The following is a 57,671-nucleotide window of genomic DNA, read 5'->3' on the forward strand; positions in this document are numbered from 1 at the left end:
GACTTAGATATAAATACCGCTCTCAGTTACTTTCGACTGTCACGGCCAAACTTCCGCAACCACTAGAGTCTTCCATCTGCCCGGAGTGTTCATAAATATGCCAACAGACGACTTCCCACGATTTGGACTCGGGACATACTCAGACGATAACAGAAACCAGTGGGCTGAAATCGTCGAATCAGCACTCACGATCGGCTACCGTCATATCGATACAGCACAGGTCTACGGCAATGAGGAATACGTCGGCGAAGGACTCGAAAAGGCGTCCGTCCCCCGCGAAGACGTCTTCGTCTCCACCAAGACGGTCCACGTCGACGTTCCGGGCCCTTCCCCCGATACAGAGGATATACTCGAGGCCGCCAAAGGATGTCTCAACCGGCTCGGTGTTAACTACGTTGATATGCTATACGTTCACTGGCCTGTCGGCATCTATGATCACGAAACCGTTCTTCCAGCGTATGACAGTCTCTACGAGGAAGGGAAGATCCGTCACGTGGGAATGAGCAATTTCACGCCGGATCTACTCGACGAAGCACGAGAAATTCTCAACGCACCTGTCTTTGCCCACCAAGTCGAAATGCATCCTCTACTCCAACAGGAGGAACTACACCAGTACGCTTACGAACACGATCACTGGCTTGTCGCCTACTCTCCACTCGCACAAGGAGAAGTCTTTACCGTTCCAGAACTACAGGAGATCGCAGATAAACATGATGTGAGTCCGGCACAGGTGAGCCTCGCGTGGTTACTCTCGAAAGAAAACGTCGCTGTCATCCCGCGTACGATGAACGAAGACCACCTTCAGAGTAACTTCGAGGCTCAAAATCTCGAACTCGATGAGGATGACATCAGGACGATCGACGCGATCGAGCGTGAAAAGCGGTGTATCGATCCCGACCACGGCCCCTGGAACGCGTAGCCACGAAAGCAACATCTCCAGACGTTCTGAAAGATGAAATCACCGATTCGATGCGGTTGGGTCTGATGAGACACCGAAACACGTACGAGTGGAAACACGCGCCGAAGAACAATATCAACGAGCGTTGATTACTGTGTAAGTATCTGATAGCCATCTTCATATTTTACAGCAAAGGACAGCCCTGAAACGGCGGAAGATGTCTTCTATGTCCCATCTATACGCTTTTGAAAGTTTTATCCTTATACACCATTCATAATCTTTTGTATTAATTATAAATGATGTATAATTTCTTCAGAATTCAAAATTTTTCTGGGTAAGGAGACAACATGGCATCATCCAGCACCTGTTTACGTGACTCAGAACACATCAGAAGTAGTATACGGCTGCTTGTCCCCAGTAGGACAAGCACGTGCGAACTATCGATCGTTGATGAGGGGGAAAAGAGCACCGAGGATCACTCCGTATACGAGGTGTCCAACCAGACTCATCAGATCAAAGTTTGGGAGTGGGGGAGCCATCGGAAATCCAACCACACCTAACCAGATCGGCATGACGATTCCTGCGGCGACGATCCACACGATGACGCCGTAAGCGAGCCCGAGTCCTGCGCTGGTCGGAACCGTACTCGCGTATTCTCGGAGTGATAGGCTAGATATCACAACTGCGGCGAAAATCAGGCCGAATACGAGGCTATGGAAGAGATGCACGATCCAGCCAGCAGTCAGACCGTTTGCTCCATACAGCGCCGGAACTGCCATCGTGATGACCGGCGTCATCATCATCTGTAACATGATTCCCATCACTATTGCGTAACCCCGTTCTCTACTTCTCGAAACAAGTCCAGATAGCAATAGTATTATCTAGCGGATCTCGACTCGTTCAACCGTATTTGGGGTGTGCGACCGGTAATCCGGTTAGTATTACGTACGTACAGATGTAATGCTCGCCGTTCGGAACGTCTCTCGATCGCTTGATCAGGACGTAAGTCACTGATAGCAGTCGTTACTCCTTCCACGCCGTGAGGAAAGCTGTTAGCTCAATTCGGAGGCAGTTATCGAAGATCATACACTGGCCAAAATGAAATACGCATGAAAAACTGTCCGCCATACACCAATAGATCGGCTAGAGACGGGGTGTTTCGAGTTACCGACGGAGATGGCGACACCGAAAGCGGTTGGGTTCCTTCGACAGGTCGTTTCAAGTGTTCGGGTGGAACCGCTTCACAAACGGTAGGGTCACTGTATACGAACGTCGGAACACCAGTCACACCACGACGCTGTACCTCGATGAACTGTTCACGTAGACGGTTCCGAGATTCTTTGTCCGTGACACATTAAAATTTCCTCACCCACCAGCCCGACATCCTCGGCAATCTCGTCACGGACACCGATATCGCCGATGCCACGTCCATAACTGGATGAACTACGCTTTTCCGGAATACAGTGTCGTAACCGAAGAAACAGGAAGGCGAAAAGGCCGCAGCTGAGCTGGGAACAGAAATTAGATAGATCACGTCTAGCTATCATTTCCATGGGGTCACTATCATTTCCGCCTGTATTCGCGCACCGACTTCGATGTGACAGTCCGATCGGGGCTCAGCGATACAGAGGAGAGCGTAGCCCTGTTGCTGCTGATAGTCTTTGAGTGCCCGTGGCGGTCGCTGGTGGGTGAGATCACCCACTGTAAGTCGGCCAGCACACGTAGCACACGCCCCGGTAAGGCAACCAAAGGGCAGCCCCAGATCGTTCGCTCTAGTTGCCTCCAGCACGGTCTCGTCCTCGTCGACGGAAATGTGCTCGGTCTGTCCATCCTGCCATTCGAGTACGATGTCGTGGGTAGTCATGCCTTTCACTGCCAGACGTCACTGGTACAGTCGCCGTCGGGCCAGCGAATTTCGTGAGCACGGGCCGGACCATGCGGTGAATCGCCGAAATCGACGAGGAAATCTTCATCCAGTTCCATGGTTCCGTTTCGAGGGTTGACGTCGGCCTTGAGCATCACCGATCCCTTCTCGGCCTCCTTCGGATAGAATTGATTATCCCACGAAGAAAAGAGGGACGTTGTCCAATAGAGACGTTCCCCATCAAGCGACAGTTGCAGCATCTGGGGCCCGCCAACGACTTCACGGTCGTCTGCACCGGTGGGGTGTGAATCACCGAAATAACCACCAGCCCAGATACGGTCAGCCAGCCGTGGATTGGCGGGATCACTGATATCATACATCCGAACATCTCCATGGAGCCAGTTTCCAAAGAACAGATAGCGATCGTCCATTGATATGAGAAGGTCGGTTACGAGACCGGGCACGTCCATTTCCCAGTCCTCGTGTTCGCGCGATTCGACATCGATAACGTTCTCGGCGTGCCACTCGCCGTCCGCCTCGAAGAAGTGGAAGATATTCGAAGAGAGTGCTGCGCCGACGTACCCATGCGTGGCCTCGGGACTGTGGAGAAACCGAACTTCGAGCGGAATCAGACCATCTTCACCGAGATCGATGGTCTGCTCGACGTTTCCTTCGGCCCAGTCCCAGACGTGGAGCCGCTGCCCGTACATCCCGTTCTCGACGTCCTCGAGGTCGAATCCCGGATAGTAGGTCGTCGGTGCCGCCCACTCCGAAGAAACCATCACATTGTGGCGCGGTTGGTACCAGAAGTCGTAGTTCATCTCGATCTCGCCGGGCGGATCCCACCGACCTTCGATCTCGAAATCGTCGTTGAGTTCGAGAAAACCTCCGGGTAGCTCCCCGTTGGCGTCGCCGAGCATGCTAATGAGGATTTCCCCATCCGGAATACAATGGACGGTGTGCGGAGCCGAGAGATCGTACTCGAAGAGTTCCTCCGGTTCGATGACCGTCTCGATCTGGGGATCACGACGATTTTTCGTGTCGACGACGTGAATGCGTGAGGAGCGTTGTCCGGGAATGATGAGATGTCGACGCTCCAACTCATCGATGTGACATGATGACGAACAGGCGTTCCAGCCGAAGTGGTGGAGTTCATCGCCTCGATTGGGCATTTCGACGCGATCGATGACCTCCGTATACGTTTCGGACTCTGGATCGACATCGACGACCGATAGGAAGTCGGGCGCGTCGACATCCGTTCCGACGTACAATCCCATCACGTACGCAAGCCTCTCCGGATCTGACTCCTCGATAGCTGCCTGCGGGGTCGCGTAACCCGGACCCTCCGTCTGAGCGTGATGGTGTACCTCAGTATCAGCTGTTGGCTCAATATCGCTCATGGACGTATGATTCGTGGTATCTATTAACAATAGTTGTTGTTCAGGACAGAATCGCCGATATATGTGACGCTACCGATCGTCGATTACGGTCATAGGACTCAGAAACGGCAAGTTCAGTAGCTGTCTGTTTGCGTTCTTCTCGACTCGCCGCTGGATGCACGACAGTACCACAGGCCGCGTTCAGTTGCCTGATCGGCCGATTCGGCAGTATAAACCATTCGGCCGAGGGAATTGGCTGTCGTATACGCACGCATATCGTGTCGGTGAGATTGTAGTTAAATGCTGTCGCTCATTCGTCGCCGCTAAGCTTGTATTTGAGATAGAATACTGAATCTGCGCACCCACCAGCTGTTTTTATAATCCATCGCGGTTAATAACATGATATGGTATCCGAGCTGACGATCGGTGCTATCCTTGCTCTACTCGCGTGGCTTGGGTTACAAGCCGCGGTGTTCCACGGCAAATACGTCGTCGACAAGATTGCTGCTGGGGAGTACGCTAAAGGTCCCTTTAGTCGCTCAGAGGACGGCTAGTCACATGAGTAACGACGACGGACTCCCGGGTCACAGTCACGATGAAGAGCTCGCTCGGGATCTCTCGTTGTTCGACATCACGATGATCGGCTTGGGAGCGATGATCGGCGCTGGGATCTTCGTCCTCACCGGCCTCGCTGCTGGACAAGCTGGGCCAGCACTGGTCATGGCGTTTGCGTTCAACGGCTTCATCACCATTTTTACGGGGATGGTTTATGCTGAACTCGGGTCTGCGATTCCCGAAGCAGGTGGGGGGTATCTGTGGGTTCGAGAGGCGCTTGGTCGTTCCCAAGCGTTTCTAGCTGGCTGGATGTCATGGTTTGCGCACGCCGTCGCAGGATCGTTGTACACTCTTGGATTCGGTGCGTTCGTCCACCTCCTTCTTACTGAGTACTTCGGCATTGCTCTTTTCCAACCACTCACGATTGGATTGCAAGGAGTTACGCTCTTATCACTCGGGCCAGACAAGCTCTTTGCTGTGTTTGCGGGGGGTCTCTTCACATACATCAACTATCGCGGCGCGAAAGAAACTGGACTCGCTGGCAATATTATTACGATCGTCAAGGTAGCCGTCATTCTCGTTCTCATCGTCTTTGGGTTTGGCTACATCTTCGATAATCCAACCCAAGCGACCGGCCGGTTCAGACCGTTTCTGCCGAGAGAGCTTAGTGGCGTCTTCATCGCGATGGGGCTGACATTCATCGCCTTCGAAGGGTATGAGATCATCGTCCAATCCGGCGAAGAGGTCATGAATCCGAAAAAATCCGTACCAAAGGCGGTCTTCTACTCGATGTCGATCGTCGTCACCATCTACATGCTCGTCGCCATCGTCCTCATCGGCTCAGTGACAGTCACACCCGAGCTCTTTGGACTTGCCCAGGAAGGTGCTGCTGAGGGTGTCCATGGTGGAGGGCACCTCCCACCGGTTCCATCGAACATCGAGGATGCTGCCGTCTGGGAGATCCTCGGCCATCTCGGGGAACTAGGTCTGGCCCGCGCTGCTGCCCAGATCATGCCATACGGAACCGTTATCATCCTCGTTGCAGGAGTCTTCTCGACGCTCTCAGCACTCAACGCGACGACCTACTCCTCAACGCGCGTCTCCTTCGCGATGGGCCGAGACCACGTCCTCCCAGACATGTTTAGCGAAGTGCATCCTGAGCAGCGAACCCCCTATCTCGCGACCGCGCTCTCAGGGGCGCTCATCATCTTCATGGCAGTGGCCTTGCCAATTGAGGCCGTCGCGGCGGCGACTGACGTGATGTTCCTACTATTATTCTTGCAGGTAAATTACGCGGCAATCGTTATTCGTCGAGAGTGGGGCGATGAGATCGATTATGGGTATATCATGCCGTGGTTCCCGTACGTTCCAATTGTTGGGATTGTAACCAAATTGTTTCTCGCAGTGTATCTGTTCAACTACAGTCCGCTTGCATGGTACGGCGCGATCGCGTGGATTCTAGTTGGATTCGGCATCTACTTCCTGTATTCTCGTAGGCGTGTTCGAGAGACTGCAATTGCGGAAGAGACGCGGCTCATTACCGAAGAGCGCGCAGGAGAAGGGCGCGGCTACCAGGTACTCATCCCACTTTCCGATCCAGAGAACACAGCGCAGCTCATCCGTACTGGCAGCGCAGTTGCCCGCCACATGGACGGCGAGATTCTCTTAACGAGCGTGGCGACAGTGCCAGACCAAACGCCCCTGTCCGAAGGCCGTCACTACGCTGATGAACAGCAAGAAATATTGGATGATGCCATGCGATACGTTCCAGAGGACGTTCCCGCTCATCAAACGGTCACCATCGGCCACGACGTTGCCAAGAGCATCAACAACGTTGCCTATCAACGCGATAGTGACCTTGTCTTGCTCGGTTGGCGAGGCGAACGGAAGCGATTCTCCGATTACGTCCTCGGTTCAACGATCGATACCGTCGTCGAGAACGCCGAATGTGACGTCTCGGTCGTAAAGACCGATGGAGCACCAGAATCGAGTCGAGTGCTCGTCCCGCTGGCTGATGGACCAAATACCCAGTTAGCAGAAACCTTCGCCGCCGCGTACGCGAGAGCCGGTGCTGATGTGATGTTCTTCCACGTGGTGACCGACGACACTGGTGACGATGCCGAATCATTTCTCACGGAAAAGCAGACGACACTGGCCGAGGAGGATCTGAACAGTTCCATCACTGTACAGGAGGGTGAAGACATCACTCAGACGATTCTTGATTACGCACGTGAGGAAGGCTTTGACTCCATCCTCATCGGGGCAGCCGGTGAAGGAATTCTCCGCCGGGTGTTGTTCGGTGAAATTCCCGAAACGGTTGGCATGCGTTTCGACGGCGAAGTCGTGATGGTGCGCAAACATCGACCAGTACGATCGGCAGTGAAGCAGGTCATCGGCAAGTGGCTCGGAAAAGGTGCAAAGACAACTGTCCCCGATGAGTGATCATTCTGGCGAAACTGCCGGACCGCTCGATGTTCGATTCGAACGCAATAACGTCATCCGCTCCAGCGCATCGATCTCTGTACGTCAAGATACTGACAAAAACCACTCGTTGTCTGAGTTGGTATTTTATCATTACCCTAATTTCCAATAACTCAATAACGATATAAAAATATGAGAAGCAGCTACGAAAGGGTTGATAATGATCCACAACACCAAGAAACTGCCCTCCGTAAATATCCTATGAAAGAACTACAGTGCTGTTCATCGAGATCTCGTTGGACTGTAGTCGTGACCGTTGCAGTTTTCCTGTTAGTCGGATCGGTAATCCCATCACCGTTCCCCCGTTATTCGGAGTTCGAACGATTGGGACCGGACAAGTTTCTTCACTTCGTGGGCCACGCAGGTCTTGCAACGGCACTCGTGAACGCGCTTGAAACCGAACGACAAAGTGAGCGTACCGCAGTGCTTCTCGCAATCAGTGGCTCAACTACTTACGGTATTATTACTAACTCAATTCAACGATGGATTCCGACACGAGATTCCGAACGCACCGACATGGTTGCTGGTTTCCTTGGATCGGTTGTCGGAGCTGTTGCTGGCACTACACGGGCAACTCGTGAAATCCATAATGTTGGAAGTAACTAGGAGAGGCGAGAATACCCACGCCAGCGCTGGAGATCCATATTCACTACGATCCAAACCCCGTTTGACTGGCTCGCGGTAGCAACGTGAAAACCACATAAAACAGGCGGGCGTAGTCGTATTTGTATGCCAACTACGATTCACGTTGGAGGAATGATGTGTGATCATTGTGAACAGACCGTCGAGGAAGCTCTCCGTAATATCGCTGCTGTTTCTGACGCTCACGCAGACAACGAAACGGACACAGTCACAGTCGAGGGTGATCCCGACACCACTACCCTCGTTCAAGCGGTCGAGGACGCAGGCTACACCGCTCACGCATAAGTAGACTAGCGAGCAGTGATACGTAACGATCCCTAAGAAGGGAAGAAAGACAGGACGTCGTTTCTTCGTTGAACGTTCGACTGCCCTCCTGATGTTACGATCGAAACGTTCGACGAGTTTGAGGTTTGAATCCTTCGATATGGATCGTGTAGAGACTGAAAGGGAGTGAATGATATTTTCATCCTGAGCGGCAGATGCAGTCGTCGATGATCCAGACCACGTGACATCACCGCTGGATCTAGAGATATCGTCGTCGCTCATTGCACACCACCGACACCTGAATACCGTGGGTTATATTATGACCAATAACTATTACTCATACGAGTATCCAATGACAGACGAAGAGCGAATTCGAACGACACACATCGGAAGTCTGCCGCGATCCCCGAGGCTCCTCGAACTCCTTCAGAAGCGTCAAAACGGGGTCGACGTCGACGAAGACGAGTGGAACGTTGCCGTTGCAGACGCAACGCGGAACGTCATCAAACGCCAACACGAGATCGGTCTGGACATCGTCAACAACGGCGAACAGCCTCGTGTTTCGTTCAACTGGTACGTCGCAGATCGATTGAGCGGTATTGATGGTGAACGCGAGCAGTCCCTTTGGGCCGATCTGGCGGAGTACCCTGACTACGCCGAGGAGACGTTTTCGACTGATGTCATTGACCTTTCGACCCAACCAGTCGTCACTGGACCCGTCAAATACACTGGACACGAAGCAGCCGAGCAAGAGAGCGCGGCGTTCTTCGACGCGCTCGACGCCGTTGACACCGACTTCGAGGAGACGTTCATGACATCGGCGTCACCAAGTGTCGTGGCGACCACACACGTCAACGAGTACTACGACTCCCACGAGGAGTTCCTCTTTGCCGTCGCAGACGCGATGAGCGACGAGTACGAACTGATCGCCGAGACAGGTGCAACCCTGCAAATCGACGCTCCGGAATTGCTTGCGGCTGGCCACGCGGACTACGCAGACCACACGACCGAGGAATTCAAGGGCGTGACCGCTCTTCACGTCGAGGCGCTCAACAGTGCGCTGGAGAACGTTCCAGCCGAGCAGGTCCGACTTCACACCTGCTGGGGAAGCTACGAGGGACCACATCATCTCGACACCGACCTCGTCGAACTCTTACCGGAACTGTACGAGGCTGACATTTCGGGACTCAGCATCGAACAGGCCAACCCCCGTCACCAGCACGAGTACCACGCATTTACGGAACAGCCAGTACCGGACGGATGGACACTGATCCCGGGCGTTGTCGACGTGAAAACGAACATCATCGATCACCCCGAAACGATCGCCGACCGACTAAAGCGCGTCGCGAATTCGGTCGACGACTCGACGCCACTCGTCGCCGCGCCCGACTGCGGTTTCGGCACACAGGCCGGTCTAGGCATGGTTGCTCCCGAGATAGCGTGGGCGAAACTCGACGCGCTCGTTGAGGGGGCCGAAATCGCGGTCGAATACATCCACTAACGGCACTGGCAAGGTTGTTCTCCCTTCGATGCCGCACTCGGTCTCGAACGGCCATCGGTCGTAGCATCGTTTCGAGATCTGTGTGTATCGAGACCACATAGACCGTCACCAACGCTACGGTTGAACTTGATCTGTGGGGCAGGTTAGAGCTTCATCGATGTCTACGTGTTAGAGATGTGGCCATCGCCCCCCCGATTTCTGAAGATGCGTAGTAGCGATCACGATTTACCCATCTAGCTCTGATCCGAACTCTGTCGTCGTTAACTGAACGGGCCGAAGCGTTCGTGATAGCACCATCACCCAGTCGAGAGCGCCTTCTCAAGGCGTCGTTCGAGATCGGTGAGATCCTCGTGAAGATCTTCTCCTCCTTCGATCTCGTCGAGCCGAGCCGCCAGACCCCGGAGTCGTGTAAACTTCGCGCTCTCATCGACACCCGTCTTCTGGACGTATACCTGCTCGTCAGCATTATAAACCTCCGATTCAGTCAGTTCTGTGACCGCAAGCACAACGTCCAGCTTATCGGAATCGACACCGAGCACCCACTCGTGGGGGATACCATGCTCATCGAGCGCGTCCAGCACCGTCTCGTCGTTTTTCGGTCGGCGTCGTTCGCGTGTCGTCCGGCGGACCGTTCCGAACCGACCATGTAACTGCTGGTCGGCTCCAAGTCGGTCGAGTAGGTGATCTTTGACGGTTTTCCGAACGCGGTCGGCACCGCGTTGAACGTCCGACAGCAGGACGTACAGATCAGTGAGTTCTTCAGTGTCGAGCGATGCCGGATCGTTTGCGTCCAGTCGGTCGAGCAGATCAGCGAACAGTACAGCGTCATCGTGTACGCGCTCAGCACGGGTTCGTGTTTCTTCAGGTGGTATGAGATAAGAAGACTCGCCCCCGACAGCGGTGTCGGGTGACCGCGAGAGCATTCCGTTCTTGGAGGCGTGCTCGGGAGAGAGGCTTAGAATGGTCATATACGGCTCGACTCCGGGAGGAACGTTCTCAAGCGGAATCGAACCTTCCGTGAGACGATCGGCAAGCACGACGAACTGCTCGCGGCGAAGTGAGCGTTCTTCACCACTGTCTCGATACCGAATGACGATTCGATCGTCGAACGTGGTCACGACCGAGAACGGTCGTTCCGAGACTGGTGTGATCAGCTCCGCCCTCTGATCAAGGCGGTCGCACTCCTCTCGCAAGTGGTGCCAAACGTCACCCATGAACGATCATACACCGGGGAGCACGAAAAACATCGTCCCCAGATCACGGCTCTAAGCTACTCAATGCGTAACTTCAGAAAGATACACATCCGCCTTGGATCCACGGTCGAATTTGTTGCCAGTGAAGCACCTTTCATTCGAGGGATTTATTATTCTATACAGAGATATTTATTTTAGTTACAAGTTATCTTTAATAATAGCCATATTAAATACAAAGTCGATGGCTGACGATCAAACCGATAACGATGGTGAGGAGATCGGCGAGAAGACCACTAAGCACAGAGTGACCACCGAAGAAGCGGGAGAAATCGAAGAGAGTGAAGCGTTACATGGAACAGGGGATGAAGCTCGCGAACACCTCAGCGAGGATAGCAAACAAGAGCAACTCGATGAGGTTCGCGAGGATCACATGGATGAATATCTGACGACGGACCAAGGAGTACGCGTCAACCATACCGACGACTCGCTCAAAGTCGGCGAACGGGGACCAACCCTGATGGAAGATTTCCACTTCAGGGAAAAGATGACGCAGTTCGACCACGAATCCATTCCTGAGCGTGTAGTCCATGCCCGCGGAACCGGCGCTCACGGGTATTACCAACCCTACGAGGACCCAGATCTCGGGGAGTACGACGACATCTCGGAGCTGACCAAGGCGAAGTTTCTCACGAATTCGGACCAGAAGACCCCCGTTTTCACGCGGTTTTCGACAGTCGTGGGATCGAGAGGATCGAGCGACACTGTTCGGGATGTCCGTGGGTTTGCCACGAAGTTTTACACTGAGGACGGTAACTACGACCTCGTTGGGAACAATATACCGATCTTTTTCATTCACGATGCGATCAAGTTCCCTGATCTGATCCATGCGGTCAAGCCCGAACCGGACAGTTCAACCCCACAAGCCGCAACAGCCCACGATACGTTCTGGGATTTCGCCTCTCTCACCCCCGAGATAACCCATATGCTGATGTGGGTGCTTTCCGATCGCGCACTGCCGCGCGCCTACCGTATGATGCAGGGCTTTGGCGTCCACACGTTCCGGTTCGTGAACGCAGAGGGTGAAACCCGGTTCGTGAAATTCCACTGGCTCCCCAAATACGGCACCCACTCACTGTTGTGGGATGAGACGACGAAATTGTGGGGAAAAGCATCCGATTTCAACCGTGGGGGACTGTACAACGCGATCGAGAGCGGTACTTATCCGGAGTGGGAACTTGGCATCCAGATCGTCGAGGAGGATGACGCCGACCAGTTCGACTTCGATCTGCTCGATCCGACGAAGATTATCCCAGAAGAGGACGTTCCCGTCCGGCGAATCGGCAAACTCGTCCTCAACGAAACCGTCGACAATTTCTTCGCCGAAACCGAACAGGTGGCGTTCCACCCCGGCAACGTCGTACCGGGGATCGACTTCACGAACGATCCCCTCTTGCAGGGTCGACTGTTTTCCTATCAGGATACACAGTTAAATCGCTTTGGCGGCGCAAACTGGGATGAGATTCCGATCAACCGGCCGCTCGCAAAACGCCACAACAACCAGCGTGCCGGGTTCATGCGTCAAACCATCAATAAAGGAAAAACATCCTACTCACCCAACTCCTTAGAAGACGATTATCCCAGAGAAGCAACCGAAGAAGAGGGTGGCTACGTCCATCACACAGAAAAGATCGAGGGCAAGAAGATCCGCGATCGAAGCGAGAGCTTCCGAAACCATTTCAGTCAGGCAAAGTTGTTCTGGAACAGCATGTCTGAGCCGGAGAAACAACACATCGTGGATGCGACGCATTTCGAGCTGGGAAACGTCGAGAGCAAAGAGGTCCGCGAGCGTGTCGTCTATGAAATCTTCAACAACGTCGATCACGAGTTCGCCGTCCGAGCCGCCGAAGGGATCGGCGTCGAACCGCCCGACGAACCCGGACCACACCACCCGGATCACGACAAGAGTTCGCCCGCGTTGAGTCAGAAAAACACAGTGATGGACACGATCGAGTCGCGTCAGATCGCGGTCCTCGCGAATGACGGATTCGACGACGATCACGTAGACGAAGTCACATCAGTGCTCGAAGAGCAGGGCGCACAAACAGCGATCGTCTCGAAGATGCTCGGCGAGAAAACAGGCATGAACGGCGATGTACTGAAGGCCGACCAGAGCCACGTCATGGCCGACTCGGTCGTGTACGACGCGGTCTTCGTCCCCGGTGGCAACGATAGCGTCGAGATGATGAAAGAACAGAGCAATGCTAGACATTTTATCGCTGAGGCATTTAAACACAAAAAGCCGATTGGCGCGCTTGGCAACGGGATCGATCTGCTCGAAACAGTAAACTTGTCGGACACGGATGTTTCGGCAGATGGAGACGGTCTGGTCGTGGAACAGGGCGTCGTAACGAGTCGATCGGGAGACGACATGGACGAGTTCCTCGATGCCTTCAGTGATGCGATCGCAGAACACCGCCACTGGGAGCGAAACGCATCGGACGTACGCGCGTAGTTCAAAGACGATCGATCGTTCTACCCGTCAAATTTTCATTTATGAGATTACAATCACCAGTGCCGACGTTACGTTCGGATAACACCCATCCGAACCACCTACGGATGAAAAATCCGTTCGGAGCGATGGAGGAAAGTATCCGTCCATCAATTATCGGTGTCCCCGACCATTAGCACGCATCTTTCCATACTATTGATATTAATATGAGCGTTATTTCTGACTTCACGATTCCAGCCGAATCCTCCATCCTCGGTCAGACGCTGACAGCTGCAGCCGATATGACCGTTGAGGCTGAACGGCTGGCAATCCACAGCAGTGAATAGGTGCTTCCGTTTCTCTGAGCCTCCGGAGAAGAAATAAACTCTATCATCCGACAACCACTCGATAACAAGAGCATGGGTTGACAACAGCACGATGTGATGCGTTAGTGACTGTAGTCATAGGGGATATTTGATATTAAACAATATTATAATTAATAGGTTAAGAGATATTCCCGATATCTCCTCGAACGCTATTTCCCGCAAATGCGGCGTGCTTCTGCTGCTCTGATTCGAGATACGTTGGCGACAGATATTAATTAGAATTATGATAAATAATCAATCCGGCCACAGTAATATCAGGTCTATTAATCGTGATAATCTCTAGATTGTATAAAGACTTATTATAGATTATTAATTAATATATCATAATTTATAATGACGAAGACATGGGTGATCTCGCCCTAAACTTTATATAATTTAAAATATTCTTAATGGTGTGGATAAAATGAATACAGGGACAGATAGGAGAATTAACCGTCGAGACGTACTCACCCTCATCGGCATCACCGGGGTGGCAGCACTGACGGGTCGTGGGAGTGCTCAACAAGGTTCCAGTATCAATAGCCGACGAACAATCAGTTCTCGATCGACAAAGAGTCCATCGTCGCAGTTGCCAACGCCAGAAACAGATCCTGTCCCCAAGCCCTCTGGTCGTCCCGAAAACCTTGTCGTACTCGACTGGGCTGGGTTTGAGAGTGCTGTTTCATACACCTTCGATGATGGCCAGCCCTCTCAGCTCGACCATTACGACGAATTGCAAAGAACAGGAGTCAAATCAACGTTTTACATATCGAGCAACGTTGATTTCTCTGGCTACGAGGAAGGATGGCGACAGGTCGCAGAAGACGGGCACGAAATCGGGAATCACACAGTTAGCCATCCGCATTCTGATCTTACCGGAAGTAGTTTTGGAGAGCCCCTAGAAAGCACGGCAGCAGAAATCAAGCAGTGTACAGAGTACATTATGGAAACGTTCAATCAACGGGATGTATGGACGATGGCGGCTCCCTTTGGTGACACTGGATGGATTGAACCGGCCAAGCAGGCCGATGTCTTTTTGAACCGTGGTGTCGGTGGAGGGACTATCGCACCGAACGATGCCACGAACCCCTTCGACTTACCGTGCTATACCGCAAGCGACGGTGATACTGCGGAAATATTCAATGATCTGGTTGATTCGATCCATTCGGACGGAGAATGGCTCATTTACCTCTTCCACTCGATTACACCGACCAATGATCGGTGGTACGCACCAGTCAACATATCTGAAATTATAAAAAATATTAATTATGTTAAATCGGTAAATAACGTCTGGATCGATACTATCACCACCATCGGAGCCTACTGGTTGGGACAGAAGATCTTCAATTCTATCACGCCTACTACAGTTGGAAATGATAAAGTTTGGACGTGGTCATTGCCTGATGGCTTTCCTCGGGGGCAGTATCTTCGGGTGAGGACGGACGGAGGAACGCTCAGGCAGGGAGGAGACGTTTTAGAATGGGATCCGCACGGATACTATGAGGTTTCGTTGGATGAGGGTTGCTTGACACTGTCGCCGTCGTCCCCAGGGAGGGAAACGACTAATCCCTAGTAAAACCACCCCGAGAACGGGTGCGAACATCAAGACTACTGACAACGACAGCGGTAGGTGAAAACAGAATCGATGAATGGCTGTCAGTCACAAAACCATTTTGAAACACTCGGCATAACTATCATTGTGTGAGATTCTACTCGATCGAACTTACAAGCACAGCTACGCGTCAAATCGCTCGCCTCGAAGTCACGAACTGATTGGAGGAGGTCAAAATACGCGTATACCTCACACCACACAAATGACATTTATCTGTGAATAACGGCTGTCGACACTAACAAAATCGGACCAAATAAGATTCTGCTAGTCCACGTTGGAACGCCGTTCTCCTCGGACAATCGATGTCACTTTCTGAAGATCGAACAGCAAGATAGCGATCACGGCCGCTCACTGATCCTATTCGTTCTGAAAGTAAAACGGGAAACATTTTCACTGCACAACTTAGGGAATGGTGACAAGTCCAATTATTCTGAGAATGTTGTTAGTAAATTCATATGAGTTGTAATTATATAATGTCCAAAATCATCGATTATTCAATATGTGATTTTCCCGTCCCGTCTCCAAACTATCGAATATGCCCAAAACAGGACCATCTCCGACAGACGAAACAGTCGCGGTAATTCCGGACGAAGCGAGTCAGACGTTCATCGACCGATTCCGGGGTGAAGTGATCCATCCCGACGATCAGGGGTACGACAACGCCCGGCAGATCTGGAACGGAATGATCGACAAGCACCCAGCGATAATCGCTCGGTGTACCGGCGTCGCTGATGTCGTTGAAGCGGTGAATTTTGCTCGAGACAACGAACTGCTCGTTGCAGTCCGTGGTGGCGGACACAACGTCGCAGGGACAGCTCTCTGTGATGGAGGCATCGTCATCGATCTCTCCGAGATGAACGGTATCCACGTCGATCCAGAAGACAAGACAGTTCGTGCTGGCGGTGGAGCAACGCTAGGAGATGTCGATCGAGAGACGCAGGTCTTCGGATTGGCAACGCCGTTGGGCGTCGTATCAAAAACTGGAATCGCAGGATTGACCCTCAACGGCGGGGTTGGTCACCTCCGACGAAAGCACGGATTGGCGTGTGACAACCTCGAATCCGTTGAAATCGTCACGGCCGACGGAGACGTTCTGAGAGCCGATCACGAGCAACACGAGGACCTGTTCTGGGCACTGCGCGGTGGTGGAGGGAACCTCGGTATCGTCACATCGTTCGAATATCGACTCCATGAGGTCGGCCCCGACGTGTTCGGTCTCTTCGTCGTTTACCACGGGGACAACGCTGTCGAAGTCCTCGAACGGTTCCGCGAGTACGCTGAATCGGCCTCCGAGAACGCGAGCGTCATCCCCTTCTATCTGTTCGTACCCGATATCGAGGAGTTTCCGGAAGAGGCATGGGGCGAACCGGCAGTCGGGATCATCGGCTGTTACGCCGGAGCGATCGACGACGCCGAAGCGGAGTTCCGCTCGCTTCGATCGGTCACCGAGCCGATCATCGACTTCAGTGGACGAATGCCGTATACGGAGTTACAGATGCTACTCGATGCCGACTATCCGGACGGTCGTCGGTACTACTGGAAAGCGACGTACGTGGACGAACTCACGGACGACCTACTCGATTTCATCGTTCGTCATGGAGAGGCAAGTCCATCGACACTGTCGACCGTCGATCTCTGGAACCTCGATGGTGCAATCAGTACCCGTTCCCGAGACGCGACAGCCTTCTGGCACCGAGACAAGAGTTTTATGCTTACTTTCGAAGCCAACTGGGATGATCCAACCATGGACGATGAAAACGTCGCGTGGGTGCGTGAGGGTATCGACGAAGTTCGGAGACTGAAGGTCGCCTCGGGTGGATATGGCAATTTCCCCGGGTTCAACGAGGATCCCGGACGAGCTATCTTCGGCGAAAACTACGACCGGCTGGTGGAGGTGAAGAACGAATACGATCCCGAGAACCTGTTCCACTCGAATCGATACGTTGCTCCCGACACCGGTGATGACTAACGAGATGGAGAGTATCGACACACCGATCGTACACGCCGAATTGGCGCGCTTCGTCGCCGAAAGTCGAGACTTCTCTGTCCCACAAAGAAGGCGTTAACGAACGAATACACGGGTGTACTCGATTCGTACTCATCGTATTCAGACACCACTTGTCAGACATAAAATTAGACCCCGATTTATATTTTAAAATATATAAGATGGTTTATATGATTATCTATCGTCATCAAGACGATACGTCTGCGTCTGAGAAGAACGTTGATCTATATTTTATCGTTAAATATTACACAATTTTTTTGACAGTCGTCTTCCGATGATTTCCATTCCATCGTCCCCTGGATGGAGTAGATCAGCTGTCAACCCGGAGAATGACAGCAGCTGAGATCCATCGATGAGGGTGAGATTATCGTGAGGAGAATCATCGACGATGGAGCGTAGTGCTTCTCGATACGCTCTGGCGTGTGCGGGATCGCCCGATTCGATCACGTCATCGAAGTACGGAAAAAGGGTTATACACGCGATCGGTTTCTCGGGGTGTGCCGTCGCAATCGTATCGACGAACGCTTCGGCGCGTCCCTCGAACTCGTCGGGGGAGAACCCACCTGTATTCGCCATATTCACGGACAGCGCGAGAGTCGCCACGTCCCAATCCTCTCGGGTTGCGATGTAATCCGCCATTGCGGATTCACAGTAGGCTGATCCGGAACATCCAAAGTTCAACGCGTCGAACCCGCAGTTTCGGGCAACGTGGGAAACATAGTTCATATGGGTCGCTGAGGAGGCAGCCCCCTCGGTGATCGACGTCCCATACGCGAGATATCTCTGATCGGGGAGTTCGTCAGCAGTGGGTGGACGACAGTTACCGGAGACAGCATGGACGGCGACCGCTTGGAATCGTTCGAACGCTATCCGGCAGACGTGAGGATCGAATCGCCCCGTGTCCCCCCTAGTGGGTAGCTCTTGGAGGCGGTCTGGGAGGGTAAGTTCGAGTGTTTTCGGTTCCGGACCGATCTCGATCGGCTCCCATGGCTGGAACGAACCCCAAAACGTTCGAACCTGCGTTCGTTCGATCGCGGAGAGCGTGATTTCGATTTCGTCTGTCTCAGAACGAGGAACGAATCTGATCTCACTTCCGGTCGGATGCCGAACCCGCTCACGGGCCGTCTCGTTCAGAGCTGCTCCCACCGTGGCGGGAACGCGGCACAGTCGATCAGCGTCGGCGGCCCATTCTGCAGATACCGTTTCTGCGACGTTGTGTAGAGAAATGGACAAATATTTCTCGGTCATCATGTGACCACATCGAACAGAGCTCACGTGACTCTATCGGATTGCTGTCCCATCGTCATGGGATAGATATTCACGTCGACGAAGTAATTCATAATCTTGTCAGCAATGGTCTGTGGTCGTCGAGATATCCCCTATAGGCAAGCACAGCCATACCGGCCCGTGGCCACTAGCATCCCCCGCCAACGGATAGTATCCTAACAGCTGTTTTGAACTTCACCTGATAACGTGTCGTTGACCAACACCAAATAGATGAAATATAATGGAAAATTTATTATGATATATGCATTCGGGGCAGTGGACGATCACAACTGTGATCTGCCGGTTCGGACCTCTAGAGACGACGTTCTCCCTAGCGGATGCTCTCGTGAGCCACCAGAAGAGATCACGAGAGATACAGCACAGTCGAATAGAAACCAGTAAACGGACCATTGTTCTTACTATGATGATCAATCCTGTGTGCGGATGTTAACCGTACAGTGCCGGTTTACCGTCGAGACCTGCCGCTCAACAGCATTATAATCGACGAAGAGGTGCCCGTGTTTTCTTCGCAGTTTCGATAAAGATGGAGCGTCCCGTTACACAGATACTGTGGCAACGATGGCCGATATCGACTATTTCGAGTTGAGAGCGTCCGGATCAATCGATATAAACTCCGAGTGTGAGGGATGATCACGCCGCTCGATGGACCAGATACATCCCACAAAGGACGTATATAGCTCCACTGGTGACGTTAACGAAAACCGGATCCCAAGGTACGTCACTCGGCATTGTCGTGATCAGTGGTGTTACCAGAACGAGCACCCCCATCGTGAGGATAACCGATCCGGCAAACAGTTCGACCGGCAGTTCGTATTCGTTTGTATCGGACGCAGCGTCCGATTCGTCAGTCGTTGCATCTGTGGTCGTCGTCTCGGATGTATTGGTCATAATTATCACCTAAAATATGATGGTTGCACCGACGAACGTCAGTGCTGCAAGCGCTGTCGTGACGACAGCGGCGTGTTTCACCGTTGATGAAACAGTCGTCACGGTTTCGTCCTGAACGGACGAGAGAAATGCCGTCGGCGTCTCTCCGCTCCGCGGAGTCGTGAACACGCTCACGACGCATATCACCGCCACGATCGCAATAAGGGAGTACAGCGATCTGATGTAAGTAGCGTCATGACCGAGTTGGAAGCCGAGAAACACACTGAAGACGATCCCAAACACGATGCCTCCCAACGCGCCAGCGGTCGTTGCTCTATCCCAGATGCCACCGACGATAGCGATCGCGGCGAACGTGGGCATGATCGTCACTAACAGAGACTGCGCGACTAAGTACATCGAATCCTGTAACGAGAAATAATACGCCATGCTGACGGCGATTGCCATGAACAGAACTCCAGCGATTCGACTCACCGTGACGTAATGCTCCGCCGATCGGTCCGGGGCTACGTGCCGACGATAAATACGCTCGGTCAGTAACGTCTGGAAGTTGTTGAGTTGTGAGTCGACACTAGAAAGTACGCCGGCGAGTAGTCCGACGATCACCACCCCATAAAGGCCGGGGGGCATGATGTCACGGATCAACATTGGCATCGCCTCGTCGGACACCGCAAGATCGGGGTAAAGGGCAGCGGCCGCAACACCCGGAAGGAGGATGAACAAAGGCACGAGAACCGCATACCAGATGCCGGTGTACAGAAATCCTAGTTGAGCGGATTCAGAACTCTCAGCCGCCAACGGTCGCTGGAGGATCTGTGATTCAGCCCCCCAGTAGGCGATCGATTGGGCGAGGAACCCCAGATACAGGAGCACCACGGCGACCGGTCCACCGAACGGAAAGTCAGCGATCAACGGGTGGTCGGAGGGAGTCATCGTTCCCTGGTACGATTCGATCCCGTCCACGAGTCCCGATACGCCACCCACCATATCTAGGGTCATCGGCAGGACGAGCGCAAGCGGGACGAACATGAGTACGAACTGAATCGTATCGGAGCCAGCAACGGCTCCAAAGCCACCGAGCAACGTGTACGTGGTTCCGATGAGCACCACGATACCGATCGAGAGCCACAGATCCCATCCTAACAGCGTGTTCAGAACGAGGGATCCTGCGTAGATGTACAACCCCATATTGATGAACATCCAAACGAACGTCCAGATGAAGTCGTACGCCTCTCCGACAGGACTCACAAACCGTTCGTTGAGCCACTCACCGAGCGAGAAGGCTCGGATTTCACGGATGAACGGGATGACCGCGATCGTCACGATAACGATACCGATCGCGGTCGAAATCGGTGTCATGAGCGCGATGACACCGAACGCATAGGCGAAGCCGGCCAAGCCGATGAAATCGTTGGCGTTCAAGTTCGTTGCCACGGTGGAAAACGCCTGAATCCACGGGGGAAGTGATCGATCTGCGAGAAACGTACTCGCGGAATCAATCGTGTTCTCTCGCATATAGATCCCAAAACCGAGGAGCGAAAGTGCAAACGTTACGATTGCTATCCATTCCGTTATGACGAGCGTCGGCGAACCTGCTGTCTGCATGGTACAGCAAAACAATACCACAGTGTTACTTATATCTTCCCATCATATCTAAATGTATGCTAGATAGTATTCGAATATACTGGATACAAATGAGGATGGTCAACGACGCTCAAAACAGCGAATCCGATGTGTGGGAACATCTTTCTATCCGATACCACCGGATTCGCTGTTTGAGTTTTTCGTCGGGAAACAGACGATTTCCTCAGAAGACGATGCGATCGAACAGAACGATAGCGCGGCAACCGTTCGACGATATCGGACGATAGCCAGAAATTCCCGGCAGACGGCTCATAAAGACGATTCGTGTACACTGGTGATTACAAGGGTACAGCTGTAATTGGACAGCGTTTCTCTTGGAAGGGGATGAAGAGGCGAGATCTATCGAATGAAGAATAGTTTATTGATGTTCTAAAGTATATTATTGCAATATATTATAAATATTAAATTAGTCTTATCGTATGGTTATTGTGGGATTCATGAGTTCACCACTCCATATCTATTTAATATTTATATAAATATTAATTGGTAGTGTATAGATAGACATTTCAAACCAATATTGCGTATTCGGTTTACAACCAGTGAGATCGATAGAAAGGATGGTATGGAATAATGGCCTATATGTCGCTATATCACGATAAGGGCGTACAAATAGAATATTGTGGGTGTAATATCTCCCATCTCGGGTATCACTGGATGCTCACATTCGGCATTGACAGTATCCCATCCGTGCACTTCGAACTGATACTCCGACAGTCGGAAAACCCCTCTTCACTCCAAGAGCTGCCCGTGTTCGTCGATCTCTCCGTTGACGATCCGCGTCGACGAAATAGGGGTGCCGTCATCGGCGTATTCATACGGAACGACGATCGATTCAAGCGGATCAAATCCGCGCTCCGTCCGTCGACGGTTGAGTTCGGTCACCGCATCATCGGTTTCAGGTGAGACGACGACTGCATCCAACAAGGGATCACGGCTTGCAAATCCGTACGTATCGGTGAACTTTCGAATCTCGATCGAACGGTTCCATTCATCGACCGTGTTGAGCATCGCTTTGACCTGCCGTTTGCGCTGTTCATACGAGGGAATCGGTCGAGGATCGGGCTGACGTGTCTCCGTCGCGAACTCGTTGCTACTGATGCCGACGACGACACCCTCATCACCGTGCTCCAAAGCTGTTTTAAACAGTTCTCGGTGCCCGTCGTGGAGTGGGCCAAACGTTCCGGCAACAACGACTCGCATATCGGATGATCGATAGCGATCCATTTATGCTTGAACCAGGCAAGTCCCGACGATGTCGAAGGTTAGGTACGATGCTCGTCGGCAATACGTTCGAGCGCTTCGTACTCCTGCTGTGAGTATGCGATGACCCGGGCATCGGAGAGAGTGACTGGCTCGTGTGCCCGGATCGCCTCACAGACGCGCTCAGCACCCTCTTCAAAGGAAAATGCAGCCGCACCTGTTCCGAGAACCGGGAGTACGATCGACTCACAGCCCAACGCATCGGCCTGTTTGAGCGAATTCTGCGTGGCGTCACGAATGCTTTCGGCTGACGCTCGACCATCTCCGTAGTGGGGCATGGCTGCCGCATGGATGACGTACTCGGCCGCGAGTTCGTACGCATCCGTAACGGCAACCGTACCGAGATCGATCGGTCCCTTCGAGACGGCGTCCTCGTTGATCGGTCCATTCGCGCCACGTCTGAGCGCATCGGCAACACCGCTACCCATTCGCAGGCTCGTTCCGGCAGCGTTCACCAACGCATCGGCGCACTGGTCAGCGATATCTCCTTGTACGACGGTGAACTTCATACCAGTGGTCGGGCAGACACGGTAAAAGTACCATCGGTGAAAATAAGCTCGGTATCAAATTAATGTTAAATAGTAATATATTATATGTGTCAATACTTATAATATCAGAATGAATAATATATTGTTATATGATAATACACCACTACCCGTCAGTTTATCACTACCCGTGATGATCTAAGAATACAGAATTGGGGTTACAGTAAATTGATATCCTTGAAACAATTCGACAGAGACAAGGGGCAGTCACTCCGATACGGATCGTACGAAGATGACTATGATAGATTGTCAAAGCACGGATCGAAGCGGACACGACGTGTTCAGAGGGATCGGTAGCGATCGAGCCGTCGGTTATCGACGGCAGAACACTCTCACCGTCGAACGATGAGCGAACGAGCAGCAGACGCCCCCAACGTTACAGGCTCCCCGAAGCGGGGGTTGATCACGGCTACCTTCGGGTTTTTCGCTGGACTCACGACCATCGTTTTTTACGGCGCGGCAGGTCCCATATTCGAAGAGCACTTAACGTTGACCGGTATTTTCCACGGACTGTTATTAGCATCGCCTCACCTCAGTAAAGCGGTGCTCAGGATCCCGTTCGGTGCGTGGGTGGATGAAGTCGGCGGGCGAAAGCCGATGCTCATCCTGTTAGCATCAACGATTGTTGGGATCGCTGGACTGGTTGTGACGCTGTTTCTAACGTATCCCGAAAACTTCGATATGAGTCTGTATCCACTACTAGTCCTCTTCGGTCTCTTGGCAGGCGCAGGCGGTGCCACGTTCTCTGTCGGAATCTCTCAGACCTCCTACTGGTATCCGAGCGATAAACAGGGGTTCGCAATGGGAGCGTTCGCCGGTGTCGGAAACATCGGCCCGGGCATGGTGACGTACGTTCTACCCGTGTTGATCGGTATTGGAGGGTTGACGATGGCGTATTCGACGTGGCTCGTGTTCGTGGTCGTCGTCACCGTCGCGTACGGACTCCTCTCCGTTAATCCCTACTACTTCCAACTACTCGACAACGGGAATGACGAAACGAAAGCTCAGGAAACCGCGAGCGAACTCGGACAAGACATTTTCCCGTCAGGTAACGCGTGGGACTCACTCCGAGAGTCAGCCACGATCCGCCGAACGTGGATCTTGGTGTTCCTGTATACGGTTTCGTTCGGTGGCGGGTTCACGTCACTGTCCGCTTGGTTCCCGACGTACTGGGATCTGTTTCACGGCTTCGATCTCTCGACAGGAGGCTTGTTAGCGGGCATCTTTATCGTGTACGGATCGCTCATCAGGGTCCCTGGCGGCAGCATCAGCGATCGGTTCGGCGGTGAAAACGTTGCGATCGTGAGTTTCTCCATTATGGCGGTCGGTGCAGGGATCATGACGATCGCGACGGGGTTCTGGCTCGCCTTCATCGGGATGATGATCCTCGGAACCGGGATGGGTATCGCGAACGCAGCCGTGTTCGAGTTGGTACCGAAGTTCGTTCCGGAAGCCGTCGGTGGTGCGTCCGGGTGGATCAGCGGTATCGGCGGGGGCGGCACCTTGATCATCCTGCCGGTGCTGGGCTACTACGTAGATTTCTTGGGTCATATCGGCTATGCCCGAGGGTTTTCTCTGTTCGTAGTGCTGAGCGTTATCTGTGCTGGGGTCGCGTTGGCGCTGAAAATCTACGATCCTGGGACCTCTGAGCCGGTCGAGGATACGCCTGTTCACTGATAGCTATTCAGGAATCCATCGGAAGGATATGGATCCTACGTTTTCGGTTCCCGATGCACGGTCAAGACGGGGTTCTCAGCGTGACGAACGACGGTCTCGGTCACGCTTCCGAGTAGTGCTCGTTTGACGCCAGTCCGACCGTGGGTCCCCATCACGATCAGATCGATGTCGTGTTCGGTTGCGTAGGTGAGTATATCATCGTGGGGGTTGCCCCGCTGGACAGCGGTCTGGACATCGATTTCCTGATCTGTTGCCTGATCAGCGACCACGGTAGTAGTCTCGTGACCGGTCTTTTCGAGCGCAGCCAGTAGATTGTCGAGACCAGGAACACCTTCCCCAGTCCCGGAAACGATCGTCGGTTGATTGACGATGTAGAGAACGTGCAGTATCGCATCGTGGATCTCAGCGAGGTTTATTGCTGTTTCTACGGCAGGTCGGACTGCGTCGCTACCGTCCGTCGGGATGAGAATTCGATCGAACATGGGTGAACACCCCGTATCATGGTATCAGTCGACACAGTATAACGTTGATCATGGCATCACCATGGACACACCGAACTCGCCAACGAAAGCCGATCACCATGCTATTGCCGGGCGCACGCTTACCCGCTCTGTGGGCAACGTTTTGTACGATGGTTTGGGAATTTCAGTGCCCGGTCAATGGGTGCGAGTTTTCGAAGCGGGCCAACGAGGAGCCGACGGTCATCGAGAGCGCCCAAGATCACACACGAGACACACATGGTTCCACACCGACCCGCGAGGAGATCGAACAGTACGTCATCGGCCCGGGATAACGACCCGACAGATGAGTCTTCGCGATCAGGGGCCGGTCTATGAAACCCGAGAGAATTAGTGAATAGGGAACGAATATCACATCCAACGATGGCACAAGAGATGTGGACAGAAGAACGACCGCCGGGAGATTTCTATCGTATCCTCGATCCGGACGGCGAACTGGAGACAGAGGCGCCGGAGATGGACGAGGAGGAACTCCTACAACTGTATCGGACGTTCATCGCCACACGGGTACTTGAAGAGAAGATGTTGAATATGCAACGCAGCGGGGAAGTCAGCCTCGTCGCGCGAACCCTTGGCGAAGAAGCCACACCACTGGGGGGTGCTGCGGCGCTGCAACCTGACGACTGGATATTTCACACGTATCGCCAAACACCGGCACTACTCTATTGGGATCGTCCCATGGTAGAGGTGATCGCCAGCGCCACTGGGCGTGAACCCGAAACGATCGCCGAACAGTTGGACACTGAGGATCCGGCCGTGAATTTCTCTCCGGATTACACGCCGATCGGAACGAACGTCGTCAACGGGGTAGGCGCAGCCATGGCCGACGCGTTCAACGACCGAGATACTGTTACGATGGTGTTCACCGGCGATGGATCGACCAGCCAAGGTGCGTTTCACGATGGGATGAATTTCGCCGGCGTCTTCGATGTTCCGGCAGTCATCATCTGCCAGAACAACCAGTGGGCGATCTCCGAGCCCGCACACCGCCAGACTGGTAGCGAGACGTTCGCTCAGAAAGCCGCTGCGTATGGGCTGTCCAGCGCACGCGTGGATGGAAACGACGTGTTTGCCGTCTACGAGAAGGCGCGTGAGGCAGTCGAACGCGCTCGATCGGGTGGTGGGGCGACGTTCATCGAGTGTGTAACGTACCGGATGGGGGCACACAACACGTCGGACAATCCGAACCGGTATCGGGACGACAGCGAGCAACGGGAGTACTGGGAGGATCGAGATCCAGTCGATCGATACGATACGTATCTCCGTAACCGAGGGATTCTCGATGACGATACCGAAACGGAACTTCGAGACGAGATCGACGATCAGGTCGCCGACGCTGTCGAGCAAGTTCGCTCGATATCGAACTCGGAGCCAGACCGGATGTTCGATACCACACTACACGGCGAATCGTGGCGTGAGCGCCACCAACGAGCGGAACTACACCGGGAGCTGAATGGAAAGAATCCATTCGTCGATTTCACCGGGGAGGGATTCAATGAGTAACGATCTCGACCGCATGGAGCTAAACACCGACGTGGAGATCGACCCACAGGAAACCGAGGACATCGACCTCATCACGGCGGTCAATCGGACGCTCCATCAGGAGATGGACCGCGATGAGAGCGTCCGTCTGCTCGGCTACGACATCGGTCCGCTGGGTGGGGTCTATCGTGGAACGGAAGGATTGCTGGAGGAGTTCGGAAAAAATCGGGTTATCGACACGCCGCTTTCAGAAAACGGGATCATCGGCACTGCTGCGGGGATGGCAATGCGAGGTGAACGTCCAGTTCCCGAAATCCAGTTCATGGGATTTTTCTACCCCGCCTTTGGTCAGTTTATGTATGCTGTCGTGAAAATGTACAAGCGAACAGGGGGTGCGTTGGAGATGCCGATGACGATTCGGATACCGTACGGCGGAGGGATCAAGGCGCTCGAATATCATCAAGAATCGACGGAGACGTACTTCATCCATACCCCCGGCGTTCGGGTCATCTGTGCAAGCACGCCCGCACAGACGAAGGGGTTGTTGGCGGCGAGCATCCGCAACGACGACCCTGTGATTTTCCTCGAACCGAAAAGTGTCTACCGGGGAATAGACGAGCCGGTACCGTCGGCGGAGTACACCCTTCCACTGGACGAAGCACGCATCGTTCGGGAGGGAAGCGACGTGACGGTGCTTACGTGGGGTGCGATGGTGCATCAGGCGAAATCCGCTGCTACTGACGTGGACGCCGATGTCGAAATCGTCGATTTACGGTCGCTCTCCCCGTTGGACATCGAAACGATCCTCGACTCGGTGTCGAAGACGGGCCGATGCGTCGTCTTCCACGAGGCTCGGCGCACGCTCGGACTCGGGGCAGAACTGTCCGCACTGATAAACGAGTACGCCCTCGACCGTCTCAAAGCCCCGATCAAACGCGCGACGGGGTACGACGTGCATTTTCCCGGGCACGACATCGAAGACGACTATCTCCCGGACGACGAACGCGCTCGGTACGCCATCGAGGCGGTGATGAGCTATGAATTTTGACGCAGTACGATCATCTCGATCGATCGTCACATCGCTGATCGGCTGTGATCAAACCATGGAGGGATACACACAATGACAGCGTTCGAATTCCGTCTTCCGGATCCAGGTGAAGGGCTAACAGAAGCCGAAATCACGGAATGGCACGTCCAAGAAGGAGATGAAATCGAAGAGGACGACGTTCTCTGTGAGATCGAGACCGACAAAGCCGTTTCGGACGTTCCGTCACCGTGCCCCGGCACTATCGAAGACCGCTCCGCAAGCGAAGGCGACGTCGTCGACATCGGAACGGTCATCGTGACGATCGAAACGGAAAACCCACCCCAACAACAGGTGAGTGGTGACGTTGAACCGGAAGAGAAAGACGTAGAGACGGAAACGGAAGAAGAACCGGAAGAGAAAGACGTAGAGACGGACGAGAAAGGAGAAGACGTAGAGCAAGCAGTACAAAAAGTCGAGTCGGAACACGTTGAGCAAGCGGCAGCTCCCGAGGCCGAGACTGACGTGCCAGAAGACCGTGTTTTCGCTGCTCCACGGACGCGACGGTACGCTCGTGAGGAAGACGTCGATCTATCGGACATCGATGGATCGGGGCCGGAGGGAAGAGTTCTTCAGGAGGACATCGATGCGTATCTACAGGAGCCCGAACCGGAGCGTGTCGAGCGAGCGCACCCGAGCGTTGCCATCGAACCGGACCCGATCGAGGAAGACGAGTCACGCTCGACACGTCGTGATCTCTCTGGACTCCGCGGGACCATCGCGGAGAACATGACTCGATCGAAAACGATCATTCCGCATCTCACGTCCGGGTTTGAGGCCGATGCGAGCGAACTCGTCGCGCTCAAAGAACGGCTCGATGAGAAACACGACATCCACATCACGTACACTCCGTTGCTCGTCAAAGCGGTCGCACCGGCACTCAAGGAGTTCCCGATCGTCAACGCCAGCATCGACGATACGACGGACGAGATCGTCGAGAAACACTACTACAACATCGGAGTTGCCACTCACACCGATGATGGACTCATCGTACCGGTCATCAAGGACGTCGACACCAAATCCATCATCGAAATCGCCGACGAACTACAGACGCTTGCTGAACAGGCGCGCGATCGGTCGATCGATATGAGTGCTCTACAAGACGGAACGTTCACCGTGACCAACCTCGCTACGTATGGCGAACACCGGACGTCCGGGACGCCAATCATCAACCACCCGGAGGCAGCCATCCTCGGGATCGGTCGCATTCGACAGAAACCGGTGGCGACCGACGAGGGAACGGTCGAGGTTCGACACCGACTCGGACTCGATTTGTCCTACGATCACCGTCTCATCGACGGCGCCGTTGCGAACCAGTTCATGGAGTTTCTGATCGACGGGATCGAGGATCCGGATCTACTGCTCTCCCGGACATGATCAGGGTGTACGTCGATCCGTAGCGACGTCTTCGCTAGAGAACGTAGCAACCCAGTACCGAAATGCATCGCACTGATGACGCTACCCACAGTGGTACGTACCGCTGTGAGGCATCGGACTTTGGGTACTTGGGACGCCGTTGCAGGCAACGACTGGCCAACCGTCGTCCCACAGAATCCGATCGACCATCAACGTGCGACCCTCCCGAGCCTCGGTCGCCTCGACGTGATACACCATCCACCAGTCACCGTTATCGTCCTGAATCGCCGTGTTATGACCCGGTCCGATGAACTGATCGGTCCCCGTCAAAACTGCAACGCCGCTGTGATGCTCGTTCAACTCGCGGAGATCCGTTCCGTCCTGGTTGTAATACGGGCCGAAAAACGATTCGGACCGTCCGACCTCCACTTCGTACGTGCTGTCGTATCCCTGACAACAACGTCCGGTCGAGTAAAAAAGGTAATAATATCCGTTTTCTTCGAGGATCATGCCACCTTCGCGCAGATCCCCTGCTAACTGGAACGTCGTTCCCGGCACGTACCCCCGTCCATCCGCAGTCAATTCGACGCCGTAAATACCGTACCAGCTACCCCATATTAGATAGGGCGTCCCGTCGACAACGTTGAAATCCGCATCAATGCAGTTGGTTGGGCCGAGATCGTTCTCTCGAAACACCGGTCCCTGATCTGTGAACGGGCCGTCCGGAGTGTCCGACGTTGCGAGTCCGATCCCGGGGTTATTGGTGCTTCCCCATTCCGAGTAGGAGTAGTAAATACGGTACTCGCCGTCGTAATAGGAGATATCCGGTGCCCACACCCCTGCATCGTCGTTTCGCCAGTCCGGCTGACTTGGCAGCGCTGCACCGATGTACGTCCAGTTCACCAAGTCCGACGATCTGGCGATGGGAATCACGTCTTCCGACGTTTCCGTGCCGTACACGTAGTAGGTCCCATCAGCAGTTCGCACGACGGTCGCATCACCAAATCCGAACGGTCCCGTCGGATTGTGATAATGGTCCGGACTCGGATCCCCAGACGCCAGCCCGCTCGTACGTATCCCGGCAGCACCGAGCGCACCCCCACCGATCGTTTGCAAAACGGTCCGTCTACTTACCGTATCACATCCACTCCGTTCCGTCATAGATACATACAATACATTATTGGTAATAAGAATTTTGTTTTTGATTATATTTGCTTTGGTTTGTATCTCACGAGCGATCGCCGCGTCGATACCATCGTTCGGCCGGTCACCAGGAACGTCCGTCGTCGGTGGGTTGAACCGTCTCGATGAAATCGAGCGTCCACCGTTGGTTCGTATTGCCCGTCCATGGCCACTGGATGACGTCGGCCCCGTCTGCCGTTGAACTCTCGTTCACATCGACGATATCGCCACTGTTGACGTTCCTGATACGGTAAGTCCCATCACCGTTATCGACGATCTCCCACTTCTGTGAGCCACCGGCCCACCAAGCGAACTGCTGGAGGCTCTCGCCGTCCGTCGTCGATCCATCGGGAACGTCGAGTGCTCGGTTGCTGTTCTGGTTAATAATGCGATACTCATCGCCACCGACGTACTCGATCCACCACCGCTGGCAGGAACACCCGTTTTGTGACCACTGTCTGACGTTGTCGCCGTCCGCGGTTCCGGCGTTTGCCACCTCCAGGAGTTTGCCGCTGTTGACGTTCTTTATCTCGTATATGCCATCAGCGATGATTCCCGAGTCAGCGGTGTTCGGTTGGACGGACTGAAGACTTGGGGTCTTATCGCCGCCGATAATCGGCCAGCCGTCGGTCCACTCGACCCGGTCGACGAACAGTTGTCGGGCCGGAACCCCATCGACGAACTCCTGGTCGTCCCGGTCGTAGGCGTGGTAGACGAACCAATCCGTGCCGTTGTCGTCGGTCGTGATGTCGCCGTGGGCCGGTGCTGGGAATCGGTCGTTGCCAGTGAGTTGAGCGATACCGGCGTTGTGGCTGTTGTAGTCCGTGAGAACTGTCCCGGACGGATCCGTGTACGGACCAAAGAGGTTCGTCGATCGACCGACCTCGATCTCGTAGGTGCTGCTGTAGCCATCACAGCAAGTTCCCGTGGAGACGAACATGTACCAATAACCACCGCGCTTGAAGACGGTCGTCCCTTCGTAGGCGTCACCTGCAACCTGCTGAAGCGTCGCCGACTGCCAATCCCGGAGATCGGACGTGAGTTCCATCACGTAGATCCCTTGGAAGCTCCCCCAGAACAGATACGGCGTTCCTTCCTGCTCGACGAAATATCCGTCGATGGTACCGCCTCCTGCGTGGTCGTTGTCGCCGATGATCTGCCCGTGGTCCGTGAACGGGCCATCAGGCGTGTCGGAAGTAGCGAGACCGATGCCAAATTCACCGCTGTCCCACGGACGGGGTTCGAGCGAATAGAACAACACCCACTTGTCGTTGTAGTAGTGAACGTCTGGGGCCCAGATAGACCCGTACGTCCACCCTGGCCGCGACTCGAACGCTTCGGTGACGTAACTCCACTCGTGTAGATTATCTGACTTGAGTATCGGTACCAGACGTTCTTGGGAGTCAGTTTCCCCATCGTTTCGGTCCATATTCGTTCCGTACGCCCACCACGTGCCACTGTTATCCCGGTGGATTGTGGGATCCGGGAAGTGGGGTCCGTACAGTTCGTTGTGATAGTGCATCGAATCGTCGGTGGTCGCAGTAATTGAGCTACTCGTACTGATAGCGCTACCGATGCCAAGCGTCCCAACACCGATGGCTTTCAGTACGTTCCGTCTGTTTACTACCATATTATTATGATCTCCAATTACGTAGTAGAAAGAATCTAATTAACAAATATGTTTGGGTAGGTGTAAATAGATCTGTGAAGACAAGCACCGAGATACGTTGTAGCGTACTCACGACGAACAGGGCATCAGCCGTTCCAGTAATGCTGAAAGCACCGGTCATCCTGACCGCGCAGCGGTAACCGTCCACACCCGAATGGCAAAGATGCTATAACTCATTATTTCGACATATGTGTTAATTTCCTTTCAGATGTGCATATCAGTGGATAGCACCGGATGTAACTCTCAGAGTGTTCATCTAAGTTCACTTATTTACACGGTATCGAAAGTGTATTTTGCATGCCTATTACATCCGTACTGTTGTAACCTCCTGAAGAGTAGACGTCCTTCAATTGTAACCAACCAAAGCTGTCTCCGTCCCCGTATTCTCGATGATTTCAACGATGTGGGGAGAGGTTCTGACGCTATCTTATCCTTGCCACCACTTGTAACTGTGATTTTCCCCAGACGTACGATGAAGACGGACCGAGGTAGAAATAACTGCACAGTCAGACCGTGATCGAACACCACGTCCGAGCCACTCGTGTCGATCACGCCAGCTGTGGGGCCGAACGGACCATTCGCTAGTGTCGACGGTCAGATCCGACAGCATTGGCGGACTCCGATCGTAACGAGCATGCTGCCACCCTATCGAGCCAGTAGCTGTAGATGAAATATCCAACAGATCATAGCAGTTTTACTACAGCGCACGTCGTCGAACGACGTTCGTTACGATGGGTGTCTCGTCGGTGGCATCGACCGACGAACGGGATCCGTACGGACAGAAATTCTCATCACAATAATTTTTTATTTGGTCGAGTAATAGATATGAACTGATCGCATGTCCGATAGCGAATCGCCATCGGAAAACGAGGACACGGAGGATTCATCGCTGTTCGGACCTGCTGGAACGACTCTCCGGTGGATAGTAAGCGCAACCATCGGTGGCAGCCTCACATGTATCGGTCGGCTCAAAAGCTGGTCACTACAGAATGGTCGGCAGGATCTCTTCACAGCGACGCTTCTCTCGCTTGAGTTACTGGGTCCCGTTTGGATCATTCTCGGAGCGATGCAGGAGATCGGTGTGAACAAGAACGTGCTATGCAGTAGCGGAGATCCGAACGTACTCGCGGGTCCGATCGCAGGGTTAGTAGAACTCCTCGTTTTCGTGTTCGTTCTCAAGGGCTTGCTCCGGTCGATGATCGCTACATCCCGGGTCGATGAGAAACTAACCGATCCTCTGCTCTCGATCGCCGCAGCGATCGTTCCGTTAGTGATCGGCTCCGTCCTCGAAGTCGGCAACGAGAGCCTCCTCGAATGTCTCTATCCGTGAGCAACGACAGTTGAGACGGCACTGGCGTCGGTTCCACCAGCACCTAGACTTATACTGTTCCGTATAATATACGGGAGTAGACCATGAAAAAGGTCCTCGCCAGTATCGGTATCGGCAACGCCACGGTAGACACAGTTCTCCCAAAAAACACCGTTCGACCGGGTGAAACGGTAGATGCGGACGTGCACATCACCGGGGGAAACGTTGAACAGGATGTCGGGACGATCCGTTTCGAACTCGAAACTCGGTATCGAACCGACGAGGGGTACCAGACGGGAGACATCGATCGGTTCACGCTCGCAGAGAGTCTCACCATCCACCCAGAACAAGAGGAAGTCCGGTCGACCGAGATCGAGATTCCGTACTCGACGCCGGTCACAGTCGGGGGTGTCGACGTCTGGATCGAAACGGAACTCGACATCGATTTCGCGGTCGATCCCGAAGACAGAGACTACCTCGATGTCCGACCTACCCCCCGACTTCAAACTGTCTTCGATGTGCTTGGAGATCTCGGGTTTTCGCTCCAGACAGCAGAATGTGAAGCTGATCCGTACGGACACTACACTGATCGTCGGTTCATTCAGGAGTTCGAGTTTCGGACTACCGGTCGGTTCCGCGACAGCCTCGACGAGATCGAGATCGTTGCTCACCCCGGGCCCCACGAACTCGAACTGTTCCTCGAAGTCGATCGCCGGGGAGGTCTCTTGAGCGAAGTAACCGACCTTGATGAGCGGCATGATCGAATGACGGTTCGTTCGACCGATGCTGAGACGATTCATAACGATATTGTTGCACTCATTGAGAAACACGTCTGAGTCCGTCGTCGCTGTCGCAAACTATCGCTGATCGAATCCATCGTTTCTCCGTCCGTAGACACCGTTCATCGTTCATCTTTGGAATGAGAAGTATCCCTGTGTTGTACCACACGTGAGATCAATGTGTAAACGACGAGCTACTACGCTCTGCTACGCTTTCCCAACTGATGGCTATCACTCACGATCTGATTCCCTTCTTAATCCGAGTAGTTACTTCTGTATTGCTTTTGAGCCGTGATCATTGCAGACTACCGGATAGCGTCGCTGGGAAGTCGTGCGATGTCTCTGTTACAGATGTACTGTTGTAATCAAACCGGCCCAGTGTGGAGATCGATCTCTGTCCGGAGATACCGGAAGGTCGCTGTGACACCAGTCGTGTGGTCAAGCGGTCCGTGTGGGACTGTGAGATCGTGAGAGCAAAAATGAGCGCGGATGTGAGGAAAACGGTTATGAGAGATAGACGACACGGAACCGGTATGACCGGATGAGGGACGGAAGCCGAGTTTACCGAGCGGTTAGGTTGAGCGCCCACACGTGTGTATGATTCGAATATGGACCCATCTCACGTCAGCGCTGGGAGGTACGCCGCATTCGCTTCGAGGAGATCATCGACCATGTCGTCGATCTCTGCAAGCGTACAGACGGCAGCAGTCAGCGGGTCGAGTTTGATCGCCCGTCGAAGCGAGGTTTCGTCCCGTTCTCTGGCGGCCTTGACAGCGAGCGACTGAACGTTGACGTTCGTGCGGTTGAGTGCGGCCAGCTGTGGCGGGAGGGTACCGACAGAACAGGGATGGATGCCCGTTCCATCGATGTGACACGGAACTTCGACTTCGGCGTCGTCTGGAAGGTTCGTGATGAGACGGCCATCGTTCGAGACGTTGAGGTTCATTCGTCGATTCACACCGGTTTCGAGCGAATGGACGATTCGTGCGGCGTACTCCTCAGACCGTGATAGTGAGGTGTCCATCGATTCCGGATCGAACTGGGCCGCGTGATCGATGGTCCGCCACTGATCGAAGTATTCACCCGTCGGCAGCCAGCAGACAGGTGAATACTCGAACTCGTCCCGGTCGGTCCCGTACGCACTGGCGTCGACGAGTCGGTCGATCTCCGTCTGATCGTGGCGAAAGTAGGGAAGATATTCGCTGAGATGATGGCTCGACTCCGTGATGAAATGGCCGAAGTGATCCATCGTCTCGAAGCGAACGACGTCTTGGGCGTAGATCTCCGGATCTTCTCGCGCCGCCTTGAGATCGGGGTACAGGTCATCTCCGTCGTGTTCCAGCTGAAGGAACCACGCCATGTGGTTGATCCCGGCTACCCAGTAATCGAGTTCCTCGAACTCGACATCGACGTAGTCCGCGATGTCGTGAGCCGTCCCAACGATGCTGTGACAGATTCCGCAGGTGTCGATCTCAGTTTCGGCCTCGATCGCCCAACAAACCATCGCCATCGGATTCGTGTGCTGTAAAAGCAGAGCATCCGGGCAGAGCGCTTCCATGTCACGGGCGATGTCGAGCATCGTCGGTATCGTCCGCATGGCCCGGAAGACACCTCCCGGCCCGAGCGTATCTCCAACGGACTGATTGATGCCATAACGTTGAGGAATCTCGATCTCGTTTTCGACCGGTTCCACGCCACCGACGTGAATCGTCGTGATCACGTAGTCCGCACCCGTAAGCGCTGCTCGACGATCTGTCGTGGCATCGACCGTCGTCGGGAGGTCGTGGTCGTCCACTAGAAGGCGCGTGGCGGTGTCGATCCGATCGAGGCGTTCCGCATCGATATCCATCAAACACAGCGTCGAATCTCGAAGTTCCGGAAACGAAAGGATGTCACGGACCAACGTCAGTGTGAACGTGTGGCTTCCAGCACCGATAAACGCTATTTTCACCATCGTGCGTCATGCCCTTACACACCCCACGGTAATATCATTTTGGTAGCTGACAAGACGCGTGAGCGAGCAGTCGGTCCCGACCGGTGTGGACGTCCGCCGAAGACTGGTGGGACTGTTCACGCCTCGAATCGAACGCGCGCAACCGCAGCCGGACCGAGCGACAGCGTCAGCGAGCCGTCTTCGACCGACATCTCGTCGGATTCGATCTCGTAGCTTTCGAGTCCCGTCCAATCGAACCACGAGTCGGGGAACGCCCCTAGCCCGTCTTGCGTATCGTGGGGATCATCCACCGGTTGCTGAACCGTCACGGACGCCTCATCGGAGTCGAGCGCCTCGGGGAGTTCAAGCGTGACCGTGGTCGCAGCACGGAGATTGCGGTTGGTAAGGAAGGTACACAGCTCGTCGGCGTCCAGTGTCATTACCGATGTGACATCGACGTACGGCACATCCGCCATTGCCCGAATACGAGAACCAGTGTCGGGAATATCGCGCGTCTTCCCCTCGACTGACGACTCGATCACCTTCCACGCCCGATCATCGTCGAAGACGGTTGCGTACAACTCCAACGTGTAGCCGACCGGGAGCAGCGGGTTCGGGTTCGCCGGCTGCTCGATGTGTTCTGGTGGGAACATGCGAACAGGAAGGTGAGTGTGACTCGCTCGTCGGATGTGGTCGCTCTCTCGGATGAACGCGTTGAACATCCCGGCAACGTAGGACGCGCCAGCCATCGTGGGCATGCCGGGCCATGGATCACCCTCTGCGACCGTGGGATACAGTCCCCACTCACCGATATGAAACTCAAGGTCAGCAAGACCGTACGTCGACGCCGTCTCAGCGGTCTCTGCGACGAGGTCCCCGAACTGCGTCGGGAACATGATCAGCACCTCGTTGTAATCGAGCGCGTCGGCGTCGTTCGTTTCCTTCCATTCCGGGATACTCTGGGGATCTTGTTCGCGGATGCCCCAGTTGTACCGGTGCATCTCGATCCCATCCATCGCGTCATCAAGCACGTCGAACAACGTTTCGTTCCAGACATCGGGATCGGGAAGCTCAGGATCGTCGTATTTGGGATCCATCCCGTCCGGAATCACGGTGATCGAATCGTCGACGGCCGTCATCGCGTCGATGAACTCACCAGCACGTTCGGCGAACTTCGCCGGATCGTCCGTCCCGCCAGCCTGCCACTCTCCCCAGACTTCATTGCCGATCTCCCAGACGGTCACATCAAACGGCTCCTCATAGCCGTGTTCGGCCCGTAACTTCCCATACTCCGTCGTGAGATCTCCATTACAGTATTCGACCCAGTTGGCTGCATCTTCGGGCGTGATCGGCTCAGGAGGCTGGAATTCCCGGTCTGTGTTTTCGACAGTCACGCCGACAGTGATCGTCGGCTCGATATCAGTGTGCTCGCAAAACTCGACGTACTCCGCCGTTCCCATCAAGTTCGGATCGAGACCGTTCCAGACGACGTTCGGTCTGATCGGACGCTCCTCGATGGGACCGATTCCGTCTTCCCACTTGTACGTGCTCGTAACGTTGCCGCCCGGCCATTTCAACAGCGAGACGTTGCGCTCGTCCATCAGCTCGATCGTCGTCGGATTGAACTTCCCGGCAACCGCGTCGTCTGGAACGAGCGACACCCAGTCGAGATCGACGTGTCCAGATCCCTCAGCGACGATTTCGAGGACGTACTCGCCGTACGGCGATTCGACGTCATCCAATGCACCGGCTTCGAGTTGGTGTCCACTCGGCTCTGTGAGCGTCAGTTCGATCCCCTCGTATCGCACCCACTCGTCGGTGAGATCCTCGATTCGCTCGTTCCCGAGGACACCGCCGTCCGGAGCCGTCAATCGAATGTCGAGCTCGTCGATACCGTCGGCCCGCGCAGAAAGCGCGAATTCATAGTCAAGCGTCCGCCAGTCGGGGAGCACGAGCCGCTGTCTGATACCACCCTCCGTGTCTCCAAGAACGACGCGCTGGTGTTCGTTGCGCACGGGCTGTTCCACGTCCGGCCAGCCACCATCGGAGTCCCAGGTGCCGAGTCCGCGAACACCACCTTCCTCAGGGCGCTCGAACGTAGCACCCTCGCCCAGCGGTTCCCACGGAAACGGCACGTTCTCGTACGTGCCGACGTCCTCGAAGCCATAGACGTGCGAGACGTGCTCCGGTTGGACCTGACCCCAGGCGACGAACGCGGTGTTCGTGACGTGCTCCGCGTAGATCCCGGGGTAGATCTCGTGTGCTCCGTAGTGTTCGCCAAACCGGCCGAACAACGTTTCGGGAACGCAGCGCTCGTTTCGCGCATCGAGGTCGAACGAAACCGTCGTTTCAGATGACTCGTGCTCAGCAGCAGAAACCGGTTCACTCCAACCAGCGAACAGCCCAGTCCCAGCCACCCCCGCCATGGTCAGAAACTGTCGTCGAAACACGGCACTACTCGGGATCGAGCGAACGCTTTTCTCATCCATACGGTGACCATTTGTGTGAACCATTATAATACTTATCAATATGACGGATAGAAGGAGGCGGTTCCTACGTTGTCGATCGTCTTCAGGCAGCTTCCTCAGACTCGGTCGGGACTTCGGGCACAGCCGTGTCGCTCAGTCCGGCGAGCAGATTCTCGCCGGCTGCGTTGAAGAGGTGGATGTCGGCAGGATCGAACGCGATCTGCACCTCTTCACCGACAGTCGGTTTCAAGCCGCCAGACACCCGAACGCGACACTCCGATCCCTCGATATCCAGATGAATGAAGTTGTCGCTGCCCGCTACCTCGACGACCTCGACGACGGCGGTGATCGTGTTGTCACCGCTCGCGTCGTACGTGATGTCCTCGGGACGAATCCCGAGTTCGAGATCGGAGGTGGTGTCCACAGTGGTGATCGTATCGACGATCGAAGACGGAATCTCGTACTCGAACCCGTCGCTGACGAGCGTCGTTCCGTGCAGTTCGACATCGAAGAAGTTCATCGCCGGGCTGCCGATGAAGTCCGCAACGAACCGGTTTGCCGGTGTGTTGTACACCTCTTCCGGCGGGGCGAACTGCTGGAGTTCACCTTCGTTGAGAACGATGATGCGGTCGCTCATTGTCAGCGCTTCGTGTTGGTCGTGAGTGACGTAGATCGTCGTCGTTCCGAGATCCTCTTGGAGCCGCTGGAGTTCCGTCCGCATGTGAACCTTGAGCTTGGCATCGAGATTCGACAACGGCTCGTCCATCAGGAAGATCTTCGGATCGCGAACGATCGCGCGACCGGTCGCAACGCGCTGTTGCTGTCCCCCCGAGAGGTTTGCCGGTTTGTCGTCCAACTGGTCTTCGATGCCCATCATCTCCGCCGTCTCGCGGACCCGTTGGTCGATCTCCTCCTCGGAAAGCGCCGTCGTCAGCCGCAATCCATAGGACATGTTCTTTCGGACGGTCATGTGGGGATACAGCGCGTAATTCTGGAACACCATCGCGATCCCACGGTCTTGGGGTTCGACGCCCTTGATGCTCTCCGAACCGATCCGAACGTCGCCGCCGGTGATCTCTTCGAGACCGGCGACCATGCGCAGTAGCGTCGATTTGCCGGACCCAGAGGGACCGACGACGGTGATGAACTCGCCGTCTTCGATGGTGGCATCGAAGCCATCGATCGCGACGAAGTCGTCGGAGTACACTTTCCGCACGTTCTCGAACGTCACTGATGCTGTCGTGTTTGTTTTACTCATTTTGAAGCTCCGTTAGTTCGCAACTGCTGTCGGTTCTAACCGATACTCTCGATTCACCCGTTTCCGGGGCAGCGATCCGGTGTCGATCGGCACGTCCGGTCATCGCTCGATCACCGCCGTCGGTACCGGCGCATCGGTCTCGGAGACGACCGAGATGAACTCGATGTGAAGCGCGAACGCGACGCCAGCGAACACCAACGCCACCGCGACGGTCAGCAATGACGTGAGAACGAGCAACACGCCCGTCACGATGCCGAGAGCAACCGCGCCGATAGCGTGACGAGCGGTCCAGAGAACACCTTCTGTGAGCGCAGTGGAGACGGAGTTCCCCGCTGCGAGACCGAGGAGCGTCGGGATCGAGACGAGCGAAGCGTACAGGCCGGCGTACGCACAGCAGAGTCCGAGCAGGCCGGCGACGACCGTCCCGCTCACGAGATACGCGAGCACGTAGTTCCCTGCGATCACGAACAGTATCAACGGGATGAATCCGAGCAACGTCGCGTGAACGGCCTGTTTGCGAACGGTCGCCCAGACCCCACTCCGATCGATTCCCGCGTGGCCGTCGTCCCGGAGCGACAACACGGCTCGATACGCCCCGACAGTCGCAGGACCGACCGTTACGATCGGCAGCGACGCGAGAAACCAGACGACACTGATCGAGACGACCGACACGAGGTGTTTCCAGACGAACCGTCCGGTCTGCTCGATGGAGGCGTACATCGGATCGAGGTTCGTCTCCGTCATTTCGTCGTCCCCTGCATTTCGACGGCTCGAACGAGCTGTTTTTGCATGACGAGGAACACGATCAGCAGCGGAACCGAGGCGATGACCGCGGAAGTCATGATCACACCCGGTTCGGTGACGCCCATGTTCTCTTGTAACGTCACCAGCCCGATCGGCAGCGTGTACATCGACTCACTCTGAAGAATCAACAGCGGCCAGACGAACGAGTTCCACGTCCAGATGAAAATGAACAGCCCGAGCGCTGCGAGTGCCGACCGCATCAGCGGCAGTACGATGTGAGTGAAGATCCGCAGGCGTGAGAACCCATCGAGGCGAGCGGCTTCTTCTAACTCCTCAGGAAGATCCTTGAAGAACTGGACCAGCATGAATACGCCGAGCGGGTTGGCAGCACTCGGGAGGACGACACCCCAAATGGAGTTGACGAGACCGAGTTCACTCACGATGATGTACACGGGAACGAGGTTGATGATCCCGGGCACCATGAAACTCGCCACGATGACCCCGAAGATCACGCGCCTACCGGGCCAATCAAGCCGAGTCAGCGAATACGCGATCATCGCATCGACCAAGATTACGACGAGAGTCGTGATCCCGGCGAGAATGATCGTGTTACCGGTCCACTGGACGACCAACGAACTCGTTAGGAGGTAGTCATACCAGTACAGCGTTAGATCCCATGGGATCAGATGCGGGACCTCCGAATAAACCAGTTCGCGCGTCATGAGCGACGTCGCAAACATGTACCAGTATGGAATGAGGAACAGACCCGCCGTTCCGTAAAGCCCGACGTACAAGGCGATGGTTCGAAGTCGATCGCTCGACAGGGAGACGTTCCCGAGAATGGATGATTCGGTGCTCATTGATCATCACCTGCGAGGAAGTAGTAGTTGGTTGCTGAGATGGCAATCAGGATCATAAACAGGACGTAGCCGACCGCAGCGGCATAGCCGAACTCCCGGCCGGTAAAGGCCGTCTCATAGAGATAAAGGACGATCGTCGTCGTGGAGAACGTCGGTCCGCCGTCGGTCATGATGAACGGCTGCCCGAACACCTGAAAGGAATTGACAAAGGTGACGATGACGACGAAGACGAGCGGGTTCCGCATCTGTGGGATCGTGATGTGACGCATCATCTGTCCTGTGCTCGCTCCATCCAGTTTCGCCGCCTCGTACAGTCGGTCAGGAACGTTCTGGCGCGCGGCCAGGAGGATGATGAAGTTAAACGCCAACTGCCACCAGATCGTCGCAACGGCGATCCCCGGCATCGCAAGCTCGGGGGATGTCAGCCAGTTCCCACCACCGAGGTGGTAGGGAATCAGCCCCGAAGCGTTGAACAGTTCCGTCCAGAGAAGCCCGACGACCGCGACGGTCAACACGTATGGACTGAAAAAGATCGTTCGCAACAGCCACTTGCCTTTCACATCACGGTTGACGCCGAGTGCGAGCAACAACGAACCGATGATAATCGGCGGCACCGTCAGAAAGACGAAATAGAAGGTGTTCCACAGCGCGTTCCAAAAGTCAGGGTCCGACAGCAGGATCTGGTAGTTCTCGAAGCCGATGAACTGCGATTGGGCCGGGGCAAGCGCGTTCCAGTCGTGGAGACTCATGTACAGCGCGAGTACCAGTGGGCCAAAGAGGAACGTCCCAGCGATCAGGATGTACGGAAGCGAAAACGTGGCTCCCGCAATCCACTCGCGTGTCATCGACTTCGAGCGGTCGAGTCCCGATCCGTCTGCGTCAGTCTGTTGGGTTGATTGTGCCATTATCTTCTGTTGAACGCTTGTTCGACGCCGTTCACAGCGGTTTTGATCATCTCATCGGGTGATATGTTCCCGGCGCGCATGTCATCGAGGGGCTGATAGATCGCTTCGGTGTACTCTTCGACGTTTGGCGTCGCTGGCGGCCGGATGAACTGGTCGTTGTTCACCATATCATGAAACACCCCGAGCGTCTGTTCCCACGTGTTCGATGTCCGGAGTGAATCGCTTTTGAGCGCCGCCTTGCTGGCAGGAAGGTGACCGGCGTTCCGTCCCCACCTGTCGTTGAACTGTTGGGAAAGCAAGCGAATGGTCTCGATCGCGTTTTCGAGGCGCTTCCGGTCGCGCTCTTCGCTCTGGGGAATGATCAGTGTATGGCTGTCACCGATCGTGACGGGATTGTCTGCGCCCGGCATGACGAACGGTTTCGTCATACCGAACTCGAACCCTGCCTCTCGGACGATGGTCACGTGCCACGTTCCTTCGATCTTCATCCCGAGTTCCCCCCGGTTCCACGCTTCCCACCCCGCTGTCGGATCGACGGGTGCCCACTCGCGTTCGTGGACCCAGTCGTGCATCTCCTGAACGACCGCTCGTCCGTCCGGCGTATCGAATGCGGGTTCGTAGTCGTCGGTCAGAACCTTGCCACCCCGACCGTGAAGCAACATCCACATCGTTTCTGCGTGATACTCCCCTTCGGGGAAATCGAACGCGTAGTAGTCGGTGTTTTCGATAATCGCAGCAGCGGCTTCGTGGAACCGATCCGGCGTGTTCGGCGGCTTCTCGGGATCTAATCCGGCTTCTTCGAAAATCTCCTTGTTGTAATAGAGACCCAACGGATGGGTATCGATCGGAACGGCGAGTTGTTCACCGTCGACCATTCCACCCTGAGCAACGTCCGTGAGGTACGGCTCCGTGCCGATCTCGTCAGTGACCGAAACGAGATTGTCTTGGTATTCGTTCATCATCCGCGAGTGCATCACGGCGATGTCCGGCGGGTTTCCACCGACCATCGATGTGTAAAGACGACGGTAGTGTTCGTCCCACGGAACCCGCTGTCGATTGATCTGAAAGTCATAGTCGTCGTTGATCTCATTGACCATCGACTTCATGACTTCGCCGTCACCCCCGCTGAACAACGTCCAATACTCGATACCGTCCGAGGAGCCGCCAACGAACCCAGTACAGCCAGCGAGTCCGGCAAGCCCGACAGCACCCGCTGCCCGAAGTACTCCCCGACGACTCGTATAACTCGAACGGGAACTCTCTCTTTTGCCACCTGCTCTCATACAACAGCACCAATCAAACATATACATATATACTTTACTTCTATACCAGTTTTATGTTTGTGTGGCAATATCGTTCGTGAGTAATCTCCACACGGTAACAGCCCCCGAGCCAGAGCACCACTCGTCGATAGGGGTTCGTGAACCGGACGAATTGTCGATTTATCGGTGGGTTCCGAAATGACACGACCCGAAGTATTAATACGGCAGTGCAAATATCGAACAGTGTATGGCTGATGCACGCATAGCGGTTCATACTGAGGCGACTATCGATCGAATCGCGCCGGAAGTACACGGGCACTTCGCCGAACACCTCGGTCGCTGTATCTACGGTGGGATCTGGCACAGCGACAGCGCGGAAGAAGAGGGCTTACGCGAAGACACCGTTTCCTTACTCGACGATCTCGATCTCCCCGTTCTCCGGTGGCCCGGTGGCTGTTTCGCCGACGATTATCACTGGGAGGACGGCGTCGGACCGCGCGAAGAACGGCCGCGCCGTCGCAACCTCTTTTGGGCGCAAGGGCCAGAAGAGACGCCTGAGGAGTCGAACGCCTTCGGCACCGACGAATTCCTCGCGCTCTGTGAGCGCATCGGCACAGAGCCGTATCTCGCCGCCAACGTCGGCTCCGGTGACCCACAGGAAGCCACGGACTGGGTCGAATACTGTAACTACGACGGCGACACCGAGCTAGCGGACCGACGGCGACAGAACGGCCACGACGAACCCTACGGAGTCACCTACTGGGGACTTGGAAACGAAAACTGGGGCTGTGGTGGTCGGATGACCCCCGAACAGTACGCACGGGAGTACCGACGCTTTGCGACTTACGTCGGAACCACAGACAACCTACTGCTCGATCACGATCTCGAACTCATCGCGTGTGGCTACGAAGGACACGAGTGGAACCGGCGGTTCCTCGAAGAGGTCTCCGGTGCCCCATGGGGACAAGCGTTCCCCCTCGACCATCTGACGTTACATCACTACTACGGCCGTACGATGACCGTCTCCGAGGCCGACGAACGACAGTACGACGAATTTCTTGCTGAAGCGCTCGAAATGGAGCACCACATCGAGCGGATGGCCGCCGCGATCGATGCGGTTGCTACGACACGCGACATCGGCGTTATCGTCGACGAGTGGGGATCCTGGCATCCCGAAGCCACGGCTGAGAGTGGTCTCGAACAACCGGGAACCGTTCTGGATGGACTCTCGGCGGCAGCCGTCCTCGACGTTTTCAACGACCACAGCGACGTCGTGACGATGACGAACATCGCTCAGACCGTCAACGTCCTGCAATGCCTCGTCGAAACGGACGAAAACGATGCTTGGGCTCGCCCGACGTATCGGGTTTTCGACCTGTATGCCCCCCACAAAGGCAACGACGCCGTCCGAACGTCCGTCTCTGCACCGACGCGCGACACGGGGGATGACGATCTCGAATTGATCCGTGGCTCGGCCTCGATCACCGAAGGAGAGACGTACATCACTGTCACAAACCTCGATTGCATCGACGAACACACCGTCGAGATCGAGATCGAAGGCGACACTCCGGACGAGGCGGACGTCAGCGGAAAGGTTCTCTTTGCTGAGCAAGCGCCCGATCTCGCGGTCACCGCAGACAATGCCGACGAGTTCGTCGCCACCGAGTTGACCGTCTCAATCACTGACGGGACGCTCACGGCCGAACTTCCCCCCTCGACGGTCGCCGCGATTTCGATCCGGTAGGGAAAGCCACCGATCATTACAGACGAGAGCATAGCGTTCAGATATCTTATGTTTGGAAATTTCTTCGGCTAGTCTGAAACTGTATTCTTCAATATAGAACGACAGGTGGCGATATTTGCTGTAAGCAAGAAGGCGATTAACGGTGAGAGACCGCCCCAAAACCATCGAATGGATCGTAGGATGTCACTGAACGACTGACTATCAGAAACACGGCCGTAGCAACCGGGAGAGGAGTGCCGAATCCGAGAGAATAGTCGACACTGCGCCGAATTTGTTTCATCTTCATATGATGTACGAATAACAATTGTCAAAATATAGTTCTGTATTGCAGAACGCATGGCCGTGAACCACGATCAATAGAACATCGACAGGTGCTATCGCAAGCTAGGAGAGATCGGTCTCAAGCCGACGTGTGTCGAATGCCGGTCCGGAGCCAGCAAGAGGTATTACATGAGTACTCCTGTAACGCGCGCTGGCAGAATATTCCATATCTTAAGTATATTCGATGACCTAACGTCAATAAATATGTTACTGAAACATTAGTCAGTATACTTTTGATGAAGCAGTTAGGCCATCGGCGATCGAGGAACCCATCATCAGTATGGAGAGCATTATACGCCCCAATTCAGACGCTTCGAATCGAGGTGACTAAGACGAATTCGCACATCACACGCGATAGCATCCGTAAAAACGTGTGTGACCCTCGAGGATTATCCAACTAATTCTATTTATCCGTTCAAAAGGGCACTCTAGCAGCAAGTTCCTTCGGACAGACGGAGACTGGCTCGAAACGAGACGCCAAATTCGTGGAATACGACAGCACATTTCATCTGCTTTCTCAGTAATAGAACAGTTCGAGGAGCGGTGCAATCGTGGAGACCAAAGCGAGGGGAGAGCGACGATGCGAGCGGGGGATCAATCAGACAGGGATGAACACGGAGCTGTCGCTGGGGATATGATATCAGATACTTATGAATAGAACGAGAATATGACCGACGCTGGGTAAACCTCATCGGGATACAAGCGGGACGAGGAAGGTTGCCGAGACCGGACGGAGTAAAAACGTCGAGGCACATTTACACGATACAGGCTGTACGATGTGTGCCTCGACATCCACAATCGATCGTGAATACGACGCTATCGTCTTCGACAATGACGGCGTTCTTATCGAGCGAACCGACCGCAAGCGGCTGGTAGAGGCATTTCACAACAGCTTCAACGAGTTCGACGTAACACCCGACGACGCGTTCGTCCGGTGTTGCGTTCACGAGGGACGCGTTCCGACCGATGAGATCCGCGACCGGTACGGTCTCGATCCTGAAGAATGGTGGCCACGCCATGAAGCACACGCCACAGCCGTTCAACAAGCGGATATTCGGACTGGGCGAAAAGCGCTGTACAGCGACGTCGACGCCATCCGTGACCTCACCCACACGCTCGGTCTCGTCAGCAACAACCAACATGAAACGATCGAGTTCATCCTCAACCACCACGGCTTGGCGAACCGCTTCGAAACGTACTACGGCCGAGAACCGACGGTGGTCGGCGCGAATCGAAAGAAACCGAACCCCCATTACATCAATCGTGCCCTCAACGATCTGGACACGGGCACCGCTCTGTACGTCGGTGATAGTGAGAAAGACGTCATCGCGGCCGAACGGGCCGGGATCGATTCGGCATTTCTTCGGCGTGAGCACCGACTTGATCTGACCCTGTCAACTGAACCGACCTACGAGTTCTCCGATCTGCGGTCGCTCGTCGACGAACTCACTAGCATGTGATGATTCTGGTCGGGGTTCGAGTGACTGAACGCCGTTCTGAACATCGTAGCTTTGAAATATATTCTTGATGAACCGTCGGTAGTATGGACCGCTCTCAAACAGGATCAGGAACCGAGTGGGATACGACCACCTACGACGAGGAGCACTCGTTCGTCTTCGAGCACGGAGAGAACGTCGTCGATCTCCTAGAGCCCACGGCGGGCGAGCGCATTCTCGATCTTGGGTGTGGAACTGGTCACTTGACCAACCAGATCGCCGGTGCTGGTGCTGACGTCGTCGGTCTTGACGCCTCGGCGGAGATGATCGCAGAGGCGCGTACGACCTACCCGGACTATGAATTCATCCACGAAGATGCACGCGATGTTTCGTTCTCGGAGCCGTTCGACGCGGTGTTTTCCAACGCAGCCCTACATTGGATTCCCGACCAAGACGCTGCTCTCGAATCAGTCGCGGACGCGCTTCGACCAAACGGTCGGTTCGTCGCCGAACTCGGCGGAACGGGAAACGTCGCGGCCATCGTCGAAGCGGTACAAGCCACAGCGGCCGACCGAGGGTATACGGTCACGAACCCGTGGTACTTCCCGAGCGTCGGGGAGTACGCCACGAAGCTCGAAGCACACGGATTCGAGGTGCGCTACGTGACCCTCTTTGATCGTCCGACGGAACTCGATGGCGGCGAAGAAGGGCTTTCGTCGTGGCTCGAACTGTTCGGAGACAGTCTCTTATCTGCGGTTCCGACAGAAGAACAGCAGGCGATCATCGCAGCCGTTGAGGACGCCCTTCGGGACGAGTGGTTCAAAAATGGGACTTGGACGGCGGATTACCGGCGACTCCGCGTCGTCGCCCGGTGTGGTGCCGACACGACCAGTTCGTAAGAAGCGTTACTACCCGTTTTCGGTGTCGATAACCAACCGCATCTGAACGTATTCGAACAGTTCGCGGCGCAACGCAGCGATCGGTTCGTCGTTGCCGGTGGTCACTCGCTGATTCCGTGCGCCGTGAAGAGCCGTCATGAGAAACGCGGCGCTTTGCTCCGGATCCACCGCTCGGAACACGCCCTGATCGATCCCATCACGGATGATATCGGTCATGTGTTCCCGGTGGAACTCGCTGATCTTGGCGAACTGTTCGCGGTAGGCGTCGTCGTGTGGGGCTTGGCCACGGAGCGCAGCGACCGCACCCATGAAATCGGTGTGTTCGGACTCGAACGACGCTGGGAGAGCGTGATCGATGAGCGCTTGTAGATGTTCGTGAGCATCATCGAAACCGTCGGTCGGCACGTGGTCTTTGAGCTGTTCGAGGAGGAATTCGAGCAATGCCACGAGTAGCTCGTCTTTCCCATCGTAATGCTGGTAGATGAGGGATTTGCTCTTGGGAAATTCATCACCGATGCGCTGAATCGTGAGGTTCGAATAGCCGTGTTTCCGCAACGCCTCGTAGCTCGCCTGCATGATCTGGGAATGGGTGTTTTCTGGCGAGGATTGGAACGGTGTCGGTGTTTCCATGTGAATGAATATTCATTCACAAAGTATATGTCTTACCACTTCGATCGAACGGTATGAGCGAGACGAACGCGATCGATGCCCAACACGTCGAGTTGACCTACGCCGACGGAACGGAAGCCATCACCGATCTCACGCTCACGATCCCGAACGGCGAGCTGTTTGGATTTCTCGGGGCGAACGGAGCTGGCAAAACGACGACAATAAAGGTTCTCACGACGCTGCTCGAACCGACCGGTGGTACCGTCACCGTCAACGGTTACGACGTTGAGAACGAATCACGAGCAGTCCGTGAGTCGATCGGGTACATGGCTCAAGAGACCAGCGTGGATCCCGAACTCACCGCGCGTGAGAACATCCAGTTTGCCTGTGAGATCTATGGGGTGTCAGCCGACGATCGAGCAACTCGGATCGATGATCTGCTTGACCTAGTTGATCTCGCCGATGTTGCGGACAAATCTGCCAAAGGGTTTTCTGGAGGAATGAAAAAGCGTCTCGACGCGGCGACCGCGTTGGTCCACGAGCCGCCGATCGTTTTCCTCGACGAACCGACGACAGGATTGGATCCCAAGGCTCGTAACCGGCTGTGGGACTACTTCGAGCGCATCAACGAGCGTGGGACGACGATCTTTCTGACGACTCAGTATTTAGAAGAGGCCGATCAGCTCTGTGACCGGATCGGCGTCCTTCGGAGCGGCGAAATCGTCGCTTCCGGCTCGCCCACCGAACTCAAAGATCGCGTCGGCGGTGCTGTCCTCGACATCGAAATCGCCGATCCCGAGGAGACGCTCGAACGCGCTCGTCGCGTTACCACTGAGGCGGACGTGTTCGACGGCGCGCCGATCGAGACCACCGAAGCGGGACTCAGCATCCGATCGACGGCGGCCAGACAGCAGGGGACGGAGCTTCTCGTTGCGCTGATGGACGCCGGGATCACTGTTACTGGTTTCAACGTCCGTGATCCGACGCTCGACGATGTTTTCCTCGCAATCACGGACGGGAAAGACGAAGGGACTGACGTGACGGATGCGGGAGCAACGGCAGCCATGGAGGTGACTCGATGAGCACCGAAACGACGGACAGACAGAAGACGACCGGAAACGGCTTCGTTCGGGACACGTGGATCGTCCTGAAACGGTGGTTGAGGAAGACCGTTCGGAACCCGTTCGTGGTGACGTCCTCGCTGTTGAACCCGCTCGTTTTCCTCGTGTTGTTCACAGAGGTGTTTGGCGGAATCATGGAAGGAACGATCAGCCAGAGTCTCGGTACAGAGGCGAGCTACATCACGTATCTGGTGCCAGCGATCGTGATTCAGACGGCGATGATCGCTGCGACGACATCGGGGATCGGTCAGGTCGAGGACATCGAGAGCGGCATGTTCGAAAAACTGCTCGTTTCGCCGCTCCACCGCGGCGCGGTGTTTCTCGGAAAGTCCCTCTCGGAGGTTATCAGGATCGTCGTGCAAGTCACCATCATCCTCTTGCTCGGCTACGTGCTCCTCACTCTGGATACGGGCGCGTCGCTGGAGGAGTATGTGAAGACGGGCGTACTCGGTGCGTTCGGAATCGTGCTCGTCGCCATTCTGTTTTCGATCTGGTTCACCGCGATCTCGAACGTGGTGGCGCTCCTCACTCGTGATCAGGAGTCGACCATCATCGCAGTGAACGTACTGCAGTTCCCGATGCTGTTTCTCTCAAGTGCATTCCTCCCGATCGAAGTGCTTCCCAGCTGGGTCCAAACGGTTGCCACCCTCAACCCGATCACGTACGGCGTCGACGCCGCGCGTGCCCTGATGTTCGGTCGGGATGTCATGACCGTCATTGAGGTGACTGGCTTTGGCGGCATGTGGAACACACTCGTTCCCGCACTCGGGATCTTAGCGGTGCTTGACCTCGCACTCGGAAGCGTCGCCGTCTATTTCTTGAACAGTGCATCGAGTTCCGCGGTGCAGTGAACAACGGGGCAGTTTCTTTGCGTCTCGCTGGGCTGGCCTGCGATCGACGAACGTTTCGAAATCGTCAACGGGCAGCGCGAAAATCATCGAGTGTGTCTAGTTCATTGGACGACCAAACGGCCGTGGTGACAGGATCGAGCAGCGGTATTGGATTCGGAATCGCACAGGAGTTCGCAGCTCGGGGTGCGAACGTCGTCGTCAATTCCCGTTCTCAAGAGCGGGCGAACGACGCTGCAGAAGAGATCACTACCGAGACTGGTACTAGTACTGTCACCCCGATCGAAGCGGACGTAACGGACGTGGACGCCATACAGGCGCTCGTGGAAGGAACCGTCTCCGAGTTTGGCTCTGTGGACGTGTGGGTGAACAACGCCGGGATAAACGTTCGTGGCCCTGTAGAAGAGATGTCGGTAGACGATTGGCAGCGCGTTATCGATGTGAATCTTACAGGTACGTTCGTCGGGGCAAAGGCAGCCGGCGTACAGATGATAGAACAGGACTCTGGCGGGAGTATCATCAATATCTCTAGCATGATGGGAGAACAGGGTCAAACCGGTCGCACACCGTACAACACCTCGAAAGGCGGGGTGAACAATCTCACCCGCTGTTTGGCTGTCGAATGGGCCGAACACGACGTTCACGTCAACGCCATCGCACCGGGTTACATCCGAACCGAGATGGTAGACGACGCCCAAGACGAGATCGGCTTCGACGAGGCGGACGTCATCGATCGAACGCCACTCGGGCGGTTCGGTACCGTCGAGGAGGTCGCCAACTGCGCGGCGTTCCTCGCGGAGAAGAATCATTTCATGACTGGTGAAATCCTTCACCCCGACGGAGGCTGGCTTTCTTTCGGGTGGGGAAGCAAATCTTGAGAGCCAGGCACCGACAGGAAATGGTCCTTTAAGTTGTTCTGGTGATAAGGTGAAGATATAGACGGAGGCTATCGATTCTGTCGTGCTACTCGTTGCGTAGCAGGAGCTTTCCTCTGAAGGATCCGTCCTCACCCAACTGATGGGCTTGAGTGACATCGGCGAACGAGAACCGTTCGTCGATGTGGGGTTCGATAGCGCCATCATCGACGAGACTCGCGATGTCGGCGAGTTCATCACCGATCCGAGTCTGTCGTTCACCGAGCAACACGGGGAGGATGACGAGGACGACTCCGAGTTCGAGCGATCGCTGGTGCATCGCCGAGAGATCCTGTGTCGAACTCGACTCGGTCGTCACGACGGTCCCGTACGGACTGACAGCCTCGAACGCCGTTTGGAGGTGGTCGTCACCGACCGGATCGAAGACGACGTCGAAACCGCCATCGCTGGCGTGTTCCTCGACGTACGTCTCGACGTCAGTCGTGGTGTAATCGACGGTTGCATCGGCACCGAGGGCAGTCGCAAACGCGCGCTTTTCATCGCTGCTCGCCGTTGCAGTCACGTCTGCGCCGAACCAGTCAGCGAGTTGGACGCCGATGTGACCGACGCCGCCAGCCGCGCCGTACACGAGGACCTCATCGCCGATGTCGAGGGACGTCTTGTCGGTGAGCATCTCCCAAGCAGTGAGTGCGACGACCGGTACCGCCGCGGCATCCGCGAGCGGAATCGTCTTCGGGGCGTGGGCGAACGTTCCTGCGTGGCCAACGACGTAATCGGCGAGCGAACCTTGTCGTCGTGCCCCGCCAGGCATCCCGTACACTTCATCTCCCGTTTCGAATCCTGTGACGTTCGCACCGACGGCGTCGACGACGCCGGAAACGTCACAGTGAAGCGTCGCGGGAAAGTCCGGCGCGAAATCGGGGATAGCCCCTTGACGAATCTTATAATCGACGGGGTTGAGACTCGATGCCACGACCTCGACACGGATCTCGTTCGGGGCAGGATCGGGAACGTTGGTCGTCGTCCGAGTGAAAACATCCGGATCACCGTGCTCTTCGATCACATAGGCGGTCATCTCCGACGTCATGTCGTTGGAGGGTTCGGTTGCCACGGCGGAGTATGCGATGCTTGCGGCGAACGGAGAGGGTGATCGACAGGTTCGACACGGTGGCGACCGTCGGTCTCGATCATCACTCGCAAAAAACGGTGGGAACGTTACTCTACCGGGGTGGTGTCGTCCCGTCGATAACGGTTACGACGCCGGTAGCTATGGATCTGTCCGTCCACACTGAGACGTACCTCATACCGACCAAGGATATCCTGTGTATCCGGGATCGAACGCCGCTCGATAAATTCGACGATGACACGCCATCCCTCCTCATCCCGGTCTACCTCGACGATCGAATCGAGCGGCCGATCGATCAGCTCTGGCAGTTGATCACGAACGTGCGTTTGAATTTCCTTGATGGAACTCTCTTCGATGGAACCGCTCGCATCCTCGTCTGCGTCGTCGTTCGCCTCTTCGGATCCTTCGATCGATGCGAGACTGCGTTCGATCGCGTCTCGGGTTTTTGTGATGGAATCGTCTGTCCCCTCAGTGTCTAGGTCTTCGAGACGGGTTTCGATGGCCTCTTTGGCTCCTGTGCGATCCTGCTGTTCGGTCTCGGCGTCGTACATCTCCGTGAGCGTCTCGGGATCGTCGATCGATTTGACCTCGTCCGATAGCTCATCCACCGTGTAAGCGTTCGGATTTACGTCTTGTTCTGCCATGATGGTCGAGGGAGAGCGGTGTGAGAGCCAACACTACAGCCGCATCTCGGTCGAATCGGCAGTGCGTCGAGTGTGTTATGCTCCTGGATCGGGTTCCACCATCGGGGAAGTCCCGATATCGAGGTTCTCGAGGTCCTCTATGTCATCCGATTGGGTGGCTTGCTCGATCTTGGACATTTCCTTGGTGTAGTGCAGGAACGTATCGATCGACGCGACGACAATGCGTGCCTCGATGGTGAGGATCTCGATCCCGACGACCGATACGCGGGCCCAGATGTCGATAACGATGCCTTTGTCTAACACTCGATCAAGCACCTCTACGAGACTAGCTGTGTTTGGACGCTCACTCGCCATTACAGTACTATCTACCGATCACATCGGTGTTAGTCTCTCGCCTGCCCCTGCAAGCCGAATAGACAAATCCACTGGAAGACGTGATATTATATACGGTGGTAAGTGTGTCCACGAGTGCGCGATGGCCAAGCGCAGTCCGTTCCGTTGGAACGGACGCCACCAGTGATTGAGGGAATTCCAATGAGTGGGGAGTATCTGTACGCCTATGGAGTGATCGAGAACGAAGAGCTAACAGTCGACATCGATGGTGTCGAACAAGCAACGCAGGCCTACACCGTCGATCACCGGACGCTCTCGGCGATCACATCGGACATATCAACCATGGAGCCCGAGGAGACGGACGAGAACGTCCGCTCCCACGATGAGGTCCTCCAAACGATCATGTTCTGGAACGGTGGACGAACCGTGGTTCCGATGCAGTTCGGAATGACGTTCAAAAACGAACGGCCGTTAAAGAACGTACTGCGCGGTGGGCGGCGGGCGTTCACCCATGCCCTACAGGAGATGGACGGGATGGTCGAATTCGGGGTGAAGATCGTGGTAGACGAAGACACGACCATCGATCGGGAGGCAGTGCGCGAATCTACTGCAGAACGCCTCGCAGCCGTGAGTGAGCAGGAAGCACGAAACGATCTCTTTAGCGACCGACTCGTCGTCAACCGTTCGTATCTCGTCGATCGGAATGAGCGAGAATCGTTCGACAGCGCCGTGGACAGAATCACCGACGAATACAGTGACTCTGTGACCGTCCAGTATACGGGACCGTGGGCCCCGTATAACTTCGTGGATATCGAGATCAGTTCCCAATAATGTTCCTACTCGATGACGTTCTCCTCAAACCGTTTACGTCGATTCTCACGGTCATTCAGGCAATGGCTGTCGAAGAACTGTACGATCGAGAGGAGATTCGAAACGACATGAAAGAAAACCGGCTCCTATTCGAACTCGGAGAGCGGTCCCGGACGGAGTACGAACGCCGGTCGGAGGAGCTACAGATCCAGCTCGATGTCGCAAATCAGGCCCACGAGACACTGAGCAACAAGATCCAAGTAAAACAATGACACACGATAACGACACCGAACGCGGCGGAATCATCCGGACGCTCCGAGAACTGCTCGAAATAGTTGCCACTGAACGCCGACATCACGAGGAGGGATCGACCAGTCGTGGCCAAACGGATGTGGGATACGAGTTCTCGATCAGTACCGGGAATCTTTCGGAGTACGAACCGCGATCCAACCGTGCACGGAACGCTACAAGCCCGTCGAATCGACCGACTGCCGTTCGGCACGACGGTGAGGACGTGCTTGTTACGATAGATGTTCCCGGAGTCAATTCGGACCGTGTGTCGGCAGGGGTCTCCGGGGACGAACTACTGCTCGGAATCGACGGAACGATCGAGGAACGTATCTCACTCGGCAAACGGTCCCTTGAAATCGATTCAAGTACTCTCACCAATGGAGTCCTCGAGTTTCGGCTCCAACCGACGGAGGAAAAACGATGATCGAAGCGATCATCCCGAGAGCGCAAAACGCCGTGAATCCTTCGCGTGGTAGGACGGCTGACAACGAGGCGTGTTCGGATGCGCTGCTGACGGACGGAGGAGAGGACACCGAAAACACCGAGACTGAGGAAAAAGGGGATGAGGAAGAAAGCGAGGACACTGAGGACACCGAAACCCAAGTACTGTATCTCGATCTCGAAGGTCTCTTTCTCGATCTTCTCGGTCTTGAGGTCGATATCGACCAGCTCGTACTCGACGTTACAGCCGTTCAGGGACCACAAAATCTCCTCGGAAACTTGCTGTCGACCGTGGCAGGAGTGCTCGATGACGGTTTGCCTGACCTGATCGGTGGAGAGCTGATTGAGCTTCCCAGCCTGCCGAGCGGCGACGACCTCAAAGATCGGCTACCATCGCCTTCGCTTTCCGATGCCGTGTTCGGCGCCGTGAATGTGCTGTTGGATGTGATACTGGCTGCTCTCGAAGATGAGGACTCGAGCGAAGAACGATCTGATACCCAACAATCATGAGTCAAAAAGAAGAAACAGTCCAAAAGCTCTCGCGCTTACGAGAGAATCTAACCAGCGAGAAGAACGGGGGAGCGCTCCTCGAAACGGTTGACATCGATCGAGAGGTGTACAAACATGCGAGCGGTAAGATGGTCGGACGACAACTCGGCGAAATCGTCGGTCGTCGGGCCGGAGAACGGCTCGGTCACGCGTTCGATGAGCGGTTCGATCGATCGTCGATCACCGACGTGGTGTCAGGTGTGTTCGAGACCGACGAAGAGACCGAGACCGGGGAGACTGAGGAGACGGCAGAGGACGGTAGCGAGGAATCCGGAACGGATGTCGGGGAGATGTCGACCGAAGAACTCCAGTCGTTGGCCAACCAGCTGATGGAGGAACTGGAGCAACGAAACGAAACGGAGGATGATCGATGAACGCGTTCACGTCCGATACGAACGACTCCGTGGAAGAAACGGTTGAACGACTGTCCGAGGTCGTCGGGGAAGCGAGTACTGAGCACTCCGAGACACGTTCGGACGGTATCGATGTCGAGCCCGCACCGGAAAACGCCCTCGAACTGGTAGAAGATGCTGAAACGGGCGTCGAATCGCTGCTCGCGTCGGTTAACGACGGAACGGCAGAAGAGATCCGCAACGACATCGAAGATCTCCGTGCCGTCATTCAGGAAACCAGCGAGTTGCTCGAAACGATCGATCTCACGCAAGCGTCCGATGCGATCGACCACGGCGACATCGACGAAGCGATCGACGCGAGCGAAATCTCGACTGCGATCGCCGAAGGAGAGGCGGGCAAAGCCGTCAAATACAGTGCCCTGTTGCAGTTGATCGAGTTCGAGGAACTGCTCGATGCGATCGATGTGAGAGAGCTAAAACAGAACAAAGACGAATTCGAGACGGCCGTGACCGAGTTCGTCGATGAAAACGACGGGAGCGACTGGATCGTGTTCGACGTGCTGCGGTGGCTGGTCGAAACGACTGTGGGGGGAACCGACGGCGACATGGGTATCACCGATTCGATCGATGATGCCGGAGACGCGGCTGGGATGGCTTCGGGAACGGAGGGACAGATGAAACAGGCAGCGATGCAGTCGAAGCTGCTCGACGCGGTTGAGGAGTTCCGCGAGGGCATCCTCGAAACACATGATCACCTCGCAGAGCTGCGCGAGCAGGCGGAACACGTAACCGAGACGACCGGCGACATCGGACAGCCATCATCTCGGAACCCGACTGCCTACTCGACGATGCCCTCCCACGGACATCCCCGGTTCGAGACGAAGTTCTCGACCGTTCCCCGAGATACGCGCCATTCGACCGTATCGAACCCGCCCAGAATCTACGGCTCCCGATTCGACACACAGAGATAACAATGAGTAATGCACAACCGACACGTAACGGAGACAGTCTCGCAGATGTAGTAGAGCTCGTATTGGACAAAGGTGTCGTCATCAACGCTGATATCGCCGTTTCGATCGGCGACACGGAGTTGCTCGGAATACAACTCCGCGCCGCGATCGCCTCCTTCGATACGGCCGCGGAGTATGGACTCGAGTTCCCCGAGGGGACGGATATGCAGCGGGTCGCAGAAGCTGCAGGAACGGAAGAGATAGCCGATGAGAAACGCAAAGCGGACGACACAGACGAAACGGACGACACAGAACGGATAGCGATCGAGCAAGCCGACGAAGACGGCATTACCGAGAAAGCAACAGTCGATGCCGAGAACGATGGAGGGTCCGATGACACAGATTGATATCGACGGAGAGAGCGCACGCGATGGACTGATGACGCTCGTGATTACGATCGTCGAGCTGCTGATCGAAGCCATGGAACGGGAGGCGATCCGTCGCATGGAATCCGGTGATCTCACCGAAGAGGAGATCGAGCGGATCGGTGCGCAGTTCGCCGCCCTTGATGCGGAGATAGCGGCGATCAAAGAAGAAGAAGCGATCGAGGACTCGGTCGGGGAGTTGCGCGACCGACTTGACGGTCTCGTTGTAGACGCCATCAGATCGGTCGAAGAGCCGCCACAGCAGGGATCTACCCACGAACCGATCGAAAATGACTGAACCCTCGTTCGAAACCGGTCGATATCTTTACTGCGTCGTAGAGCTTCCGGAAACGGAAGTATCCGGGTTCTCGACGACCGGCGTCGACGGAGAGGGCGTTTATCTGGTGCGTGTAGAAACGATCGGTATCGTGGTGCACGAGTGTGATACGCTCTATGACACCGCCGATGTGGACGTGGTGCGAAAATGGCTATTGGAGCATCAAAACGTAATCGATGCCGCCGGTGACCGGTTCGGTACACCG

At 55.2% G+C, this 57,671-nt stretch carries 54 protein-coding genes (1 of these 54 only partly in view); 31 read left to right on the plus strand and 23 right to left on the minus strand.

The annotated features are described in order from the left end of the window. Positions 1–97 precede the first annotated feature (97 nt). On the plus strand, positions 98–919 hold the full coding sequence (locus MW046_RS18315; protein ID WP_247995666.1) for an aldo/keto reductase: 822 nt from the start codon (positions 98–100) through the stop codon (positions 917–919). Between the two features lie 416 nt (positions 920–1,335). On the opposite strand, the gene MW046_RS18320 is transcribed toward MW046_RS18315, so the two are convergent. The 3 genes from MW046_RS18320 to MW046_RS18330 form a co-directional block, all read right to left on the minus strand. Continuing rightward, the gene (locus tag MW046_RS18320) at positions 1,336–1,719 is read right to left on the minus strand and encodes a DUF1440 domain-containing protein (protein ID WP_247995667.1); all 384 of its coding nucleotides are present in this window, start codon (positions 1,717–1,719) and stop codon (positions 1,336–1,338) included. Positions 1,720–2,441: 722 nt separating this feature from the next. After that, positions 2,442–2,762 (minus strand): 2Fe-2S iron-sulfur cluster-binding protein, encoded by a 321-nt coding sequence (locus MW046_RS18325; RefSeq protein ID WP_247995668.1) that lies wholly within the window; start codon positions 2,760–2,762, stop codon positions 2,442–2,444. 5 nt (positions 2,763–2,767) lie between these two features. Beyond that, a complete protein-coding gene (locus MW046_RS18330) occupies positions 2,768–4,162 on the minus strand; it encodes a selenium-binding family protein (protein ID WP_247995669.1) in 1,395 nt (464 codons plus the stop codon). A 383-nt stretch (positions 4,163–4,545) separates the two neighbouring features. On the opposite strand from MW046_RS18330, the gene MW046_RS18335 reads away from it, so the two are divergent. From MW046_RS18335 to MW046_RS18355, 5 genes are all read left to right on the plus strand, one after another. Further along, entirely contained in the window at positions 4,546–4,695 is a 150-nt protein-coding gene (locus MW046_RS18335) for a hypothetical protein (protein WP_247995670.1), read from the plus strand. A gap of 4 nt (positions 4,696–4,699) precedes the next feature. After that, positions 4,700–7,138, plus strand: coding sequence for an amino acid permease (locus MW046_RS18340; protein ID WP_247995671.1), 2,439 nt, complete (start codon positions 4,700–4,702; stop codon positions 7,136–7,138). Positions 7,139–7,378: 240 nt separating this feature from the next. After that, entirely contained in the window at positions 7,379–7,783 is a 405-nt protein-coding gene (locus MW046_RS18345; protein ID WP_247995672.1) for a VanZ family protein, read from the plus strand. Between the two features lie 123 nt (positions 7,784–7,906). Further along, on the plus strand, positions 7,907–8,104 hold the full coding sequence (locus tag MW046_RS18350; protein ID WP_247995673.1) for a heavy-metal-associated domain-containing protein: 198 nt from the start codon (positions 7,907–7,909) through the stop codon (positions 8,102–8,104). Between the two features lie 331 nt (positions 8,105–8,435). Continuing rightward, positions 8,436–9,584 (plus strand): cobalamin-independent methionine synthase II family protein, encoded by a 1,149-nt coding sequence (locus MW046_RS18355; protein ID WP_247995674.1) that lies wholly within the window; start codon positions 8,436–8,438, stop codon positions 9,582–9,584. Between the two features lie 296 nt (positions 9,585–9,880). Here the strand turns inward: MW046_RS18355 and MW046_RS18360 are convergent, their stop codons facing one another. Further along, complete coding sequence (locus MW046_RS18360) at positions 9,881–10,798, minus strand: DUF7983 family protein (RefSeq protein WP_247995675.1); 918 nt, start codon at positions 10,796–10,798, stop codon at positions 9,881–9,883. A 220-nt stretch (positions 10,799–11,018) separates the two neighbouring features. On the opposite strand from MW046_RS18360, the gene MW046_RS18365 reads away from it, so the two are divergent. From MW046_RS18365 to MW046_RS18375, 3 genes are all read left to right on the plus strand, one after another. Next, a complete protein-coding gene (locus MW046_RS18365; protein ID WP_247995676.1) occupies positions 11,019–13,289 on the plus strand; it encodes a catalase in 2,271 nt (756 codons plus the stop codon). A gap of 765 nt (positions 13,290–14,054) precedes the next feature. After that, the gene (locus MW046_RS18370) at positions 14,055–15,203 is read left to right on the plus strand and encodes a polysaccharide deacetylase family protein (protein ID WP_247995886.1); all 1,149 of its coding nucleotides are present in this window, start codon (positions 14,055–14,057) and stop codon (positions 15,201–15,203) included. A 574-nt stretch (positions 15,204–15,777) separates the two neighbouring features. Next, a complete protein-coding gene (locus MW046_RS18375) occupies positions 15,778–17,211 on the plus strand; it encodes an FAD-binding oxidoreductase (RefSeq protein WP_247995677.1) in 1,434 nt (477 codons plus the stop codon). Positions 17,212–17,484: 273 nt separating this feature from the next. Here MW046_RS18375 and MW046_RS18380 read toward each other — a convergent pair whose 3' ends face one another. The 5 genes from MW046_RS18380 to MW046_RS18400 form a co-directional block, all read right to left on the minus strand. Next, positions 17,485–18,498: an SGNH/GDSL hydrolase family protein gene (locus MW046_RS18380; protein ID WP_247995678.1), complete on the minus strand. Its 1,014-nt coding sequence runs from the start codon at positions 18,496–18,498 to the stop codon at positions 17,485–17,487. 666 nt (positions 18,499–19,164) lie between these two features. Further along, on the minus strand, positions 19,165–19,422 hold the full coding sequence (locus MW046_RS18385; RefSeq protein ID WP_247995679.1) for a hypothetical protein: 258 nt from the start codon (positions 19,420–19,422) through the stop codon (positions 19,165–19,167). A gap of 9 nt (positions 19,423–19,431) precedes the next feature. Continuing rightward, the gene (locus MW046_RS18390) at positions 19,432–21,024 is read right to left on the minus strand and encodes a sodium:solute symporter family transporter (protein WP_247995680.1); all 1,593 of its coding nucleotides are present in this window, start codon (positions 21,022–21,024) and stop codon (positions 19,432–19,434) included. A gap of 768 nt (positions 21,025–21,792) precedes the next feature. Beyond that, positions 21,793–22,263: a phosphopantetheine adenylyltransferase gene (locus tag MW046_RS18395; protein WP_247995681.1), complete on the minus strand. Its 471-nt coding sequence runs from the start codon at positions 22,261–22,263 to the stop codon at positions 21,793–21,795. Between the two features lie 62 nt (positions 22,264–22,325). Continuing rightward, positions 22,326–22,832, minus strand: coding sequence for a macro domain-containing protein (locus MW046_RS18400; protein WP_247995682.1), 507 nt, complete (start codon positions 22,830–22,832; stop codon positions 22,326–22,328). 381 nt (positions 22,833–23,213) lie between these two features. Here MW046_RS18400 and MW046_RS18405 point away from each other — a divergent pair, with 381 nt between their 5' ends. Continuing rightward, complete coding sequence (locus MW046_RS18405; protein ID WP_247995683.1) at positions 23,214–24,545, plus strand: MFS transporter; 1,332 nt, start codon at positions 23,214–23,216, stop codon at positions 24,543–24,545. Positions 24,546–24,580: 35 nt separating this feature from the next. On the opposite strand, the gene MW046_RS18410 is transcribed toward MW046_RS18405, so the two are convergent. Continuing rightward, the gene (locus MW046_RS18410) at positions 24,581–25,027 is read right to left on the minus strand and encodes a universal stress protein (RefSeq protein ID WP_247995684.1); all 447 of its coding nucleotides are present in this window, start codon (positions 25,025–25,027) and stop codon (positions 24,581–24,583) included. 149 nt (positions 25,028–25,176) lie between these two features. Between MW046_RS18410 and MW046_RS18415 the strand changes: the two genes are divergently transcribed. The 4 genes from MW046_RS18415 (at position 25,177) to MW046_RS18430 (ending at position 29,006) form a co-directional block, all read left to right on the plus strand. Then, positions 25,177–25,338, plus strand: a complete 162-nt coding sequence (locus MW046_RS18415) for a DUF1059 domain-containing protein (RefSeq protein ID WP_247995685.1) — start codon at positions 25,177–25,179, stop codon at positions 25,336–25,338. Positions 25,339–25,426: 88 nt separating this feature from the next. After that, positions 25,427–26,566 (plus strand): thiamine pyrophosphate-dependent dehydrogenase E1 component subunit alpha, encoded by a 1,140-nt coding sequence (locus MW046_RS18420; RefSeq protein ID WP_247995686.1) that lies wholly within the window; start codon positions 25,427–25,429, stop codon positions 26,564–26,566. Next, positions 26,559–27,593, plus strand: coding sequence for an alpha-ketoacid dehydrogenase subunit beta (locus tag MW046_RS18425; protein ID WP_438268217.1), 1,035 nt, complete (start codon positions 26,559–26,561; stop codon positions 27,591–27,593). The genes MW046_RS18420 and MW046_RS18425 overlap by 8 nt, the downstream gene beginning before the upstream one ends. Positions 27,594–27,665: 72 nt before the next feature. Then, entirely contained in the window at positions 27,666–29,006 is a 1,341-nt protein-coding gene (locus MW046_RS18430; RefSeq protein WP_247995687.1) for a dihydrolipoamide acetyltransferase family protein, read from the plus strand. 81 nt (positions 29,007–29,087) lie between these two features. Here the strand turns inward: MW046_RS18430 and MW046_RS18435 are convergent, their stop codons facing one another. Both MW046_RS18435 and MW046_RS18440 read right to left on the minus strand, forming a co-directional pair. Continuing rightward, entirely contained in the window at positions 29,088–30,146 is a 1,059-nt protein-coding gene (locus tag MW046_RS18435; protein WP_247995688.1) for a family 43 glycosylhydrolase, read from the minus strand. 106 nt (positions 30,147–30,252) lie between these two features. Further along, positions 30,253–31,797 carry a family 43 glycosylhydrolase gene (locus MW046_RS18440; RefSeq protein WP_247995689.1) on the minus strand — a complete coding sequence of 515 codons (1,545 nt, stop codon included), beginning with the start codon at positions 31,795–31,797 and terminating at the stop codon, positions 30,253–30,255. 877 nt (positions 31,798–32,674) lie between these two features. Between MW046_RS18440 and MW046_RS18445 the strand changes: the two genes are divergently transcribed. Both MW046_RS18445 and MW046_RS18450 read left to right on the plus strand, forming a co-directional pair. After that, a complete protein-coding gene (locus tag MW046_RS18445) occupies positions 32,675–33,166 on the plus strand; it encodes a hypothetical protein (protein WP_247995690.1) in 492 nt (163 codons plus the stop codon). 83 nt (positions 33,167–33,249) lie between these two features. After that, positions 33,250–33,981, plus strand: coding sequence for a sporulation protein (locus MW046_RS18450; protein WP_247995691.1), 732 nt, complete (start codon positions 33,250–33,252; stop codon positions 33,979–33,981). Between the two features lie 562 nt (positions 33,982–34,543). On the opposite strand, the gene melA is transcribed toward MW046_RS18450, so the two are convergent. The 7 genes from melA to MW046_RS18485 all read right to left on the minus strand — a co-directional run bounded on the left by melA (position 34,544) and on the right by MW046_RS18485 (position 43,375). Next, the gene (gene melA, locus MW046_RS18455; protein ID WP_247995692.1) at positions 34,544–35,878 is read right to left on the minus strand and encodes an alpha-galactosidase; all 1,335 of its coding nucleotides are present in this window, start codon (positions 35,876–35,878) and stop codon (positions 34,544–34,546) included. 116 nt (positions 35,879–35,994) lie between these two features. Next, the gene (locus tag MW046_RS18460; protein ID WP_247995693.1) at positions 35,995–38,346 is read right to left on the minus strand and encodes an alpha-L-arabinofuranosidase family protein; all 2,352 of its coding nucleotides are present in this window, start codon (positions 38,344–38,346) and stop codon (positions 35,995–35,997) included. A gap of 82 nt (positions 38,347–38,428) precedes the next feature. Beyond that, a complete protein-coding gene (locus tag MW046_RS18465; protein ID WP_247995694.1) occupies positions 38,429–39,583 on the minus strand; it encodes an ABC transporter ATP-binding protein in 1,155 nt (384 codons plus the stop codon). Positions 39,584–39,682: 99 nt separating this feature from the next. Next, positions 39,683–40,327, minus strand: coding sequence for a DUF624 domain-containing protein (locus tag MW046_RS18470; RefSeq protein WP_247995695.1), 645 nt, complete (start codon positions 40,325–40,327; stop codon positions 39,683–39,685). Then, entirely contained in the window at positions 40,324–41,187 is an 864-nt protein-coding gene (locus tag MW046_RS18475; protein WP_247995696.1) for a carbohydrate ABC transporter permease, read from the minus strand. The genes MW046_RS18470 and MW046_RS18475 overlap by 4 nt, the downstream gene beginning before the upstream one ends. Continuing rightward, a complete protein-coding gene (locus MW046_RS18480) occupies positions 41,184–42,092 on the minus strand; it encodes a carbohydrate ABC transporter permease (protein ID WP_247995697.1) in 909 nt (302 codons plus the stop codon). The genes MW046_RS18475 and MW046_RS18480 overlap by 4 nt, the downstream gene beginning before the upstream one ends. Next, positions 42,092–43,375 (minus strand): extracellular solute-binding protein, encoded by a 1,284-nt coding sequence (locus MW046_RS18485; RefSeq protein WP_247995698.1) that lies wholly within the window; start codon positions 43,373–43,375, stop codon positions 42,092–42,094. Before MW046_RS18485 ends, MW046_RS18480 begins: the two co-directional genes overlap by 1 nt. A 226-nt stretch (positions 43,376–43,601) precedes the next feature. Here MW046_RS18485 and MW046_RS18490 point away from each other — a divergent pair, with 226 nt between their 5' ends. From MW046_RS18490 to MW046_RS18500, 3 genes are all read left to right on the plus strand, one after another. Further along, positions 43,602–45,098 carry an alpha-N-arabinofuranosidase gene (locus MW046_RS18490; protein ID WP_247995699.1) on the plus strand — a complete coding sequence of 499 codons (1,497 nt, stop codon included), beginning with the start codon at positions 43,602–43,604 and terminating at the stop codon, positions 45,096–45,098. 1,097 nt (positions 45,099–46,195) lie between these two features. Continuing rightward, on the plus strand, positions 46,196–46,879 hold the full coding sequence (locus MW046_RS18495) for an HAD family hydrolase (protein ID WP_247995700.1): 684 nt from the start codon (positions 46,196–46,198) through the stop codon (positions 46,877–46,879). A gap of 83 nt (positions 46,880–46,962) precedes the next feature. Next, on the plus strand, positions 46,963–47,754 hold the full coding sequence (locus tag MW046_RS18500; RefSeq protein WP_247995701.1) for a class I SAM-dependent methyltransferase: 792 nt from the start codon (positions 46,963–46,965) through the stop codon (positions 47,752–47,754). 9 nt (positions 47,755–47,763) lie between these two features. On the opposite strand, the gene MW046_RS18505 is transcribed toward MW046_RS18500, so the two are convergent. Beyond that, the gene (locus MW046_RS18505; RefSeq protein WP_247995702.1) at positions 47,764–48,384 is read right to left on the minus strand and encodes a TetR/AcrR family transcriptional regulator; all 621 of its coding nucleotides are present in this window, start codon (positions 48,382–48,384) and stop codon (positions 47,764–47,766) included. A 53-nt stretch (positions 48,385–48,437) separates the two neighbouring features. On the opposite strand from MW046_RS18505, the gene MW046_RS18510 reads away from it, so the two are divergent. The 3 genes from MW046_RS18510 (at position 48,438) to MW046_RS18520 (ending at position 51,210) form a co-directional block, all read left to right on the plus strand. Then, on the plus strand, positions 48,438–49,445 hold the full coding sequence (locus tag MW046_RS18510; RefSeq protein WP_247995703.1) for an ABC transporter ATP-binding protein: 1,008 nt from the start codon (positions 48,438–48,440) through the stop codon (positions 49,443–49,445). Beyond that, entirely contained in the window at positions 49,442–50,335 is an 894-nt protein-coding gene (locus tag MW046_RS18515; protein WP_247995704.1) for an ABC transporter permease, read from the plus strand. Before MW046_RS18510 ends, MW046_RS18515 begins: the two co-directional genes overlap by 4 nt. 92 nt (positions 50,336–50,427) lie before the next feature. After that, positions 50,428–51,210: an SDR family NAD(P)-dependent oxidoreductase gene (locus tag MW046_RS18520; protein WP_247995705.1), complete on the plus strand. Its 783-nt coding sequence runs from the start codon at positions 50,428–50,430 to the stop codon at positions 51,208–51,210. 85 nt (positions 51,211–51,295) lie between these two features. Here the strand turns inward: MW046_RS18520 and MW046_RS18525 are convergent, their stop codons facing one another. The 3 genes from MW046_RS18525 to gvpA all read right to left on the minus strand — a co-directional run bounded on the left by MW046_RS18525 (position 51,296) and on the right by gvpA (position 53,331). Then, positions 51,296–52,294 (minus strand): zinc-binding dehydrogenase, encoded by a 999-nt coding sequence (locus MW046_RS18525; RefSeq protein WP_247995888.1) that lies wholly within the window; start codon positions 52,292–52,294, stop codon positions 51,296–51,298. Between the two features lie 128 nt (positions 52,295–52,422). Continuing rightward, complete coding sequence (gene gvpO / locus MW046_RS18530; RefSeq protein ID WP_247995706.1) at positions 52,423–52,977, minus strand: gas vesicle protein GvpO; 555 nt, start codon at positions 52,975–52,977, stop codon at positions 52,423–52,425. 75 nt (positions 52,978–53,052) lie between these two features. Then, positions 53,053–53,331, minus strand: coding sequence for a gas vesicle protein GvpA (gene gvpA, locus MW046_RS18535; protein WP_247995707.1), 279 nt, complete (start codon positions 53,329–53,331; stop codon positions 53,053–53,055). A gap of 180 nt (positions 53,332–53,511) precedes the next feature. On the opposite strand from gvpA, the gene MW046_RS18540 reads away from it, so the two are divergent. The 9 genes in view from MW046_RS18540 to gvpL are tightly spaced (at most 2 nt apart) and all read left to right on the plus strand, a layout consistent with a single transcriptional unit that may run on beyond the window. Beyond that, a complete protein-coding gene (locus MW046_RS18540; RefSeq protein ID WP_247995889.1) occupies positions 53,512–54,141 on the plus strand; it encodes a GvpL/GvpF family gas vesicle protein in 630 nt (209 codons plus the stop codon). Next, complete coding sequence (gene gvpG / locus MW046_RS18545) at positions 54,141–54,392, plus strand: gas vesicle protein GvpG (protein ID WP_247995708.1); 252 nt, start codon at positions 54,141–54,143, stop codon at positions 54,390–54,392. The genes MW046_RS18540 and gvpG overlap by 1 nt, the downstream gene beginning before the upstream one ends. Beyond that, positions 54,389–54,835 carry a gas vesicle protein GvpH gene (gene gvpH, locus MW046_RS18550; RefSeq protein ID WP_247995709.1) on the plus strand — a complete coding sequence of 149 codons (447 nt, stop codon included), beginning with the start codon at positions 54,389–54,391 and terminating at the stop codon, positions 54,833–54,835. Before gvpG ends, gvpH begins: the two co-directional genes overlap by 4 nt. Beyond that, positions 54,832–55,362, plus strand: a complete 531-nt coding sequence (locus MW046_RS18555; protein ID WP_247995710.1) for a hypothetical protein — start codon at positions 54,832–54,834, stop codon at positions 55,360–55,362. Before gvpH ends, MW046_RS18555 begins: the two co-directional genes overlap by 4 nt. Next, entirely contained in the window at positions 55,359–55,775 is a 417-nt protein-coding gene (locus MW046_RS18560; protein WP_247995711.1) for a hypothetical protein, read from the plus strand. The genes MW046_RS18555 and MW046_RS18560 overlap by 4 nt, the downstream gene beginning before the upstream one ends. Next, the gene (locus MW046_RS18565) at positions 55,772–56,725 is read left to right on the plus strand and encodes a hypothetical protein (protein WP_247995712.1); all 954 of its coding nucleotides are present in this window, start codon (positions 55,772–55,774) and stop codon (positions 56,723–56,725) included. The genes MW046_RS18560 and MW046_RS18565 overlap by 4 nt, the downstream gene beginning before the upstream one ends. Positions 56,726–56,727: 2 nt before the next feature. Then, the gene (gvpJ, locus tag MW046_RS18570) at positions 56,728–57,111 is read left to right on the plus strand and encodes a gas vesicle protein GvpJ (protein WP_247995713.1); all 384 of its coding nucleotides are present in this window, start codon (positions 56,728–56,730) and stop codon (positions 57,109–57,111) included. Beyond that, positions 57,098–57,427 carry a gas vesicle protein K gene (locus MW046_RS18575; RefSeq protein WP_247995714.1) on the plus strand — a complete coding sequence of 110 codons (330 nt, stop codon included), beginning with the start codon at positions 57,098–57,100 and terminating at the stop codon, positions 57,425–57,427. Before gvpJ ends, MW046_RS18575 begins: the two co-directional genes overlap by 14 nt. Then, positions 57,420–57,671, plus strand: partial view of a gas vesicle protein GvpL gene (gvpL, locus tag MW046_RS18580; RefSeq protein WP_247995715.1) — the 5' end (the start) only. The gene runs 576 nt beyond the window's last position; the window shows 252 of its 828 coding nt (coding positions 1–252); it begins with the start codon at positions 57,420–57,422; its stop codon lies off the right edge, out of view. Before MW046_RS18575 ends, gvpL begins: the two co-directional genes overlap by 8 nt.

The sequence above is a fragment of the Halocatena salina genome (assembly GCF_023115355.1).
Classification (GTDB): Archaea; Halobacteriota; Halobacteria; order Halobacteriales; family Haloarculaceae; genus Halocatena; species Halocatena salina.

Bases quoted from the DNA above. Each gene is read 5' to 3' on its own strand.
- MW046_RS18315 (WP_247995666.1), top strand. From the start codon at position 98: ATGCCAACAGACGACTTCCCACGATTTGGACTCGGGACATACTCAGAC.
- MW046_RS18320 (WP_247995667.1), bottom strand. From the start codon at position 1,719: ATGGGAATCATGTTACAGATGATGATGACGCCGGTCATCACGATGGCA.
- MW046_RS18325 (WP_247995668.1), bottom strand. From the start codon at position 2,762: ATGACTACCCACGACATCGTACTCGAATGGCAGGATGGACAGACCGAG.
- MW046_RS18330 (WP_247995669.1), bottom strand. From the start codon at position 4,162: ATGAGCGATATTGAGCCAACAGCTGATACTGAGGTACACCATCACGCT.
- MW046_RS18335 (WP_247995670.1), top strand. From the start codon at position 4,546: ATGGTATCCGAGCTGACGATCGGTGCTATCCTTGCTCTACTCGCGTGG.
- MW046_RS18340 (WP_247995671.1), top strand. From the start codon at position 4,700: ATGAGTAACGACGACGGACTCCCGGGTCACAGTCACGATGAAGAGCTC.
- MW046_RS18345 (WP_247995672.1), top strand. From the start codon at position 7,379: ATGAAAGAACTACAGTGCTGTTCATCGAGATCTCGTTGGACTGTAGTC.
- MW046_RS18350 (WP_247995673.1), top strand. From the start codon at position 7,907: ATGCCAACTACGATTCACGTTGGAGGAATGATGTGTGATCATTGTGAA.
- MW046_RS18355 (WP_247995674.1), top strand. From the start codon at position 8,436: ATGACAGACGAAGAGCGAATTCGAACGACACACATCGGAAGTCTGCCG.
- MW046_RS18360 (WP_247995675.1), bottom strand. From the start codon at position 10,798: ATGGGTGACGTTTGGCACCACTTGCGAGAGGAGTGCGACCGCCTTGAT.
- MW046_RS18365 (WP_247995676.1), top strand. From the start codon at position 11,019: ATGGCTGACGATCAAACCGATAACGATGGTGAGGAGATCGGCGAGAAG.
- MW046_RS18370 (WP_247995886.1), top strand. From the start codon at position 14,055: ATGAATACAGGGACAGATAGGAGAATTAACCGTCGAGACGTACTCACC.
- MW046_RS18375 (WP_247995677.1), top strand. From the start codon at position 15,778: ATGCCCAAAACAGGACCATCTCCGACAGACGAAACAGTCGCGGTAATT.
- MW046_RS18380 (WP_247995678.1), bottom strand. From the start codon at position 18,498: ATGATGACCGAGAAATATTTGTCCATTTCTCTACACAACGTCGCAGAA.
- MW046_RS18385 (WP_247995679.1), bottom strand. From the start codon at position 19,422: ATGACCAATACATCCGAGACGACGACCACAGATGCAACGACTGACGAA.
- MW046_RS18390 (WP_247995680.1), bottom strand. From the start codon at position 21,024: ATGCAGACAGCAGGTTCGCCGACGCTCGTCATAACGGAATGGATAGCA.
- MW046_RS18395 (WP_247995681.1), bottom strand. From the start codon at position 22,263: ATGCGAGTCGTTGTTGCCGGAACGTTTGGCCCACTCCACGACGGGCAC.
- MW046_RS18400 (WP_247995682.1), bottom strand. From the start codon at position 22,832: ATGAAGTTCACCGTCGTACAAGGAGATATCGCTGACCAGTGCGCCGAT.
- MW046_RS18405 (WP_247995683.1), top strand. From the start codon at position 23,214: ATGAGCGAACGAGCAGCAGACGCCCCCAACGTTACAGGCTCCCCGAAG.
- MW046_RS18410 (WP_247995684.1), bottom strand. From the start codon at position 25,027: ATGTTCGATCGAATTCTCATCCCGACGGACGGTAGCGACGCAGTCCGA.
- MW046_RS18415 (WP_247995685.1), top strand. From the start codon at position 25,177: ATGGTTTGGGAATTTCAGTGCCCGGTCAATGGGTGCGAGTTTTCGAAG.
- MW046_RS18420 (WP_247995686.1), top strand. From the start codon at position 25,427: ATGGCACAAGAGATGTGGACAGAAGAACGACCGCCGGGAGATTTCTAT.
- MW046_RS18425 (WP_438268217.1), top strand. From the start codon at position 26,559: ATGAGTAACGATCTCGACCGCATGGAGCTAAACACCGACGTGGAGATC.
- MW046_RS18430 (WP_247995687.1), top strand. From the start codon at position 27,666: ATGACAGCGTTCGAATTCCGTCTTCCGGATCCAGGTGAAGGGCTAACA.
- MW046_RS18435 (WP_247995688.1), bottom strand. From the start codon at position 30,146: ATGACGGAACGGAGTGGATGTGATACGGTAAGTAGACGGACCGTTTTG.
- MW046_RS18440 (WP_247995689.1), bottom strand. From the start codon at position 31,797: ATGGTAGTAAACAGACGGAACGTACTGAAAGCCATCGGTGTTGGGACG.
- MW046_RS18445 (WP_247995690.1), top strand. From the start codon at position 32,675: ATGTCCGATAGCGAATCGCCATCGGAAAACGAGGACACGGAGGATTCA.
- MW046_RS18450 (WP_247995691.1), top strand. From the start codon at position 33,250: ATGAAAAAGGTCCTCGCCAGTATCGGTATCGGCAACGCCACGGTAGAC.
- melA (WP_247995692.1), bottom strand. From the start codon at position 35,878: ATGGTGAAAATAGCGTTTATCGGTGCTGGAAGCCACACGTTCACACTG.
- MW046_RS18460 (WP_247995693.1), bottom strand. From the start codon at position 38,346: ATGGATGAGAAAAGCGTTCGCTCGATCCCGAGTAGTGCCGTGTTTCGA.
- MW046_RS18465 (WP_247995694.1), bottom strand. From the start codon at position 39,583: ATGAGTAAAACAAACACGACAGCATCAGTGACGTTCGAGAACGTGCGG.
- MW046_RS18470 (WP_247995695.1), bottom strand. From the start codon at position 40,327: ATGACGGAGACGAACCTCGATCCGATGTACGCCTCCATCGAGCAGACC.
- MW046_RS18475 (WP_247995696.1), bottom strand. From the start codon at position 41,187: ATGAGCACCGAATCATCCATTCTCGGGAACGTCTCCCTGTCGAGCGAT.
- MW046_RS18480 (WP_247995697.1), bottom strand. From the start codon at position 42,092: ATGGCACAATCAACCCAACAGACTGACGCAGACGGATCGGGACTCGAC.
- MW046_RS18485 (WP_247995698.1), bottom strand. From the start codon at position 43,375: ATGAGAGCAGGTGGCAAAAGAGAGAGTTCCCGTTCGAGTTATACGAGT.
- MW046_RS18490 (WP_247995699.1), top strand. From the start codon at position 43,602: ATGGCTGATGCACGCATAGCGGTTCATACTGAGGCGACTATCGATCGA.
- MW046_RS18495 (WP_247995700.1), top strand. From the start codon at position 46,196: ATGTGTGCCTCGACATCCACAATCGATCGTGAATACGACGCTATCGTC.
- MW046_RS18500 (WP_247995701.1), top strand. From the start codon at position 46,963: ATGGACCGCTCTCAAACAGGATCAGGAACCGAGTGGGATACGACCACC.
- MW046_RS18505 (WP_247995702.1), bottom strand. From the start codon at position 48,384: ATGGAAACACCGACACCGTTCCAATCCTCGCCAGAAAACACCCATTCC.
- MW046_RS18510 (WP_247995703.1), top strand. From the start codon at position 48,438: ATGAGCGAGACGAACGCGATCGATGCCCAACACGTCGAGTTGACCTAC.
- MW046_RS18515 (WP_247995704.1), top strand. From the start codon at position 49,442: ATGAGCACCGAAACGACGGACAGACAGAAGACGACCGGAAACGGCTTC.
- MW046_RS18525 (WP_247995888.1), bottom strand. From the start codon at position 52,294: ATGACGTCGGAGATGACCGCCTATGTGATCGAAGAGCACGGTGATCCG.
- gvpO (WP_247995706.1), bottom strand. From the start codon at position 52,977: ATGGCAGAACAAGACGTAAATCCGAACGCTTACACGGTGGATGAGCTA.
- gvpA (WP_247995707.1), bottom strand. From the start codon at position 53,331: ATGGCGAGTGAGCGTCCAAACACAGCTAGTCTCGTAGAGGTGCTTGAT.
- MW046_RS18540 (WP_247995889.1), top strand. From the start codon at position 53,512: ATGAGTGGGGAGTATCTGTACGCCTATGGAGTGATCGAGAACGAAGAG.
- gvpG (WP_247995708.1), top strand. From the start codon at position 54,141: ATGTTCCTACTCGATGACGTTCTCCTCAAACCGTTTACGTCGATTCTC.
- gvpH (WP_247995709.1), top strand. From the start codon at position 54,389: ATGACACACGATAACGACACCGAACGCGGCGGAATCATCCGGACGCTC.
- MW046_RS18555 (WP_247995710.1), top strand. From the start codon at position 54,832: ATGATCGAAGCGATCATCCCGAGAGCGCAAAACGCCGTGAATCCTTCG.
- MW046_RS18560 (WP_247995711.1), top strand. From the start codon at position 55,359: ATGAGTCAAAAAGAAGAAACAGTCCAAAAGCTCTCGCGCTTACGAGAG.
- MW046_RS18565 (WP_247995712.1), top strand. From the start codon at position 55,772: ATGAACGCGTTCACGTCCGATACGAACGACTCCGTGGAAGAAACGGTT.
- gvpJ (WP_247995713.1), top strand. From the start codon at position 56,728: ATGAGTAATGCACAACCGACACGTAACGGAGACAGTCTCGCAGATGTA.
- MW046_RS18575 (WP_247995714.1), top strand. From the start codon at position 57,098: ATGACACAGATTGATATCGACGGAGAGAGCGCACGCGATGGACTGATG.